General features: G+C 58.7%; 49 protein-coding genes, 2 tRNA genes and 1 pseudogene (2 of these 52 running past the window's edge). 31 read left to right on the plus strand and 21 right to left on the minus strand.

All coding sequences use genetic code 11. From position 1 onward, the window contains the following. From dnaK to KQP88_RS03780, 7 genes are all read left to right on the plus strand, one after another. Nucleotides 1-1,792 carry the 3' portion of a molecular chaperone DnaK gene (gene dnaK, locus KQP88_RS03750; RefSeq protein WP_260412787.1) on the plus strand. It extends 164 nt beyond the left edge of the window, so 1,792 of the gene's 1,956 nt are visible here — the last part of the coding sequence; its start codon lies beyond the left edge, outside the window; it ends in the stop codon at nt 1,790-1,792. A 324-nt stretch (nt 1,793-2,116) separates the two neighbouring features. After that, nucleotides 2,117-3,250, plus strand: a complete 1,134-nt coding sequence (gene dnaJ / locus KQP88_RS03755) for a molecular chaperone DnaJ (RefSeq protein WP_200994762.1) — start codon at nt 2,117-2,119, stop codon at nt 3,248-3,250. A 24-nt stretch (nt 3,251-3,274) separates the two neighbouring features. After that, nucleotides 3,275-4,078, plus strand: coding sequence for a 4-hydroxy-tetrahydrodipicolinate reductase (gene dapB, locus KQP88_RS03760; RefSeq protein ID WP_216704894.1), 804 nt, complete (start codon nt 3,275-3,277; stop codon nt 4,076-4,078). A gap of 213 nt (nt 4,079-4,291) precedes the next feature. Beyond that, the gene (gene carA / locus KQP88_RS03765) at nt 4,292-5,428 is read left to right on the plus strand and encodes a glutamine-hydrolyzing carbamoyl-phosphate synthase small subunit (protein WP_216704895.1); all 1,137 of its coding nucleotides are present in this window, start codon (nt 4,292-4,294) and stop codon (nt 5,426-5,428) included. A 135-nt stretch (nt 5,429-5,563) separates the two neighbouring features. Beyond that, nucleotides 5,564-8,785 carry a carbamoyl-phosphate synthase large subunit gene (gene carB, locus KQP88_RS03770; protein WP_200994759.1) on the plus strand — a complete coding sequence of 1,074 codons (3,222 nt, stop codon included), beginning with the start codon at nt 5,564-5,566 and terminating at the stop codon, nt 8,783-8,785. Continuing rightward, the gene (gene greA / locus KQP88_RS03775) at nt 8,782-9,258 is read left to right on the plus strand and encodes a transcription elongation factor GreA (RefSeq protein ID WP_200994758.1); all 477 of its coding nucleotides are present in this window, start codon (nt 8,782-8,784) and stop codon (nt 9,256-9,258) included. The genes carB and greA overlap by 4 nt, the downstream gene beginning before the upstream one ends. Nucleotides 9,259-9,355: 97 nt before the next feature. Next, nucleotides 9,356-9,679: an MFS transporter gene (locus tag KQP88_RS03780; protein ID WP_407681813.1), complete on the plus strand. Its 324-nt coding sequence runs from the start codon at nt 9,356-9,358 to the stop codon at nt 9,677-9,679. A gap of 20 nt (nt 9,680-9,699) precedes the next feature. Here the strand turns inward: KQP88_RS03780 and KQP88_RS03785 are convergent, their stop codons facing one another. Next, nucleotides 9,700-10,008, minus strand: coding sequence for a YhbY family RNA-binding protein (locus KQP88_RS03785; RefSeq protein WP_025258493.1), 309 nt, complete (start codon nt 10,006-10,008; stop codon nt 9,700-9,702). A gap of 106 nt (nt 10,009-10,114) precedes the next feature. Between KQP88_RS03785 and rlmE the strand changes: the two genes are divergently transcribed. The 16 genes from rlmE to KQP88_RS03865 all read left to right on the plus strand — a co-directional run bounded on the left by rlmE (nt 10,115) and on the right by KQP88_RS03865 (nt 26,132). Beyond that, nucleotides 10,115-10,765 (plus strand): 23S rRNA (uridine(2552)-2'-O)-methyltransferase RlmE, encoded by a 651-nt coding sequence (gene rlmE, locus KQP88_RS03790; RefSeq protein ID WP_025258494.1) that lies wholly within the window; start codon nt 10,115-10,117, stop codon nt 10,763-10,765. A 193-nt stretch (nt 10,766-10,958) separates the two neighbouring features. After that, nucleotides 10,959-12,860: an ATP-dependent zinc metalloprotease FtsH gene (gene ftsH / locus KQP88_RS03795; protein WP_200994757.1), complete on the plus strand. Its 1,902-nt coding sequence runs from the start codon at nt 10,959-10,961 to the stop codon at nt 12,858-12,860. Between the two features lie 8 nt (nt 12,861-12,868). Beyond that, nucleotides 12,869-13,720, plus strand: a complete 852-nt coding sequence (gene folP / locus KQP88_RS03800; RefSeq protein ID WP_216704896.1) for a dihydropteroate synthase — start codon at nt 12,869-12,871, stop codon at nt 13,718-13,720. A gap of 20 nt (nt 13,721-13,740) precedes the next feature. Continuing rightward, a complete protein-coding gene (gene glmM / locus KQP88_RS03805; protein ID WP_200994755.1) occupies nt 13,741-15,081 on the plus strand; it encodes a phosphoglucosamine mutase in 1,341 nt (446 codons plus the stop codon). 66 nt (nt 15,082-15,147) lie between these two features. Then, complete coding sequence (gene tpiA / locus KQP88_RS03810; protein ID WP_216704897.1) at nt 15,148-15,903, plus strand: triose-phosphate isomerase; 756 nt, start codon at nt 15,148-15,150, stop codon at nt 15,901-15,903. Between the two features lie 4 nt (nt 15,904-15,907). Then, nucleotides 15,908-16,288, plus strand: coding sequence for a preprotein translocase subunit SecG (secG, locus tag KQP88_RS03815; protein ID WP_198726546.1), 381 nt, complete (start codon nt 15,908-15,910; stop codon nt 16,286-16,288). A 47-nt stretch (nt 16,289-16,335) separates the two neighbouring features. After that, nucleotides 16,336-16,421: transfer RNA gene (locus tag KQP88_RS03820), tRNA-Leu, on the plus strand. Nucleotides 16,422-16,517: 96 nt separating this feature from the next. After that, nucleotides 16,518-16,594, plus strand: a tRNA-Met gene (locus KQP88_RS03825). 129 nt (nt 16,595-16,723) lie between these two features. Then, on the plus strand, nt 16,724-17,182 hold the full coding sequence (gene rimP, locus KQP88_RS03830) for a ribosome maturation factor RimP (protein ID WP_162880526.1): 459 nt from the start codon (nt 16,724-16,726) through the stop codon (nt 17,180-17,182). Nucleotides 17,183-17,241: 59 nt separating this feature from the next. Next, complete coding sequence (nusA, locus tag KQP88_RS03835) at nt 17,242-18,723, plus strand: transcription termination factor NusA (protein ID WP_025258501.1); 1,482 nt, start codon at nt 17,242-17,244, stop codon at nt 18,721-18,723. 26 nt (nt 18,724-18,749) lie between these two features. Beyond that, the gene (infB, locus tag KQP88_RS03840; protein ID WP_200994753.1) at nt 18,750-21,293 is read left to right on the plus strand and encodes a translation initiation factor IF-2; all 2,544 of its coding nucleotides are present in this window, start codon (nt 18,750-18,752) and stop codon (nt 21,291-21,293) included. Nucleotides 21,294-21,451: 158 nt separating this feature from the next. Further along, nucleotides 21,452-21,868, plus strand: a complete 417-nt coding sequence (gene rbfA, locus KQP88_RS03845) for a 30S ribosome-binding factor RbfA (RefSeq protein ID WP_025258503.1) — start codon at nt 21,452-21,454, stop codon at nt 21,866-21,868. 3 nt (nt 21,869-21,871) lie between these two features. Next, nucleotides 21,872-22,789, plus strand: coding sequence for a tRNA pseudouridine(55) synthase TruB (gene truB / locus KQP88_RS03850; protein ID WP_200994752.1), 918 nt, complete (start codon nt 21,872-21,874; stop codon nt 22,787-22,789). 150 nt (nt 22,790-22,939) lie between these two features. Beyond that, complete coding sequence (rpsO, locus tag KQP88_RS03855) at nt 22,940-23,209, plus strand: 30S ribosomal protein S15 (RefSeq protein ID WP_002555121.1); 270 nt, start codon at nt 22,940-22,942, stop codon at nt 23,207-23,209. Nucleotides 23,210-23,381: 172 nt separating this feature from the next. Continuing rightward, the gene (gene pnp, locus KQP88_RS03860) at nt 23,382-25,487 is read left to right on the plus strand and encodes a polyribonucleotide nucleotidyltransferase (protein ID WP_198726554.1); all 2,106 of its coding nucleotides are present in this window, start codon (nt 23,382-23,384) and stop codon (nt 25,485-25,487) included. Nucleotides 25,488-25,781: 294 nt separating this feature from the next. Beyond that, nucleotides 25,782-26,132, plus strand: coding sequence for a BON domain-containing protein (locus KQP88_RS03865; protein WP_025258506.1), 351 nt, complete (start codon nt 25,782-25,784; stop codon nt 26,130-26,132). A 139-nt stretch (nt 26,133-26,271) separates the two neighbouring features. Here the strand turns inward: KQP88_RS03865 and KQP88_RS03870 are convergent, their stop codons facing one another. From KQP88_RS03870 to dksA, 17 genes are all read right to left on the minus strand, one after another. Further along, the gene (locus KQP88_RS03870; protein WP_198726559.1) at nt 26,272-26,598 is read right to left on the minus strand and encodes a DUF2845 domain-containing protein; all 327 of its coding nucleotides are present in this window, start codon (nt 26,596-26,598) and stop codon (nt 26,272-26,274) included. Nucleotides 26,599-26,603: 5 nt separating this feature from the next. Further along, on the minus strand, nt 26,604-29,555 hold the full coding sequence (locus KQP88_RS03875; protein ID WP_216704898.1) for a DUF748 domain-containing protein: 2,952 nt from the start codon (nt 29,553-29,555) through the stop codon (nt 26,604-26,606). A gap of 110 nt (nt 29,556-29,665) precedes the next feature. After that, on the minus strand, nt 29,666-30,682 hold the full coding sequence (locus tag KQP88_RS03880) for a class I SAM-dependent rRNA methyltransferase (RefSeq protein WP_216704899.1): 1,017 nt from the start codon (nt 30,680-30,682) through the stop codon (nt 29,666-29,668). Between the two features lie 103 nt (nt 30,683-30,785). Then, on the minus strand, nt 30,786-31,964 hold the full coding sequence (locus KQP88_RS03885; protein WP_216704900.1) for an acetyl-CoA C-acetyltransferase: 1,179 nt from the start codon (nt 31,962-31,964) through the stop codon (nt 30,786-30,788). A 113-nt stretch (nt 31,965-32,077) separates the two neighbouring features. After that, nucleotides 32,078-32,947 carry an oxygenase MpaB family protein gene (locus tag KQP88_RS03890; RefSeq protein ID WP_216705883.1) on the minus strand — a complete coding sequence of 290 codons (870 nt, stop codon included), beginning with the start codon at nt 32,945-32,947 and terminating at the stop codon, nt 32,078-32,080. Nucleotides 32,948-32,998: 51 nt separating this feature from the next. Beyond that, a complete protein-coding gene (acs, locus tag KQP88_RS03895) occupies nt 32,999-34,936 on the minus strand; it encodes an acetate--CoA ligase (protein WP_216704901.1) in 1,938 nt (645 codons plus the stop codon). Nucleotides 34,937-35,100: 164 nt separating this feature from the next. Then, on the minus strand, nt 35,101-36,765 hold the full coding sequence (pgi, locus tag KQP88_RS03900) for a glucose-6-phosphate isomerase (protein ID WP_200994747.1): 1,665 nt from the start codon (nt 36,763-36,765) through the stop codon (nt 35,101-35,103). Nucleotides 36,766-36,941: 176 nt separating this feature from the next. Beyond that, a complete protein-coding gene (panD, locus tag KQP88_RS03905; protein WP_025258514.1) occupies nt 36,942-37,322 on the minus strand; it encodes an aspartate 1-decarboxylase in 381 nt (126 codons plus the stop codon). A 7-nt stretch (nt 37,323-37,329) separates the two neighbouring features. Then, nucleotides 37,330-38,178 (minus strand): pantoate--beta-alanine ligase, encoded by an 849-nt coding sequence (panC, locus tag KQP88_RS03910; protein ID WP_216704902.1) that lies wholly within the window; start codon nt 38,176-38,178, stop codon nt 37,330-37,332. Then, complete coding sequence (panB, locus tag KQP88_RS03915) at nt 38,175-38,975, minus strand: 3-methyl-2-oxobutanoate hydroxymethyltransferase (protein WP_216704903.1); 801 nt, start codon at nt 38,973-38,975, stop codon at nt 38,175-38,177. Before panB ends, panC begins: the two co-directional genes overlap by 4 nt. 223 nt (nt 38,976-39,198) lie before the next feature. Beyond that, nucleotides 39,199-39,702, minus strand: coding sequence for a 2-amino-4-hydroxy-6-hydroxymethyldihydropteridine diphosphokinase (gene folK, locus KQP88_RS03920; protein WP_200994746.1), 504 nt, complete (start codon nt 39,700-39,702; stop codon nt 39,199-39,201). Beyond that, nucleotides 39,695-41,092: a polynucleotide adenylyltransferase PcnB gene (locus KQP88_RS03925; protein ID WP_200994745.1), complete on the minus strand. Its 1,398-nt coding sequence runs from the start codon at nt 41,090-41,092 to the stop codon at nt 39,695-39,697. Before KQP88_RS03925 ends, folK begins: the two co-directional genes overlap by 8 nt. A 689-nt stretch (nt 41,093-41,781) precedes the next feature. Beyond that, nucleotides 41,782-43,209, minus strand: a complete 1,428-nt coding sequence (locus tag KQP88_RS03930; RefSeq protein ID WP_200994744.1) for a sigma-54-dependent transcriptional regulator — start codon at nt 43,207-43,209, stop codon at nt 41,782-41,784. 22 nt (nt 43,210-43,231) lie between these two features. Next, nucleotides 43,232-46,186: a sensor histidine kinase gene (locus KQP88_RS03935; protein ID WP_200994743.1), complete on the minus strand. Its 2,955-nt coding sequence runs from the start codon at nt 46,184-46,186 to the stop codon at nt 43,232-43,234. Beyond that, on the minus strand, nt 46,170-46,346 hold the full coding sequence (locus KQP88_RS03940; RefSeq protein ID WP_002552060.1) for a hypothetical protein: 177 nt from the start codon (nt 46,344-46,346) through the stop codon (nt 46,170-46,172). The genes KQP88_RS03935 and KQP88_RS03940 overlap by 17 nt, the downstream gene beginning before the upstream one ends. Nucleotides 46,347-46,448: 102 nt before the next feature. Beyond that, a complete protein-coding gene (gluQRS, locus tag KQP88_RS03945; RefSeq protein WP_216704904.1) occupies nt 46,449-47,336 on the minus strand; it encodes a tRNA glutamyl-Q(34) synthetase GluQRS in 888 nt (295 codons plus the stop codon). Between the two features lie 148 nt (nt 47,337-47,484). Then, nucleotides 47,485-47,925 (minus strand): RNA polymerase-binding protein DksA, encoded by a 441-nt coding sequence (dksA, locus tag KQP88_RS03950; protein ID WP_025258522.1) that lies wholly within the window; start codon nt 47,923-47,925, stop codon nt 47,485-47,487. 340 nt (nt 47,926-48,265) lie between these two features. Between dksA and KQP88_RS03955 the strand changes: the two genes are divergently transcribed. Then, nucleotides 48,266-49,438 (plus strand): pyridoxal phosphate-dependent aminotransferase, encoded by a 1,173-nt coding sequence (locus tag KQP88_RS03955; protein WP_200994742.1) that lies wholly within the window; start codon nt 48,266-48,268, stop codon nt 49,436-49,438. Next, a complete protein-coding gene (gene sfsA / locus KQP88_RS03960) occupies nt 49,438-50,151 on the plus strand; it encodes a DNA/RNA nuclease SfsA (RefSeq protein ID WP_216704905.1) in 714 nt (237 codons plus the stop codon). The genes KQP88_RS03955 and sfsA overlap by 1 nt, the downstream gene beginning before the upstream one ends. On the opposite strand, the gene KQP88_RS03965 is transcribed toward sfsA, so the two are convergent. Beyond that, nucleotides 50,144-50,485, minus strand: coding sequence for a Rieske (2Fe-2S) protein (locus KQP88_RS03965; protein ID WP_216704906.1), 342 nt, complete (start codon nt 50,483-50,485; stop codon nt 50,144-50,146). The genes sfsA and KQP88_RS03965 overlap by 8 nt on opposite strands. 312 nt (nt 50,486-50,797) lie before the next feature. Between KQP88_RS03965 and KQP88_RS03970 the strand changes: the two genes are divergently transcribed. The 5 genes and pseudogenes from KQP88_RS03970 to deoC all read left to right on the plus strand — a co-directional run bounded on the left by KQP88_RS03970 (nt 50,798) and on the right by deoC (nt 55,270). Beyond that, nucleotides 50,798-51,655, plus strand: a complete 858-nt coding sequence (locus tag KQP88_RS03970; protein WP_407681824.1) for a heme/hemin ABC transporter substrate-binding protein — start codon at nt 50,798-50,800, stop codon at nt 51,653-51,655. Nucleotides 51,656-51,705: 50 nt separating this feature from the next. Beyond that, nucleotides 51,706-52,689: a FecCD family ABC transporter permease gene (locus tag KQP88_RS03975; protein ID WP_216705884.1), complete on the plus strand. Its 984-nt coding sequence runs from the start codon at nt 51,706-51,708 to the stop codon at nt 52,687-52,689. 47 nt (nt 52,690-52,736) lie between these two features. Further along, nucleotides 52,737-53,456: pseudogene (locus KQP88_RS03980) on the plus strand (heme ABC transporter ATP-binding protein); the annotation flags it as partial. A 132-nt stretch (nt 53,457-53,588) separates the two neighbouring features. Next, nucleotides 53,589-54,371, plus strand: coding sequence for a ChaN family lipoprotein (locus tag KQP88_RS03985; protein WP_216704909.1), 783 nt, complete (start codon nt 53,589-53,591; stop codon nt 54,369-54,371). Nucleotides 54,372-54,490: 119 nt separating this feature from the next. Continuing rightward, nucleotides 54,491-55,270, plus strand: a complete 780-nt coding sequence (deoC, locus tag KQP88_RS03990; RefSeq protein WP_216704910.1) for a deoxyribose-phosphate aldolase — start codon at nt 54,491-54,493, stop codon at nt 55,268-55,270. 286 nt (nt 55,271-55,556) lie between these two features. Here deoC and KQP88_RS03995 read toward each other — a convergent pair whose 3' ends face one another. Further along, nucleotides 55,557-55,901, minus strand: a complete 345-nt coding sequence (locus tag KQP88_RS03995; RefSeq protein ID WP_216704911.1) for a pentapeptide repeat-containing protein — start codon at nt 55,899-55,901, stop codon at nt 55,557-55,559. Nucleotides 55,902-55,996: 95 nt separating this feature from the next. Beyond that, entirely contained in the window at nt 55,997-57,532 is a 1,536-nt protein-coding gene (locus tag KQP88_RS04000; RefSeq protein WP_095068109.1) for a bifunctional aminoglycoside phosphotransferase/ATP-binding protein, read from the minus strand. A gap of 130 nt (nt 57,533-57,662) precedes the next feature. On the opposite strand from KQP88_RS04000, the gene mrcB reads away from it, so the two are divergent. After that, nucleotides 57,663-57,671: the start of a penicillin-binding protein 1B gene (gene mrcB, locus KQP88_RS04005; protein WP_216704912.1), read on the plus strand. It continues 2,316 nt past the right edge of the window; only the first 9 of its 2,325 coding nucleotides appear in the window; it begins with the start codon at nt 57,663-57,665; the stop codon falls past the right edge of the window.

Genomic DNA, 57,671 nt, shown 5'->3' on the forward strand with positions numbered 1-57,671 from the left:
CGCCAACGACGGCGAAATCCTCGTCGGTCAGTCGGCCAAGCGTCAGGCGGTGACCAACCCGCACAACACTCTGTACGCAGTAAAGCGTCTGATCGGTCGTCGTTTTGAAGAAGACGTCGTACAGAAAGACATCCAGATGGTTCCGTACAAGATTGCCAAGGCTGACAACGGCGACGCCTGGGTTGAAGTAAATGGCCAGAAGATGGCTCCTCCTCAGATTTCTGCCGAAATCCTGAAGAAAATGAAGAAGACCGCCGAAGACTACCTCGGCGAGACAGTCACCGAAGCGGTCATCACCGTTCCGGCCTACTTCAACGACAGCCAGCGTCAGGCTACCAAGGATGCCGGTCGCATCGCGGGTCTGGACGTAAAACGCATCATCAACGAACCAACCGCAGCTGCTCTGGCTTACGGTATGGACAAAGCGAAGGGCGACCACACTGTCATCGTTTATGACCTGGGTGGCGGTACTTTTGACGTGTCGGTCATCGAAATCGCTGAAGTTGACGGCGAGCACCAGTTCGAAGTGCTGGCAACCAACGGCGACACCTTCCTGGGTGGTGAGGACTTCGACATTCGTCTGATCGACTACCTCGTCGACGAATTCAAGAAAGAAAGCGGCATGAACCTCAAGGGTGACCCGCTGGCAATGCAGCGTCTGAAAGAAGCTGCTGAAAAAGCCAAGATCGAGCTGTCTTCCAGCATGCAGACCGACGTCAACCTGCCGTACATCACTGCAGACGCTACCGGTCCTAAGCACTTGAACGTGAAAATCTCGCGCTCCAAGCTGGAATCGCTGGTTGAAGACCTGGTTCAGCGCACCATCGAGCCTTGCCGTATCGCTCTGAAAGATGCCGGTATCGACATCGGTTCGATCAACGACGTGATCCTGGTCGGTGGCCAGACTCGTATGCCGCTGGTTCAGAAGCTGGTAACCGAGTTCTTCGGTAAGGAAGCTCGCAAGGACGTCAACCCTGACGAAGCGGTTGCAATGGGTGCTGCCATCCAGGGCGCGGTACTGGCTGGTGACGTCAAGGACGTTCTGCTGCTGGACGTCAGCCCGCTGACTCTGGGTATCGAAACCATGGGCGGCGTGATGACTGCGCTGATCGAGAAAAACACCACGATTCCTACCAAGAAATCGCAAGTGTTCTCGACTGCCGATGACAACCAGAGCGCTGTAACCATTCACGTGCTGCAGGGTGAGCGTAAGCAAGCCGGTCAGAACAAGTCCCTGGGCAAGTTCGACCTGGCCGAGATTCCACCAGCTCCACGTGGCGTTCCACAGATCGAAGTGACCTTCGACATCGATGCCAACGGCATCCTGCACGTAGGCGCGAAAGACAAGGCGACTGGCAAGCAGCAGTCCATCGTGATCAAGGCCAACTCGGGTCTGTCGGATGAAGAAATCCAGCAGATGATCCGCGACGCTGAAGCCAACAGCGAAGAAGACCGCAAGTTCGAAGAGCTGGCATCTGCCCGTAACCAGGGTGATGCACTGGTTCACTCGACTCGCAAGATGATCAGCGATGCTGGCGACAAAGTGACCGCAGAAGAGAAGACCGCTGTCGAGGCTGCTCTGGTTGCTCTGGAAGCTGCCGTGAAAGGCGACGACAAGGCTGCAATCGAAGCCAGGATCGAAGAGCTGTCCAAGGTTTCCGCGCCAATCGCTCAGAAAATGTACGCCGAGCAGGCTGAAAACCCGGAAGCGGCTGCCAAGCCTGCTGAAGAAAAAGCCAAGGCTGACGACGTAGTCGATGCCGAGTTCGAAGAAGTGAAAGACAACAAGTAAGCGCAGGCTTGCTTGAAAGCCAGTTGACCCGTTCCGAGCGGTGGCTGGTAGGATGTCGCCGCGCGGGAGCTTGCTCCCGCGTTGGCGTGTCTGGAACAGGCAAAATTCCGGCGTTCGGGTCATGGCCCGTATGCCTTGTGGCAAGGTCGTCATGCTCCTGCGTGGCGATTCGTTCTGCCGCTTTCTCGGTCAGGCAACTGGCTGTCTAAACAAGACCAGGATCGTTGAATTGACGTGAGTTGGGTCCGGGCCTGTATGGGGCTCAACGAGTTTGGCAAGGCTCAGGAGGGTTTTGCCGAACGTCCTCAAGAGTGCGGAAGAATTATGGCAAAGCGTGATTATTACGAAGTGTTGGGGGTGGAGCGGGGTGCCAGCGAGGCTGAGCTGAAGAAGGCTTATCGCCGCCTTGCGATGAAGCATCACCCTGACCGCAACCCTGATGACAAGGCTGCGGAAGAGTCTTTCAAAGAGGCCAACGAGGCCTATGAAGTTCTGTCCGATGCCAGCAAGCGTGCTGCATACGATCAGTACGGTCACGCCGGCATAGATCCGAGCATGGGTGGCGGTGGTTTCGGCGGTGGCGCTGGCGGTGCGAACTTCTCCGATATTTTCGGTGACGTGTTCAGCGACTTCTTTGGGGGTGGCCGTGGTGGCGGCGGTCGTGGCGGCGCACAGCGCGGCAGCGATCTGCGTTACACCCTGGAACTGGACCTCGAAGAAGCGGTTCGCGGTACGACCGTGAATATCCGTGTTCCGACGCTGGTCAACTGCAAACCTTGCGATGGCAGCGGCGCGAAGAAGGGTTCTTCGCCGGTCACGTGCCCGACGTGTGGCGGTATTGGTCAGGTGCGCATGCAGCAGGGGTTCTTCTCCGTGCAGCAGACCTGTCCTCGTTGTCATGGTCACGGCAAGATCATTTCCGATCCGTGCGATTCGTGCCATGGCGAAGGTCGTGTCGAAGAGTCCAAGACCCTGTCGGTCAAGGTGCCGCCAGGCGTCGATACCGGTGACCGTATTCGTCTGTCCGGCGAAGGCGAAGTGGGTTCCCAGGGCGGGCCGACCGGTGATCTGTACGTTGTGATCAATGTGCGTGAACACGCCATTTTCCAGCGCGACGGCAAGCACCTGTATTGCGAGGTGCCGATCAGCTTCACTGATGCGGCGCTGGGTGGCGAGCTTGAAGTGCCGACGCTGGATGGTCGGGTCAAGTTGAAGATTCCTGAGGGCACTCAGACCGGCAAGCAGTTCCGCTTGCGTGGCAAGGGTGTTGCTCCGGTGCGTGGCGGCGGTGCTGGCGACCTGATGTGTCGTGTTGCGGTTGAAACGCCGGTCAATCTTGGCAAGCGTCAGCGTGAACTGCTCGAAGAGTTCCGTACTTCGCTTGAAGGCGACGACTCTCACTCTCCGAAAGCCAGTGGCTGGTTCGAGGGTGTGAAGCGTTTCTTCGGTGACTTGTAAGGGCTGACTGGGCAGGAGAAGGTTATGCGACGTATTGCTGTGGTAGGCGCCGCCGGGCGCATGGGTAAGACTTTGATCGAAGCGGTTCTGTCGGCGCCGGGTGCGGGGCTGACGGCTGCCATCGATCGTCCGGACAGCACGCTGGTAGGTGCTGATGCCGGAGAGCTGGCTGCACTGGGTCGTATCGGCGTGCCGTTGTCGGGTGATGTTGCCCGGGTTGCCGATGACTTCGACGTGTTGATCGACTTCACGCACCCTACGGTGACGCTCAAGAATCTGGCTTTCTGCCGCAAGGCGGGCAAGGCCATGATCATCGGCACCACGGGCTTCAGTGCTGAAGAGAAGCTGCAACTGGTTGAGGCGGCGAAAGAGATTCCTATCGTCTTTGCTGCCAACTTCAGCGTGGGTGTGAACCTCTGCCTGAAGCTGCTGGATACGGCTGCTCGTGTGCTGGGTGACGACGTCGATATCGAAATCACCGAGGCTCACCATCGTCACAAGGTCGATGCGCCTTCGGGCACGGCATTGCGCATGGGTGAGGTGGTTGCCGAGGCGTTGGGTCGTGATCTGGAAAAGGTCGCTGTCCATAGCCGTGAAGGCCAGACCGGTGCTCGTGATCGTCAGACCATTGGTTTTGCGACCATCAGGGCTGGCGATATCGTGGGCGATCATACGGTTCTGTTCGCTGCCGATGGCGAGCGCGTCGAAATCACTCACAAGGCTTCCAGTCGCATGACATTTGCCAAGGGTGCTGTCCGGGCCGCCATGTGGCTCGATGGCAAGGCTCCTGGTCTTTATGACATGCAGGACGTGCTGGAGCTGCGTTGATTGTGAGTGCCGGATTCAGCCTTGTCGCATTCCGTGGGTTTTCGGGCTCATTGGTGGTAGACCCAAAAAGGCTTTTTCTGTAAGCTACAGCTTTAGTGTGTCCACTAAAAGCGCGCAGATGAATCTATAAGAAAGCGGGGTGACGTATCTACGTCATTCCGCTTTTTTGCAACCTGCGAACGCCCTTTCAGGCTTTATTTACGGGAGGTCTTCTTGACTAAGCCAGCCATACTTGCCCTTGCTGATGGCAGCATTTTTCGCGGCGAAGCCATTGGAGCCGACGGCCAGACCGTTGGTGAGGTGGTGTTCAACACCGCAATGACCGGCTATCAGGAAATCCTTACCGATCCTTCCTATGCCCAGCAAATCGTTACTCTGACTTACCCGCACATCGGCAACACAGGCACCACGCCTGAAGACGCCGAGTCGAATCGCGTATGGTCCGCAGGCCTGGTTATTCGTGACCTGCCTCTGGTCTCCAGCAACTGGCGTAACAAGCAGCCTCTGGACGAATACCTCAAGGCCAACAACGTTGTTGCCATCGCAGGTATCGATACCCGTCGTCTGACCCGCATCCTGCGTGAGAAAGGCGCACAGAACGGCTGCATCATCGCCGGTGACAACATTTCCGAAGAGGCCGCAATCGCAGCCGCTCGCGGCTTCCCGGGCCTCAAGGGCATGGATCTGGCCAAAGTGGTCAGCACCAAGGACAGCTATGAGTGGCGTTCCAGTGTCTGGAGCCTGAAAACCGACAGCCACCCTGAAATCGCCGCTGCCGAGCTGCCGTACCACGTCGTGGCCTACGACTACGGCGTCAAGGTCAACATCCTGCGCATGCTGGTCGAGCGCGGTTGCCGCGTGACCGTGGTTCCGGCGCAAACGCCTGCCAGCGATGTACTGGCCTACAGCCCGGACGGTGTTTTCCTGTCCAACGGCCCTGGCGACCCAGAGCCATGCGACTACGCCATCAAGGCCATCAAGGAAGTCCTGGAAACCGAAATTCCGGTTTTCGGTATCTGCCTGGGTCACCAGTTGCTGGCTCTGGCTTCCGGCGCCAAGACGGTAAAAATGGGTCACGGCCACCACGGTGCCAACCACCCGGTCCAGGACCTGGACACCGGCGTCGTCATGATCACCAGCCAGAACCACGGTTTTGCGGTTGATGAGTCGACCCTGCCAGGCAACGTTCGCGCCATCCACAAGTCGCTGTTCGACGGGACCCTGCAAGGTATCGAGCGCACCGACAAGAGCGCGTTCAGCTTCCAGGGTCACCCTGAAGCAAGCCCGGGCCCGAATGACGTTGCCCCTCTGTTTGATCGCTTTATCGAAGCCATGGCCAAGCGTCGCTGACCGGTTGCCTTGAGAATGTAGTAAGCACGTGCCCAGGGTGGCCCCGGATGATGAATCCGGTCGTCGCCACCCAGGCACCGCAAAGAAATGTTCAAGACGGCTTGCCGACTGACCTACGGATTTGAGTGACAACCCATGCCAAAACGTACAGATATTAAAAGCATCCTGATTCTCGGCGCCGGCCCCATCGTGATCGGCCAGGCCTGTGAATTCGACTACTCCGGCGCCCAGGCCTGCAAGGCTCTGCGCGAAGAGGGCTACCGCGTCATCCTGGTGAACTCCAACCCGGCGACCATCATGACCGACCCGGCCATGGCCGACGCGACCTACATCGAGCCGATCAAGTGGCAGACCGTTGCCAAGATCATCGAAAAAGAGCGTCCGGATGCCGTGCTCCCAACCATGGGCGGCCAGACCGCACTCAACTGCGCACTGGATCTGGAGCGCGAAGGCGTTCTGGAGAAGTTCGGCGTTGAAATGATCGGCGCCAATGCCGACACCATCGACAAGGCTGAAGACCGTTCTCGCTTCGACAAGGCCATGAAATCCATCGGTCTGGAATGCCCGCGCTCCGGCATCGCCCATTCCATGGAAGAAGCCAACGCCGTTCTCGAAAAGCTGGGCTTCCCTTGCATCATCCGCCCATCGTTCACCATGGGCGGCACCGGTGGTGGTATCGCTTACAACCGTGAAGAATTCGAAGAAATCTGTGCGCGTGGTCTGGACCTTTCTCCGACCAAAGAGCTGCTGATCGACGAATCGCTGATCGGCTGGAAAGAGTACGAAATGGAAGTTGTCCGTGACAAGAAGGACAACTGCATCATTGTCTGCTCCATCGAAAACTTCGACCCGATGGGCGTGCACACCGGTGACTCGATCACTGTTGCGCCAGCACAGACCCTGACGGACAAGGAATACCAGATCCTGCGTAACGCCTCGCTGGCTGTTCTGCGCGAGATCGGCGTTGAAACCGGCGGTTCCAACGTGCAGTTCGGTATCTGCCCGGACACTGGCCGCATGGTCGTGATCGAGATGAACCCACGGGTTTCCCGCTCCTCCGCGCTGGCCTCCAAGGCTACCGGTTTCCCGATTGCCAAGGTCGCTGCCAAGCTGGCAGTCGGCTACACCCTCGACGAACTGCAGAACGACATCACCGGTGGCAAGACCCCGGCGTCCTTCGAGCCGTCCATCGACTACGTCGTGACCAAGCTGCCGCGCTTTGCTTTCGAGAAGTTCTCCAAGGCCGACGCTCGCCTGACCACTCAGATGAAGTCGGTCGGTGAAGTCATGGCTATCGGCCGTACCTTCCAGGAATCCCTGCAGAAAGCCCTGCGCGGTCTGGAAGTCGGCGTCTGCGGCCTTGATCCAAAGCTGGATCTGAGCCATCCGGAAAGCATGAGCACCCTCAAGCGCGAGCTGACCGTTCCGGGCGCCGAGCGCATCTGGTACGTCGCCGATGCTTTCCGTGCCGGCCTGACCGTCGAAGAAATCTTCGAAATGAACATGATCGACCCTTGGTTCCTGGTGCAGATCGAAGATCTGATCAAGGAAGAAGAGAAGGTCAAGACCCTGGGGCTTTCGGCCATCGATCGTGATCTGATGTTCCGCCTCAAGCGCAAGGGCTTCTCCGATGCGCGTCTGGCCAAGCTGCTGGGCGTTACCGAGAAGAACCTGCGTACTCACCGTCAGAAGCTGGAAGTGTTCCCGGTCTACAAGCGCGTCGACACCTGCGCTGCCGAGTTCGCGACCGACACCGCTTACCTGTACTCGACGTACGAGGAAGAGTGCGAAGCCAACCCGTCGACTCGCGACAAGATCATGATCCTGGGTGGCGGTCCTAACCGCATCGGCCAGGGCATCGAGTTCGACTACTGCTGCGTACACGCGGCTCTGGCGCTGCGCGACGACGGTTACGAGACCATCATGGTCAACTGCAACCCGGAAACCGTTTCTACCGACTACGACACGTCCGACCGTCTGTACTTCGAACCTGTCACTCTGGAAGACGTTCTGGAAATCGTGCGCGTCGAGAAGCCTAAAGGCGTGATCGTCCAGTACGGCGGTCAGACGCCTCTGAAACTGGCTCGCGCCCTGGAAGCTGCTGGCGTGCCGATCATCGGCACCAGCCCTGACGCCATCGACCGTGCAGAAGACCGTGAGCGCTTCCAGCAGATGGTTGAGCGCCTGAACCTGCGTCAGCCGCCAAACGCCACTGTGCGCAGCGAAGACGAAGCCATTCGCGCTGCTGCAAAAATCGGTTACCCGCTGGTTGTGCGTCCGTCCTACGTGCTGGGCGGCCGGGCGATGGAAATCGTCTACCAGGAAGAAGAGCTCAAGCGCTACCTGCGTGAAGCCGTTCAGGTTTCCAACGATAGCCCGGTCCTGCTGGACCACTTCCTGAACTGCGCCATCGAAATGGACGTCGATGCTGTCTGCGATGGCACCGATGTCGTGATCGGCGCAATCATGCAACACATCGAGCAGGCGGGCGTTCACTCCGGTGACTCCGCATGTTCGCTGCCGCCTTACTCGCTGCCGGCTCACATCCAGGACGAGATGCGCGAACAGGTCAAGAAAATGGCTCTGGAGCTGGGCGTTGTCGGTCTGATGAACGTTCAGCTGGCGCTGCAAGGCGAAGACATCTACGTCATCGAAGTGAACCCGCGTGCATCCCGTACCGTGCCTTTCGTGTCCAAGTGCATCGGTGTTTCCCTGGCGATGATCGCTGCTCGCGTCATGGCGGGTAAAACCCTGAAAGAGCTGGGTTTCACCAAGGAAATCATTCCTAACTTCTACAGCGTGAAAGAAGCGGTCTTCCCGTTCGCCAAGTTCCCGGGCGTTGACCCGATCCTCGGCCCGGAGATGAAATCGACCGGTGAAGTGATGGGCGTGGGCGACACCTTCGGTGAAGCCTTTGCCAAGGCCCAGGTTGGCGCCAGCGAGATTCTGCCGACAGGCGGTACTGCATTCATCAGCGTGCGCAATGACGACAAGCCTCTGGTGGCTGGCGTTGCTCGCGACCTGATCAACCTCGGTTTCGAGATCGTGGCGACCGCCGGTACGGCCAAGCTGATCGAAGCTGCTGGTCTGAAGGTCCGTCGCGTCAACAAGGTGACCGAAGGCCGTCCGCACGTGGTCGACATGATCAAGAATGACGAAGTCACTCTGATCATCAACACCACCGAAGGCCGTCAGTCCATCGCTGACTCCTACTCCATTCGTCGTAACGCCTTGCAGCACAAGATTTACTGCACCACTACTATTGCTGCAGGCGAAGCCATCTGCGAAGCGCTCAAGTTCGGTCCGGAAAAGACCGTGCGTCGCTTGCAGGATCTACATGCAGGACTGAAGGCATGATCAAATACCCAATGACTGTCCAGGGCGCACGCGCCCTGGAAGAAGAGTTGACGCATCTGACCAAGGTGGTTCGTCCAAAACTCAGCCAGGACATCGGTACTGCGCGTGAGCTGGGCGACCTCAAGGAAAACGCCGAATACCATGCTGCCCGCGAGCAGCAGGGTATGGTCGAGGCGCGGATCCGTGATATCGAAGGCCGCATGCAGAATGCGGTCATCATCGACGTCACCACCATTCCTCATACCGGGAAGGTGATTTTCGGGACGACTGTCCAGATCGCCAACGTTGAAACCGACGAGTCTGTGACCTATCAGATCGTGGGTGAAGATGAGGCCGACATCAAACTGGGCAAGATTTCCGTTGGTTCGCCTATCGCCCGCGCCTTGATTGCTAAGGAAGAGGGCGATGTAGTGACGGTGAAAACGCCTAGCGGTGTCATCGAGTACGAGATCGTTGAAGTCCGTCACGTTTGATGGGTTGCGCCCGTTTCCAGCGGGCGCAATAGTCTGGCAGCTTGTCCAGACCTTATGGGTAGGCGGGCTGGTCCTTTTGCACCTGGCGACATTGGCGGTGCTCGATCAGACAGGTCTTGCGCCGCTGTTCATCGATCAGTTCGCCAACCGTGCAAGTGCTCTGCTGGTAGCTTTTGCGGCAGTCTGTGTGGTGTTGCAACTGGCGTTGCTGGTTCGCTTCGAGCGTCTGGCAAGTGTCTGGCGGGATTTTCGCGGGCAATTGCTTTCAATTGCATTGTTGTCGTCAGCGGCCTATTACGTGCTGCGGCACTGGTTTGCCGGGGCATTGCACTGGCAACTGCTGAGTTATCTTGTGCTGGCGTTGAGCGGCTTGTTGCTGGTCTTGCAGCCGGTGCCGGGAAGGAGCAGCAGGGCGCGCTGAAGGCGCCCTGGCTTTTAAAATCAGCTTGCGCGGTGGACGTTGGACAGTTGCTTGTTTACCTTTGGGTTCTTGCGATAGATCAGCGCCATTTTGCCGATGACCTGTACGAGGTCCGCTGAACCGGCCTTGCAGAGTTCTGCAATGGTCTGGAGGCGGCTTTCGCGATCGAGGATATTGAGTTTGATCTTGATCAGCTCGTGATCGCTCAGTGCGCGCTCGAGTTCGGCGAGCACACCTTCAGTCAAACCATTGTCAGCCACTATCAATACTGGTTTCAGATGGTGGCCAATGGATTTGTATTGTTTCTTCTGCTCTTGAGTGAGCGGCATAATCTGACCCCTGCGTCTGATCTTGTAAAAAAGCGGCGGCCAGTTTACCCGAGCGAGTCCGGGACCGCCCAGTTAATCACGACTCGTTTTATTTTTGAGGTGCCCCGTGGCCCGTTCCAAGACAAGCCATAACTGGCTCAAAGAACACTTTGATGACAAATACGTCAAAATGGCGCAGAAGGACGGCTACCGTTCCCGTGCCAGCTACAAGCTTCTGGAGATCCAGGAGAAGGACAAAATCATCCGTCCGGGCATGACGGTCATCGACCTGGGCGCGGCTCCAGGCGGGTGGTCGCAGGTGACCAGTCGTCTGATTGGTGGTCAGGGTCGCCTGATTGCGTCCGATATCCTGGAGATGGACAGCATCCCCGATGTGACCTTCATCAAGGGTGACTTCACCGAGGACGCCGTTCTCGCTCAGATTCTGGAAGCTGTAGGTAATACACAGGTAGACCTTGTGATTTCCGATATGGCCCCCAATATGAGTGGATTGAGCGCAGTGGACATGCCACGGGCAATGTTTCTCTGCGAGCTGGCTCTGGATCTTGCCGGCCGGGTCTTGCGTCCGGGTGGCGATTTTCTGATCAAGGTCTTCCAGGGTGAAGGCTTCGATGTGTACCACAAGGATATTCGCAAGCTGTTCGACAAGGTGCAGATGCGCAAGCCATTGTCGTCGCGCGACAGGTCCCGTGAGCAATATCTGCTGGCTCGCGGTTTTCGCGCAGTCGAAGGCGCTGCCAGCGATGAGCGTCTTTGAGGGCAGTCGATAGGTTTTTTCAAATGGCTATGCTGATGGCGCATGTATGACCATCATGTAGTCAAAGTTTCACAAAGGGTTACAGACGGTGCCTGCCACATCTGTAGGTTCTGTAGTAAGTTAGGCCGGTGAATATCATGCGAGGCACGCTTCCTGCGTGGAGCTTGCTTCAGAGGGTAGCTAATTGAACGATATGGCAAAGAATTTGATCCTGTGGTTGATCATCGCGGCAGTCCTGGTGACGGTGATGAACAACTTCTCCAGCCCTAACGAGCCGCAGACCCTCAACTACTCCGAGTTCATCCAGCAGGTCAAGGATGGCAAGGTCGAGAAGGTTTCCGTGGACGGCGCTGTCATTACAGGCAAGCGCAGTGATGGCGACACCTTCAAGACCATTCGTCCAGCCATTGCAGACAACGGTCTGATCGGTGATCTGGTCGATAACAATGTAGTTGTCGAAGGCAAACAGCCTGAACAGCAGAGCATCTGGACCCAGTTGCTGGTAGCCAGCTTCCCGATCCTGGTCATCATTGCCGTGTTCATGTTCTTCATGCGCCAGATGCAAGGTGGCGCGGGCGGCAAGGGCGGCCCGATGAGTTTCGGCAAGAGCAAGGCGCGCCTGCTTTCCGAAGATCAGGTGAAGACGACCCTGGCCGATGTGGCGGGTTGTGATGAAGCCAAGGAAGAAGTGGGCGAGCTCGTCGAGTTCTTGCGTGATCCGGGCAAGTTCCAGCGCCTGGGCGGTCGTATTCCTCGCGGCGTGCTGATGGTCGGTCCTCCGGGTACCGGTAAGACCCTGCTTGCCAAGGCAATTGCCGGCGAAGCGAAAGTGCCGTTCTTCACCATTTCCGGTTCCGACTTTGTCGAAATGTTCGTGGGTGTCGGTGCAAGCCGTGTCCGTGACATGTTCGAACAAGCCAAGAAACACGCTCCGTGCATCATCTTCATCGACGAAATCGATGCCGTGGGTCGCCATCGTGGCGCCGGCATGGGTGGTGGTCATGATGAGCGCGAGCAGACTCTCAACCAGTTGCTGGTCGAGATGGACGGCTTTGAAATGAACGATGGCATCATTGTCATCGCGGCTACCAACCGTCCTGACGTACTGGATCCGGCCTTGCTGCGTCCAGGTCGTTTCGACCGCCAGGTGGTTGTAGGTCTGCCGGACATTCGTGGTCGCGAGCAGATTCTCAAGGTTCACATGCGTAAAGTGCCGATGGGCGAGGATGTGAATCCTGCGGTCATCGCTCGTGGTACACCGGGCTTCTCGGGTGCCGACCTTGCCAACCTGGTCAATGAGGCTTCCCTGTTCGCAGCCCGTGCCGGCAAGCGCATTGTCGAAATGAAGGAATTCGAGCTGGCCAAAGACAAGATCATGATGGGCGCCGAGCGCAAGAGCATGGTCATGTCCGAGAAGGAAAAACAGAACACTGCCTACCACGAAGCCGGTCACGCTATCGTGGGTCGTCTGGTGCCTGAGCATGATCCGGTCTACAAGGTGTCGATCATCCCGCGTGGTCGTGCGCTGGGTGTGACCATGTTCCTGCCGGAAGAAGATCGCTACAGCCTGTCCAAGCGTGCTCTGGTCAGTCAGATCTGTTCCCTGTACGGCGGTCGTATTGCCGAGGAAATGACCCTGGGCTTCGACGGTGTGACCACCGGCGCTTCCAACGACATCATGCGTGCAAGCCAGATTGCCCGGAACATGGTGACCAAGTGGGGGTTGTCGGAGAAACTCGGTCCGTTGATGTATTCCGAAGATGAGGATTCAGGTTACCTGGGTCGTGGCGGCAGCCAGAACTCGAACTTCTCTGGCGACACCGCCAAGCTGATCGATCTGGAAGTTCGCAGCATCATCGATCACAGCTACAACACCGCCAAACAGCTTCTCACTGACAACCGTGACAAGCTGGATGCGATGGCTGATGCGCTCATGAAATATGAGACCATCGATTCGGATCAGATCGATGACATCATGGCAGGCCGACCTCCGCGTGAGCCGCGGGACTGGGAAGGCGGTTCGGGTACCAAAGGCACGCCTGTACCGGATGCCCGCCCGGAAGCCCCGATCGGCGGTCCTGCTGCTGAACATTAAGGTCTGACATGACTTCTACGCTGTACCCGACCCGGTTGCCTTGCGGCAACCGGGTTCTTGATTTGGCCCGTACGCACGTGATGGGCATTCTCAACGCAACTCCAGACTCATTCTCGGATGGCGGTCGTTACAGTCAGCTCGATGCTGCCTTGCGTCATGCCGAGGCCATGGTGCTGGCGGGTGCAACCCTGATCGATGTCGGTGGCGAGTCAACTCGTCCTGGCGCGCCTCCTGTTTCTCCTGTCGAGGAGCTTGAACGGGTCGCGCCGGTAGTAGAAGCTATCGGCCGCGAACTCGACGTCATTGTCTCGGTGGATACCTCGACGCCTGAGGTGATGCTCGAAACGGCTCGTCTCGGGGCAGGGCTCATCAACGATGTGCGCTCGCTGGGGCGTCCCGGCGCCCTGGAGGCTGCCGCCCGGACAGGTTTGCCGGTGTGCCTGATGCACATGCTTGGCGAGCCGGGCAATATGCAGGATGACCCGCGTTATACCGATCTGGTGGGCGAGGTTAGTGCCTTTTTGCAGGAGCGAATGACTCAGTGTGCGGCGGCAGGTATCGAGCGTGAGCGGATCATCCTTGATCCCGGTTTCGGTTTTGCCAAGACGCTGGATCACAACCTGAGCCTGTTCAAGCACATGGAGGTCCTGCATTCCCTGGGGCGTCCGCTGCTGGTCGGGGTGTCGCGAAAAAGCATGATCGGTGCCGTGCTGGGGCGTCCCGTCGGGGAGCGCCTGTACGGCGGCCTGGCATTGGCTGCTCTGGCGATGGCCAAAGGGGCTCGAATTCTACGTGTGCACGATGTCGCCGAAACGGCTGATGTGGTGCGCATGATTGCAGCTGTCGAATCGGCTGAGTAAGAAACTGTGGAGCAGCATTTATGACTACAAGAAAGTATTTCGGAACTGACGGCATTCGTGGTCGGGTAGGGCAGTTTCCAATCACGCCTGAATTCATGCTCAAGCTCGGCTGGGCTGCGGGCATGGCCTTCCGTCGCATGGGGGCTTGCCGGATTCTTGTCGGCAAGGACACTCGTATTTCCGGTTATATGTTCGAGTCTGCGCTGGAAGCCGGTATTTCGGCTGCCGGTGCCGATGTCATGCTGCTTGGTCCGATGCCGACACCGGCTATCGCGTACCTGACCCGCACCTTTCATGCCGAAGCGGGCATCGTGATCAGTGCTTCTCACAATCCGCATTACGACAACGGCATCAAGTTCTTCTCGGGCAAGGGCACCAAACTGCCTGACGAGATCGAGCAGATGATCGAAGAGCTGCTGGATACGCCGATGACCGTCGCCGAATCCGAGAAGCTCGGCAAGGTTTCCCGTATCAACGATGCGGCCGGTCGTTACATTGAGTTCTGCAAGAGCAGTGTACCGACCAGCACCAGCTTCGCTGGTCTGAAAGTGGTGATCGACTGCGCCCATGGTGCTACCTATAAAGTGGCTCCAAGCGTTTTCCGGGAGTTGGGTGCTCAGGTCGTCGTACTGTCGGCGCAGCCGGACGGGCTCAATATCAACAAGGATTGCGGTTCCACTCACATGGAAGCGCTGCAAGCTGCCGTGGTGGCCGAAAAGGCTGATCTGGGCATTGCCTTTGACGGTGATGGTGACCGGGTCCTGATGGTCGACCATACGGGCGTGGTCGTCGATGGCGACGAGCTGCTGTACATCATTGCCAGTGACTTGCAGGAGCGTGGTCGTCTGCAGGGCGGCGTGGTCGGTACCCTGATGAGCAACCTGGGTCTTGAGCTGGCGCTGGCCGAGCTGAATATTCCGTTCGTGCGTGCCAATGTCGGTGACCGCTATGTGATCGCCGAACTACTGGAGCGTGACTGGCAGATCGGCGGTGAGAACTCCGGTCACATCGTCTGCTTCCAGCACACCACCACGGGTGACGCAATCATTGCTGCCCTGCAGGTACTGCTTGCCTTGCGTCGCCGTGGCGTCAGCCTGTGCGAAATCCGTCAGAAGCTGCGCAAGTGTCCTCAGGTTCTGGTCAATGTCCGTTTTGGCGGTGGCGTGGATCCGGTCACTCATCCGTCTGTAAAAGAGGCCTGTGCCCGTGTTACGGCGGAAATGGCGGGTCGCGGTCGAGTTCTGTTGCGCAAGTCTGGCACCGAGCCATTGGTGCGCGTCATGGTCGAGGGTGAGGACGAAACCCAGGTCAGAAACTATGCCGATGAGCTGGCAAAACTGGTTGCTGAAGTTTGCGCCTGATTTTGGCTTGCCAGTGTTGAAAGTGTTGGGTAACATCTGCGCCCACTTTGACCGACGAGGTGTAGCATGCGTCGCCCTATGGTAGCTGGTAACTGGAAGATGCACGGTACCCGCGCCAGCGTCGCTGAGCTGATCGACGGGCTTGCCGGGCAGGTTCTGCCAAGCGATGTTGATATCGCGGTTATGCCTCCAAGCCTCTACATCGCCCAGGTGATCGAAGGGCTGAAAGGTCAGTCAATCGCTGTTGGTGCCCAGGATGCTGCGATTCAGGCAGCGCAAGGTGCCCTGACAGGTGAGATAGCGTCGAGTCAGCTGGCTGATGCAGGTTGCAGGTTTGTTCTGGTTGGGCACTCCGAGCGCCGCCAATTGATTGGTGAGCAGGATGATGTCCTCAACCGCAAGTTTGCGGCGATTCAGGCGAGCGGTCTGATACCGGTGTTGTGCATAGGGGAAACCCTTGAGCAGCGCGAAGCGGGTCAGACGCTGGAAGTTGTCGGGCAACAGCTCGATAGCATCATCGCTGAATTCGGCATCGGTGCATTTGTTGATGCAGTAATCGCTTACGAGCCGGTCTGGGCCATTGGCACCGGGCTGACAGCCTCGCCTCAACAGGCGCAGGAAGTGCACGCAGCTATTCGCGCGCAACTGGCGAAAGAGAATTCCGAAGTCGCACAAGGCGTGCGTCTTCTTTATGGCGGCAGCGTGAAGGCGGCCAATGCGGTCGAGTTGTTCAGCATGCCGGATATCGATGGGGGGCTCATTGGTGGAGCTTCCCTGAATGCAGAAGAGTTCGGTGCGATCTGTCGCGCCGCGGGAAACTGAAAAAATGCTGGAAACAGTCGTAATCGTTTTTCATCTGCTGGGTGCTCTGGGCGTTGTGGTCCTGGTATTGCTGCAGCAGGGTAAAGGTGCGGACGCCGGTGCGTCTTTCGGAGCAGGTGCATCAAATACTGTGTTCGGAGGGCAAGGAACCTCTACCTTTCTCAGTAAGTTTACTGCTATACTCGCCGCAGCTTTTTTCATAACCAGCTTGGGGTTAGGTTACTTTGCTAAAGAGAAAGCTCAAGGGCTGAATCAAGCAGGTTTGCCAGATCCAACGGTTTTGGAAACGAAACAAAAACCGGCAGCAGATGATGTTCCGGTTCTCGAAGCGCAAAAGCCAGCTGTTGTTCCAGCTGACGTACCTCAAGCGCCAGAGCAGAAGTAAAAAAGAATTCGGCGATGTTCGTTGAGGTCGCCAAAAAGAGTTGTAATGCCGAGGTGGTGGAATTGGTAGACACGCAACCTTGAGGTGGTTGTGCCCATAGGGTGTAGGGGTTCGAGTCCCCTTCTCGGTACCAATTAAGCAAGATAGCCCGCACTAGCGGGCTTTCTTGTAGGTGGATGTTGGATTGATTCTTTAGGGGATCAGTCGTATACTTCCGCCCCAGCTTTGTCGCGGGGTGGAGCAGTCTGGTAGCTCGTCGGGCTCATAACCCGAAGGTCGTTGGTTCAAATCCAGCCCCCGCAACCAGTTTCGCGAAGCCCCTATTCTAGGGGCTTTTTGTTAGCTGGACAGTACATGACGCCGATGTTCAACGGCGTTTTCGTGATGGGCTTTTGCCCATTTTTTTATTTCTAAAGCATGCACGAGGGGGTTCAGGTGTCGAGCAAGCTAGAACAGTTGCAGGCCTTGTTGGCCCCGGTGGTCGAGGCTCTTGGCTATCAATGCTGGGGAATTGAGTTTCTTTCCCAGGGCCGACATTCACTGCTGCGCATTTATATCGACAAAGAAGGCGGCGTTCTGGTGGAGGACTGCGAAATAGTCAGTCGCCAGGTCAGCGGTGTTCTGGATGTTGAAGATCCCATCAGTGCTGAATACACGCTTGAAGTGTCTTCTCCTGGCATGGATCGCCCGCTGTTCACTCTTGAACAGTTTGCTTTGCACGCTGGGGAACAAGTGAAAATAAAGCTGCGCTCGCCCTTCGATGGTCGACGCAACTTTCAAGGCCTTCTCCGCGGGGTGGAGGAGCAGGATGTCGTGGTGCATGTAGAAGATCACGAATACCTGTTGCCGATCGACTTGATCGACAAAGCCAACATTATTCCCACGTTTGACTGAGACGTGCCAGATACAGCGGATCCCGCGGATCCAATGGCTTGCGAAAGGCGAGGCGTACGATGAGCAAAGAAGTACTGCTGGTTGTTGAGTCGGTGTCCAATGAAAAGGGCGTTCCGGCAGGAGTAATTTTTGAAGCGCTGGAGTTGGCTCTTGCCACTGCTACCAAGAAGCGTTTTGAAGATGAGGTTGAACTGCGTGTGGAAATCAACCGCCACACCGGTAACTACGAGACTTTCCGTCGCTGGAATGTGGTCGAAGACGAAGATCTGGACGATCCGGCTTACGAGCTGGCTGTAGACCAGGCCCAGGCCAGAAAGCCGGGTGCTGTCGCTGGCGATCTGATCGAAGAGAAGATCGAGTCCATCGAATTCGGTCGTATTGCTGCGCAGACCGCCAAGCAAGTCATTGTGCAGAAGGTTCGTGAAGCCGAGCGTGCTCAGGTGGTCGATGCCTATCGCGAGCGTCTGGGCGAAATCATTTCCGGTACTGTCAAAAAGGTTACGCGTGACAATGTCATCGTTGACCTGGGTAACAATGCCGAAGCATTGCTGGCTCGTGAAGACATCATCTCCCGTGAGACTTTCCGGGTCGGTGTGCGTCTGCGGGCTTTGCTGAAAGAAATCCGCACTGAAAACCGCGGCCCACAGCTGATTCTGTCGCGTACTGCGCCGGAAATGCTGATCGAGCTTTTCCGTATCGAAGTACCGGAAATTGCCGAAGGTCTGATCGAGGTGATGGCTGCCTCCCGTGACCCGGGTTCGCGTGCAAAAATCGCTGTTCGCTCCAAGGACAAACGAATCGACCCGCAAGGCGCCTGTATCGGCATGCGCGGTTCGCGTGTTCAGGCCGTATCCGGCGAGTTGGGTGGCGAGCGTGTGGATATCGTGCTCTGGGACGATAACCCGGCACAGTTCGTGATCAACGCAATGTCTCCTGCTGAAGTGGCTGCAATCATCGTCGATGAAGATGCCCATGCTATGGATATCGCTGTTGGTGCGGACAACCTGGCTCAGGCCATTGGTCGTGGCGGTCAGAACGTGCGTCTGGCAAGTCAGTTGACTGGCTGGACCCTGAACGTGATGACCGAATCGGACATCCAGGCCAAGCAGCAGGCAGAGACTGGCGACATTCTGCGCAACTTCATCGACGAGCTGGAAGTCGACGAAGATCTGGCGCAGGTGCTGGTTGATGAAGGCTTCACCAGCCTGGAAGAGATTGCCTACGTACCGCTGGAAGAAATGCTCAACATCGATGGCTTTGACGAAGAAACCGTCAACGAGCTTCGCGCTCGTGCCAAGGATCGCTTGTTGACTAAAGCCATCGCTACTGAGGAAAAGCTGGCAGACGCCCATCCGGCCGAAGACCTGCTCTCGCTTGAGGGTATGGACAAGGATTTGGCGATGGAACTGGCGGTGCGCGGCGTAATTACCCGCGAAGACCTGGCCGAGCAGTCTATAGATGACCTGCTCGACATCGACGGCATTGACGATGATCGTGCCGGCAAGTTGATCATGGCCGCCCGAGCCCATTGGTTCGAGTAACAGGCGCGGCCTGAGGAGAGAAGTGCATGACGCAAGTCACGGTGAAACAACTGGCCGATGAGGTCAAAACACCGGTAGAGCGCCTGCTGCAGCAGATGCGTGAGGCAGGTCTGCCGCACACCGCCGCCGAGGAACATGTGTCCGACAGTGAAAAGCAATCGTTGCTGACTCACTTGAAAAGCAGCCACAAGGCTAAAGTGGAAGAGCCGCGCAAGATTACCTTGCAGCGCAAGACCACCAGCACCCTGCGCGTTGCCGGCAGCAAAAGTATCAGCGTTGAAGTGCGCAAGAAGAAAGTTTTCGTGCAACGCAGCCCGGAAGAAATCGAAGCCGAGCGCAAGCGTGAGCTGGACGAACGCCGTGCGGTAGAAAATGCCGCCCGTCAAAAGGCTGAAGAAGAAGCCAAGCGCCGCGCCGAAGAAGAAGCGCGTCGCCAGCCTGCTGCCGAGCCGGTTGCAGCACCTGCTGCTCCTGCGCCAGCCCCGGTGGCTGCTGCAGAGCCTGTGCGTGAAGCGCCTGCTGCCCCGGCGGCACCTGCGCCAACATCCGCACCTGCTGCGCCTGTTGTCGAAGTTCGCAAGCGTGACGATCAGCGTCGTCCGGACAAGACCCGTGGCGATGACCGCAACGCCCGTGGCGGTGACGGCGAGCGCAAGAACGCTCCGCATCGCGCTTCGGTAAAAGAGAAGGCGCCGGCTGTTCGCGTTGCTCCTCGTACTACCGACGAAGAAAGCGATGGTTTCCGTCGTGGTGGTCGTGGCAAGTCCAAGCTGAAGAAACGCAATGCCCACGGTTTCCAGAACCCTACCGGTCCGGTTATTCGTGACGTTGCCATCGGCGAGACCATCACTGTCGGCGAACTGTCGGCGCAGATGTCCGTCAAGGCAGCTGAAGTCATCAAGTTCATGTTCAAGCTGGGCACTCCGGTGACCATCAACCAGGTACTGGATCAGGAAACTGCCCAGTTGATCGCCGAAGAGCTGGGCCACAAGGTCACGCTGGTCAGCGACAACGCCCTGGAAGATTCCCTGGCCGAATCCCTGAAGTTCGTGGGTGAAACCTTCGCCCGTGCTCCGGTCGTGACCGTAATGGGCCACGTTGACCACGGCAAGACTTCCCTGCTCGACTATATCCGTCGTGCCAAGGTTGCTGCTGGCGAAGCCGGTGGTATCACCCAGCACATCGGTGCCTACCACGTTGAAACCGAACGCGGCATGGTCACCTTCCTCGACACCCCGGGTCACGCCGCGTTTACCGCAATGCGTGCTCGTGGTGCCAAGGCGACCGATATCGTCATCCTGGTTGTTGCAGCAGACGACGGCGTGATGCCGCAAACCATCGAAGCCGTTCAGCATGCCGTGGCTGCTGGCGTGCCGCTGGTTGTTGCAGTGAACAAGATCGACAAGCCGGGCGCAGACCTCGATCGCATCCGTAGCGAACTGTCGGTCCATGGCGTGACTTCCGAAGAGTGGGGCGGTGATACGCCTTTCGTTCCGGTTTCCGCGAAAATGGGTACCGGCGTCGACGAACTGCTCGAAGCGGTCCTGTTGCAGGCAGAGGTTCTGGAACTCAAGGCCACTCCATCGGCTCCTGGACGTGGTGTTGTCGTTGAATCCCGTCTGGACAAGGGCCGCGGCCCGGTTGCCACTGTTCTGGTTCAGGACGGTACGCTGCGTCAGGGCGACATGGTTCTGGTCGGTTCGAACTTCGGTCGCATCCGCGCCATGCTCGACGAAAACGGCAAGCCTGTAAAAGAAGCTGGCCCGTCGATTCCGGTCGAGATCCTCGGTCTGGATGGCACGCCGGACGCTGGCGACGAGATGAGCGTACTGGCTGACGAGAAGAAAGCCCGTGAAGTTGCTCTGTTCCGTCAAGGCAAGTTCCGTGAAGTCAAACTGGCTCGTGCGCATGCCGGCAAGCTGGAAAACATCTTCGAGAGCATGGGCCAGGAAGAGAAGAAGACGCTTAACATCGTCCTCAAATCCGACGTCCGTGGTTCGTTGGAAGCTCTGCAGGGCGCCCTGGGCGGCCTGGGTAACGATGAAGTGCAAGTGCGTGTCGTCGGTGGCGGTGTCGGTGGTATCACCGAGAGCGACGCCAACCTGGCACTGGCCTCCAACGCTGTACTGTTCGGCTTCAACGTGCGTGCCGATGCCGGCGCTCGCAAGATCGTCGAGCAGGAAGGTCTGGATATGCGTTACTACAACGTGATCTACGACATCATCGAAGACGTCAAGAAAGCACTGACCGGTATGCTGGGCAGCGATGTTCGCGAGAACATCCTCGGTATTGCCGAAGTGCGTGACGTGTTCCGCTCGCCGAAATTCGGCGCGATCGCAGGCTGTATGGTCGTTGAAGGTGTTGTTCACCGTAACCGTCCAATCCGCGTTCTGCGTGACGACATCGTTATCTTTGAAGGCGAGCTGGAATCCCTGCGCCGCTTCAAGGACGATGCTTCTGAAGTTCGTGCCGGCATGGAATGCGGTATCGGCGTCAAGAGCTACAACGACGTCAAGGTCGGTGACAAGATCGAAGTCTTCGAGAAGGTCCAGGTTGCTCGCAGCCTCTAAATCGCGAGCTACAGGAGCCATGGCAGCACCACGCATGCAAATGCACGGGGCTGTCATGGGCTCTCAACGCAACGCCCGGTCTGGCAATTGTCAGGCCGGGCGTTTGCCGCTTTCAGACTGTCAGGGTTTGGTCCCGAGTCAGTAACAGGTAGCAAACCATGGCAAAAGAATATAGCCGTACCCAACGAATCGGCGATCAGATGCAGCGTGAACTCGCGCAGTTGATCCGTCGCGAAATCAAGGACCCACGTGTGGGTCTGGTCACTATCACGGCTGTCGATGTCAGTCGTGATGTGGGTCATGCCAAGATTTTCATGACCGTAATGGGCCAGGACAGCGCCGAGGAAATCGCGCAGAGCATCAAGGTGCTCAACTCCGCCGCCGGCTTCCTGCGCATGCAGCTGGCCCGTGAGATGAAGCTGCGCAGCGTGCCGCAGTTGCATTTCCATTACGACGAAAGCGTGGCGCGTGGCGCACATCTCTCGGCATTGATCGAGCGTGCAGTGGCTGAAGATGGACAACATCAGGAAGGTTCCGCGCCACAAGGCGTGAAGCCGGACGGTAGCGAGGAGTAAGGCGTGGCTCAGGTCAAGCGTATACGCCGCAACGTCAGCGGAATCATCCTGCTCGACAAGCCACTGGGTTTTACTTCCAATGCGGCCCTGCAAAAGGTGCGCTGGTTGCTCAATGCCGAAAAGGCCGGGCATACCGGCAGCCTCGACCCACTGGCGACAGGTGTGTTGCCGTTGTGTTTCGGTGAAGCCACCAAGTTCTCTCAGTACCTGCTCGATTCGGACAAGTCCTACGAGACGCTGATGCAACTGGGCAAGACCACCACCACGGCCGACTCCGAAGGCGAAGTGTTGCAGACTCGCCCGGTGACCGTTGGTCGTGAAGATATCGAAGCGGTATTGCCGGAATTTCGCGGGCAAATCAGCCAGATACCTCCGATGTACTCGGCTCTCAAGCGTGATGGCCAGCCTCTTTACAAGCTGGCTCGTGCAGGTGAAGTAGTGGAGCGCGAGCCTCGTTCTGTTACTATTGCGCGCCTGGAATTGCTGGCTTGCGAGTCCGAGACTGCGCGTCTTTCGGTCGATTGCAGCAAAGGCACCTATATTCGGACCCTGGTCGAGGATATCGGTGAGAAACTGGGCTGTGGAGCCTATGTTGCAGAGCTGCGCCGTACCCAGGCCGGGCCTTTCAACCTGAGCCAGACGGTCACGCTGGAAGAGCTTGAGCAGGTCCACGCCGACGGTGGCAACGAAGCGGTCGACCGTTTCCTGATGCCATCTGACAGCGGTCTGCTACATTGGCCATTGCTGCAGTTTTCGGAACACAGTTCTTTCTACTGGCTGCATGGTCAGCCGGTAAGAGCACCGGATGCGCCGAAGTTCGGCATGGTCCGGGTGCAGGATCACGAAGGTCGCTTCATCGGTATCGGTGAAGTAAGCGAAGACGGGCGTATAGCGCCGCGTCGTCTGATTCGGTCAGAATGACCGGAACCAGGCTGTCTGCATGCAGGCGGACTGGAACGAGGGTGGCTGTCAACAGGCACGGTCACATCTCATTTTTTAATACGGGGTTTGTCCCCGGCCTGTTGGAACCGTCTTCTCCGGAAGCGGCTCCTTTACTGAAGGATTGCCCACATGGCACTCAGCGTTGAAGAAAAAGCTCAGATCGTAACCGACTACCAGCAAGCTGTTGGTGACACTGGTTCGCCAGAAGTGCAAGTTGCACTGCTGACCGCCAACATCAACAAACTGCAAGGCCACTTCAAGGCCAACGGTAAGGACCACCACTCGCGTCGTGGTCTGATCCGTATGGTAAACCAGCGTCGCAAGCTGCTGGATTACCTGAAAGGTAAGGACGTTAGCCGTTACAGCGCCCTGATCGGTCGTCTGGGTCTGCGTCGCTAATAACGACGTTGCGAGAGGTTGGTTGTCTGTCACGAATCATCGGTATACCGATGGCTCTGGCAGGCTTCCAGCCTCTAGTTTTATCTGGACTGCCGAAGGGTCCGATTCCCCTCGCTGCCCAAGAATTCGCAAGAAACCAGTTCCCCAAGAGCCACAGAAAAGGTAGGAAACCGTGAACCCGGTAATCAAGAAATTTCAGTTCGGTCAATCGACCGTAACCCTGGAGACTGGCCGCATCGCCCGTCAGGCTTCCGGCGCAGTACTGGTCACCGTTGACGACGACGTCAGCGTATTGGTGACAGTGGTCGGTGCCAAACAGGCCGATGCCAGCAAAGGCTTCTTCCCGCTGTCCGTGCACTACCAGGAAAAAACCTACGCTGCCGGCAAGATCCCTGGTGGTTTCTTCAAGCGTGAAGGCCGTCCTTCCGAGAAAGAAACCCTGACTTCGCGTCTGATCGACCGTCCGATCCGTCCGTTGTTTCCAGAAGGCTTCATGAACGAAGTGCAGGTTGTCTGCACCGTGGTTTCCACCAGCAAGAAAACCGATCCGGACATCGCTGCGATGATCGGTACTTCGGCTGCCCTGGCCATCTCCGGCATTCCGTTCGACGGTCCTGTCGGCGCTGCCCGTGTTGCTTTCCACGAAAGCACCGGCTACCTGCTGAACCCGACTTACGAGCAGTTGCAGGCTTCGAGCCTGGACATGGTCGTAGCCGGTACTTCCGAAGCTGTTCTGATGGTTGAATCCGAAGCCAAGGAACTGACCGAAGACCAGATGCTGGGCGCCGTTCTGTTCGCCCACGACGAATTCCAGGTCGTGATCAACGCAGTCAAGGAACTGGCCGCCGAAGCCGCCAAGCCTCTCTGGAGCTGGCAGCCAAAGCCGGAAGCCACCGAGCTGCTGGGCGCGATCCGTTCCGAGTTCGGCGACGCGATCTCCCAGGCCTACACCATCACCGTCAAGGCCGACCGCTATGCGCGTCTGGGCGAGCTGCGTGATCAGGTCGTTGCCAAGCTGGCTGTCGAAGAAGGCAGCCCGTCTGCCGGCGAAGTCAAAGCAGCTTTCGGTGAAATCGAATACCGCACCGTGCGTGAGAACATCGTCAACGGCAAGCCACGTATCGATGGCCGTGACACCCGCACCGTTCGTCCTCTGAACATCGAAGTCGGCGTTCTGCCAAAGACTCACGGTTCGGCACTGTTCACCCGTGGCGAAACCCAGGCTCTGGTTGTCGCGACTCTGGGTACTGCCCGTGACGCACAGCTGCTGGACACCCTCGAAGGCGAGAAGAAAGACCCCTTCATGCTGCACTACAACTTCCCTCCGTTCTCGGTAGGCGAGTGTGGTCGCATGGGTGGTGCTGGTCGTCGTGAAATCGGCCACGGCCGTCTGGCTCGTCGCAGCGTTCAGGCCATGCTGCCTGAAACCGACGTGTTCCCGTACACCATCCGTGTCGTATCGGAAATCACCGAGTCCAACGGTTCCAGCTCCATGGCTTCGGTCTGCGGTGCTTCCCTGGCTCTGATGGACGCCGGTGTACCGATGAAGGCACCTGTTGCCGGTATCGCCATGGGTCTGGTCAAGGAAGGCGGCAAGTTCGCCGTTCTGACCGACATCCTGGGTGACGAAGACCACCTGGGCGACATGGACTTCAAAGTAGCCGGTACCTCCAAAGGTGTTACCGCGCTGCAGATGGACATCAAGATCAAAGGCATCACCGAAGAAATCATGGAGATCGCCCTGGGCCAGGCCCTGGAAGCTCGCCTGAACATCCTCGGCCAGATGAACCAGATCATTGGTCAGTCGCGTACCGAGCTGTCGGCCAACGCTCCGACCATGATCGCGATGAAGATCGACACCGACAAGATCCGTGACGTCATCGGTAAAGGCGGCGCGACCATCCGTGCAATCTGTGAAGAGACCAAGGCTTCGATCGACATCGAAGACGACGGCTCGATCAAGATCTTCGGCGAAACCAAGGAAGCGGCTGAAGCAGCACGTCAGCGCGTTCTGGGTATCACTGCTGAAGCGGAAATCGGCAAGATCTACGTCGGCAAGGTTGAGCGTATCGTCGATTTCGGCGCATTCGTGAACATCCTGCCAGGCAAGGACGGTCTGGTTCACATCTCCATGCTGAGCGATGCTCGTGTAGAGAAAGTGACCGACATCCTGAAAGAAGGTGAGGAAGTCGAAGTTCTGGTACTGGACGTGGATAACCGCGGCCGTATCAAGCTGTCGATCAAGGACGTAGCCGCTGCAAAAGCGTCGGGCGTCTGATAGCTCGCCAGGCTTCGCCAAAGAAAGGATCCTTCGGGATCCTTTTTTTATGAGCGTAAATAAAGGCTTGCGTAAAACCCACTCAAAACGCCCGATGGGAACATGCATCTTGCAAGTGGAGTTTTTGGTCGAACGGGCAATCTGCACGATCGTGCAAAATGGTGAAAATTATAACTTGTTGTATTTAAAGGGTTTTATTGTTTGTGGCAGATTGGCACACCCCTTGCGATATAACCAGTAACCCTGCAACCAACGATGGTTGGTGCAGTTTCTGAGAAAAACAGGAGTTATCGTATGAAGAAGTTCGCTATCGCTGCTGCCACCGCAACTGCCCTGACACTGACCATGGCTAACGCTGCATTCGCTCAGACCAACACCCAGGCTCCAATGATGCTGGCTGCCGGTGAAGTGACTCAGGCCAAGGAAGCGACCACTGATACCTGGATCACCACCAAGGTCAAAGCTGACCTGCTGACTGAAAAAGGCATCCCAGGCTCGGACATCAAGGTTGAAACCAACAAAGGCGTGGTTTCCCTGTCCTCTACTGTTGCCGTGACCGAAGCTCAGAAGAAAACGGCTGTAGCCATCACCAAGAAAATCAAAGGTGTTCAGGCTGTTTCGGCTGATGGCCTGAAAGCTGAGTAATCCTTTGTAATGAGCATCTGACGTCAAGCCGATACCTTTTCAGGTTGTCGGCAGACAGGAAGTTCATGCGAGAGGCCACAAGGATGTGGCCATTACAGGCCCCGGTATCCGTACCGGGGCCTGTTCTATTTCAGAGAGGTCAGTTACCGCGTCTGCTGTCGATTCGCACCAGACGGCCGCCCTCGAAGCGCAGGTACTGGTACATGCCGTTGATAGGGCCGTAGATCCACTCCTCGATTCTCACTTCCTCGGACCTGCGGTAGTTGCTGCTGTAGGTTTCCTTGCTTCCCAGGACTTCCTGGCTCACAGGCTCACCGCATTTCTGCTGAACCTCGAAAAGCCTGTCCCCGGTGCTGATCAACTGGCTGCCGCAACGCAAGGTCGAAGCCTGTACGCTTGTCGCCGCCAGCGCTCCAGAGAGCGCCAGCAGGATGAAACCGGCAAGGCTGATCGGGGTTCTATTCAACTCGTTTACTCGCTGTCCAGATGAAGTGGGCTGATCACCCGGCCATCCGCTTGTGCCTGGCCCAGGTGCGCATCGACGAAATAGATACGTTCGTCTTCCAGTTGCCCTTTCTGTACCAGATAGTCCTTGATACTGCCAGCCCGGTCCTGGCCCAGCTCACGCAACAGGACCTCGTTGCTGCTCCAGAACTTGAGCACGGCGGCACGCATTCTGTTCAGGCGCTCTTCCTTGCCAAGGTCGGTCCATTCAGCCGGTGGCTGTTGTTTGAGGCGGGCGCGGTAGATGCCTTCGAGCATCGGGCCTTTCTCGTCATCGGGGACCTGCAGCAGTGCCGCTCTGGCCGGTACCTTGTCGCCACGGCGCTGCATGATCTTGTAGTAGGTGGACTGGTATTCGCGTTCCAGTCGCTGCTGGGCGAGCAGAGGGCCATCGCTGCTGGCCGCACTGGTGCCTTCGATCTCCAGGCGCAGGGTGGGGCGCTCCTTGAGTGCGTTGGCCAAGGTGTCCAGTGCCTTGATGGCGTCATTGCTCAGTTCGCTGGAGCCGGGCGCGAAACTCACGCTGCCAAGGTCTTGCGAGCTGCCACCACTGACCAGGCCTCCCAGCAACTTGAAGGGTGCCTGTGCCGTACGCAGCACAAGGTTGCGAAGGGTTTGCCAGACGATGGGCATGACGCTGAATTGCGGGTTGTTGAGGTCGCCTTCAACCGGCAGTTCAAGGGAAATCCGGCCCTGAGTGTCCTTGAGCAGGGCGACCGCCAGACGAATCGGCAAATCCACCGCGTCAGGGCTGTCGACTTTCTCACCCAGTTGCAACTGTTCGACGAGCACTTTGTTCTGAGCTTTCAGCTTGCCCTGTGTGATCAGGTAATGCAGATCGAGGTTCAGGCGGCCTTTACGGATCCGGAACCCGGCGAACTTCCCGGAGTAGGGCGTCAGCGTGGTCAGCTCGACACGTTTGAAGCTGGTTGCGATATCGAGGCTGGCCATGGGGTTGAACGGGTTGAGACTGCCCTTGATGGTAACCGGCGCATAACGGTCCACCTTGCCTTCGACGTTCACCGGTGCCGGTGCGGGCTGGCGGTTGTCGATGGTGCCGATGCGGCCATTGAGCTGCTGCACGGCGGTGATGAAGTTGGGGGTCAGGGTCAGGTCGGCGAAGTTGGCCGAGCCATCCTTGATGTTGACCTCACCGATGTGAATGCCCAGGGGTTTTTCATTGCTGGCAGTTTTGGACGCGGCTGGCGCGGGCTGCTTGTCGGCAGGCTGGGGAATCAGCAGGTCATCGATATTGGTGGTGCGGTCGTCATTGATCATGAAGCGCGCATAAGGCTGCTCCAGATTGACCTGGGTGATCGACAGGTTGTCGCCATGCTGATAATTCAGGCCTTCAACTTCCAGACGCTGCCACTTCATGAAGTCGCGTTGTTTGAGGGTATCGAGGGTATGCAACTGGTTGACCTGAGCCTTGCCCGTAACGGCCAAAGCCAGAGGCTCGGTGCTTTTCAGGTCAACGGCCAGGTCGCTGTCGAGCATCCCGCTGCGCATTTCCAGACGAATGAACGGGCTGATGTAGGCCTGGGCAAGACGCAGGTCGATATCCCGTGTCGTGACATTCAGGCGCGCACTCACCGGGCTGAGATTGACGTCCCCTGCGGCTGTCAGCTTGCCCTGTTTGCCCAGCCCGGTATCGAGCTTGAGGGTGAAAGGCGATTTGTTCAGGCTGTCGAAGTTCTGCATGTCCAGATTCAGAGGCCCGACATCCAGAGTGACGGCTTCCTTGGGGACCCGATCCGCCAGGTGGACCTGATAGTTACGCAGTTGCACATCCCGTAGCAGAACTTGCCAGGGTTTGGCCGGGGATGCCGGGCGAGCGGCAGCCTGAGAGCTGGCATCGGAAGCAGGCTCGGCGGCCTTGGCATCGATTTCCGGTTTTTTCGGTGCCGGTTTTGCCGGCTGGCTGGCAAAGAGCTTCTGCCAGTCCAGCTGGCCATCAGCCTCTCGTGCAGCCCAGGTTTCCAGCTTGTTGCTGCGGATCTTGCCGACGGTGACAAGCTGTCTGGCCAGATCCACCGACGTCTCGCTGACTTCAAGGCTTTGCAGGCGTACCAGAGGCCGTCCATCAGGTGCATCGAGCGCGAAGGGTGAGACGCTGGCGGCGGCGTTGCTGAGCTTGAGTTCGGTTTCCTTGCTCAGGTCGAGGGTGTAGCTGGTGCTGAAGTTCAGAATGCCGTCTTTCAGTGCCAGTGGCAGGGCGTCGCGTACATAAGGCCACCAGAGCTTCATCTTGCTGTCGGTGACCTTGAGGGTGCCTTCGGAGGTGATCGGTACCAGACTGATGCGTCCCTTCCAGTCGATCTGGCCGCCGTCGGGGCCGATGGCGACCATAGTCATGTCGGCGTTGTCTTCCGGGAGCGTGCTGAGGTTCTTCAGCTCCAGGTTCAGCTTGTCGTAAAGGAATTCAATGGGCTCGCCGGGGCGCATGTCCTGGAAGTGGACATAGCCCTCGGCCAGTTTCAACTCATCGATACGCAGCGGAAAGGGTTTGCCTGCGGGCTCATTGCTGGCCGGTTCACTGGGAGGCAGCTTGAACACTTGCGCCAGATTCAGTTTGCCTGACTTGTCGAACAGCACTTCGGTTCTGGGCGCGTTCAACTCGACCTTTTGCAGGTGCAGGGCACCGCTCCATAGGCTGTCGATCTGCAGGTTGGCATACAGCTTCTCGAAGGCAATCTGCTCTTTGCCGGGAACGCCGATGTTCAGGCCCCAGAGCGTCAGCTCCAGACTGTAGGGATTGAGCTCAAGGCGTTCGAGCCTTGCCGGAACGGTGGAGTAGTTGCTCAACTGCTGGTTGGCGATACGCAGGGCAATACCGGGCAGAATGAAAAAGCCCAGCAGGCTGTAGAGCACGAATACAGCCAGCAAAGTGCCAAGAGTACGTTTCAATCCTTTGGACATCGGGGCTTTGTCTCTCTCTTTCGGAGCTCCTTGGAGTATGGCATGCCCATTGGGTTCAAAAGGCCAAGCCGCCTAGCGTTGTAGGAAATTTCCTTTAAAACTGGGCGATATCAGAACTGCAGAATCAGCGTCTTGAGTGGAGGCTGATTGTCCCGGGACGGAAAGTCTTCGGCAGGCTTCATGACCTGGCAATCACGCACTGGTCGGCCCGCTTTGCTGGCACAACGCAGAACCTGCTCGCGCCAATCGTCCATGCTGACTTTTGCCAGGTTGTTGCAGCAGATCAGCACGCCGTCTTCGGCCGTGCTCAAGAGTGCCGGTTTGAGCAGGCTCTGGTAGTCACGCAGCAGATCCACCGTGCCGAAAGCGCTCTTGGCCCAGGCTGGCGGGTCGAGCAGCACCAGATCGTATTGGCGTTGCTGCAGTTTGATGTAGGCCGGGAGTTTTTGCCCGCGGCGTGAGCTGACGGGCAGGCCTGCCAGTTGCCGGATGGCCGGGAAGTAGTCCGACTGGATGAACTGCATCGGCGGCAATTGCGGGTTGAGTGCGCCGTTCTCCCGGCCCACGGCCAGGTTGCTCTCGGCGAAGTCCAGATTGCAGACTTCACTCGCGCCACCGGCAGCAGCGCTCAGGCCGACGCCGCAGGTGTAGGAAAACAGGTTCAGTACGCTCTTGCCCTTGCTGTGAGCCTTGACCCAGCCGCGGGTATTGCGCAGATCGAGAAACAGCAAAGGGTCTTGTCCGGTATGACGGCCGCGCACCCGGTAGTTCAAGCCCCACTCGTGACCGATCAGGTCTTGCAGTGCAGCCTCTTGAGCCTTGTAGATCGGGTCCTGGCGGTCGATGCGGGAGTTGCCCTGGGAGCGGTCGTTGTAGACCAGCAGGGTTTCCAGGCCCAGCCGGGCATTGACCATCGCATGCAACCCCAGCAGCGAGTCCAGATCCAGCGTGTCATGAAAGCTCTGCACCAGCAGTTGCGGGCCATAACGGTCGATGGTCAGGCCGCTGGCGCCCTCCTGGCTGCCATGAAACAGCCGATAGCAGTCCGTCCCTTGCTGATGCAGTTCGGCAAGCAGGTTTTGACGGTTATCGAGGGCGACGCTGAGCGCCTGATTCAAGGAAGACATGCAGAGCGCCTTGGGCTGGAATTAGGCGCGGGAGTTTACCAGTTACAGGACTCGGGGAGATGGCTGATCGCTTGCGCAGGAGCGATCAGCCAGACTCAATGGATCAGCGTGCCAGCGCCAGCGCTACGCCCTGACCGCCGCCGATACAGAGGGTGGCGAGGCCTTTTCTGGCGTCGCGCTTGATCATTTCATGCAGCAGGGTCACCAGCACGCGGCAACCGGAGGCGCCGATGGGATGGCCCAAAGCGATGGCTCCACCGTTGACGTTGACCTTTTCCAGGTTCAGGCCCAATTCCTTGGCGACCGACAGCGACTGAGCGGCAAACGCTTCGTTGGCTTCTATCAGGTCCAGCTCTTCCAGTGACCAGCCAGCCTTGTCCAGGCAGCGACGTGTCGCGCTGACAGGGCCGATGCCCATGATGGCCGGGTCCACGCCCGCATTGGCATAACCGGCTATGCGCGCCAGGACCGGCAGGCCCAGTTGCTCGGCCTTGGCGGCGCTCATCAGCATGACGGCCGCTGCGCCATCGTTGATGGACGAGGCATTGCCTGCGGTGACCGTGCCGTCTTTCTTGAAGGCGGCCTTGAGCTTGCCCAGGGATTCGGCAGTCGTCCCCGCGCGTGGCTGTTCATCGGTATCGAAGCGCAGCGGATCGCCTTTGCGCTGAGGAATCATGATCGGGGTGATTTCATCCACGAAACGCCCGGCTTCGATGGCGGCAACGGCGTGCTGCTGGGACGTGGCAGCGAATTCGTCCTGTGCCTGACGGCTGATGTCGTACTTGTCGGCGAGGTTTTCTGCGGTGATGCCCATGTGATAGTCATTGAAGGCGTCCCACAGGCCGTCGCTGATCATGGTGTCCACCAGAGAGGCGTGGCCCATGCGCAGACCGGTGCGTGCGCCGGGCATCACATAGTTGGACAGGCTCATGTTTTCCTGGCCACCGGCAATGATGATCTCGGCATCGCCGCAACGAATCGCCTGGGTGGCTAGGTGCAGCGCCTTGAGGCCCGAGCCACAGACCTTGTTCAGGGTCATGGCGGGCACTGCAAACGGCAGCCCTGCCTTGATCGCGGCCTGACGCGCCGGGTTTTGCCCGGCACCAGCGGTCAGTACCTGGCCCATGATGACTTCATCGATCTGCCCGCCATCCACGCCGGTCTGGGTCAGGAGCTGGCGAATGACGGCTGCGCCCAGCTCCACGGCGGGAATGCTGGCCAGTGAGCCCTGGAAGCTGCCGACGGCAGTCCGGGTGGCGGCAACGATAACGACGTCTTGCATGGTGCTGATCCTCATTGTTATTGGGCCGGGCCGGGTGACGGCGCGGCGTGATCAATGGGCTCATGTTGGCACATATGCAAAGCCCGATTCCAACCGGGAACCCGGTGGTCATCTTATACAGGGGCCATTCTTCGCTGCGCCCGATGAATGGAGCCGTTGCGCACCGCCCAGCGCAGTATCGGCGCGCAGCCATTGACGCTGGCGCGAATCATCCTGCGCCGCAAGGGGCCTTGTTCGACATCGAGCATTTCGCAGGCCCAGAGCGGCAGCAGGTCGATCCCGGCCTGCATCATCAGGGCGCCAAAGGGTTTGACCAGCCTGTTGGGTGCGGGCTCGTTGAGCAGCAGGCGCATCACTTCGCGGCTGCGGTCGTCGCACAGCAGTTGCCCGCGAATGTTGTCCAGATAATCGGCAATCTGTTGGCGTGAGCGCGGTACATCACGGGCGCCCAGGCGTTCGGCGATGAGGGCGGTTTCCGCGTAGTAGGTGTCCTGTTCGGCCTGTGACAGCTCAGGGTCGAGATAGCGCAGGTGCGCCGCAAGAAAACTGCTGACTTCCGCCACATGCACCCAGGTCAGCAAGTCAGGGTCGCTGGCGGCATAAGGCCGGCCATCTGGTGCAATGCCCGTGACTTGCAGGTGGATGGTGCGGACCTTTTCGATCAGCCAGTTCGCGTCATGGGTGGCGCCGAACGTGGTCCCTGCAAGGAACTGTCCGGTGCGTCGCAAGCGGCCGAGCATGTCCTCGCGGAAACTGGAGTGATCCCAGACCCCGGCCAGCGCCAGTGGGTGCAGCGCCTGAAGCATCAAGGCGCTGATGCCACCGATCAACATGCTGGTGAAGTCCCCATGCACACGCCAGCAAATGGCCTGGGGGCCGAACAGGCCGGGATCGCCCTTGGGATTCTCCAGATCCAGTTGGCCCAATGACAATCCGGTCAGGCTCATGACCTGGGTTTCTATACGACGACGAATGAATTCCATGTGCTCTCGGGTTACAACGGCGGGCATGGTGCAGACCATGCCTCGCTTGCCTCATCGATTCAAGCGTTTGTCGATCAGGTTATCCACAACCCCGGGATCGGCCAGGGTCGAGGTATCGCCCAGGTTATCGAGTTCGTTGCTGGCGATCTTGCGCAGGATACGCCGCATGATCTTGCCCGAGCGGGTCTTGGGCAGGGCTGGCGCCCACTGGATCAGGTCGGGCCGGGCGAATTTGCCGATCTCCTTGCTGACATGGGCCAGCAGCTCGTTTTGCAGGTCATCGCCGGGTTCGATGCCGTTGATGAGGGTGACAAAGGCATAGATGCCCATGCCTTTCACGTCGTGGGGATAACCCACCACTGCGGCTTCGGCGATCTTGTCGTGGAGCACCAGGGCGCTTTCGACTTCGGCCGTACCGATCCGGTGGCCTGACACATTGAGCACATCGTCCACACGGCCAGTGATCCAGTAATCGCCATCTTCGTCACGACGTGCCCCGTCGCCGGTGAAGTAATACCCGGCATAAGGTTTGAAGTAGGTGTCGATCATGCGTTGCGGGTCGCCGTAGACACTGCGGATCTGTCCCGGCCAACTGGCCTTGATTGCCAGCAGGCCGCTGCCGGGGCCCTTGATTTCCTGGCCTTGTTCATCCAGCAGTACCGGCTGCACGCCAAACATGGGTTGTGTCGCGCAGCCGGGTTTGAAATGGCTGGCACCGATCAGGGGCGTGAGCATGATGCCGCCGGTTTCGGTCTGCCACCAGGTATCGATGATAGGGCAACGCTCCTTGCCCACCTGATGGAAATACCATTCCCAGGCTTGGGGATTGATCGGTTCGCCGACACTGCCCAGCAGCCGCAGGCTTTCCCGGGACGTGCCTTGCAGAGGCGCCGGGCCTTCGCGCATCAAGGCCCGCAGGGCGGTGGGTGCGGTGTAGAAGATATTGACCTGATGCTTGTCGATGACCTTCCAGAAGCGTGAGGCATCCGGGTAGTTGGGCACGCCCTCGAACATCAGCGTCGTCGCGCCATTGGCAAGGGGGCCATAGACGATGTAGCTGTGGCCGGTGACCCAGCCGACGTCCGCCGTACACCAGAAAACCTCGCCATCGCGGTAATCGAACACATGCTTGTAAGTCATGGCCGCCTGCAGCAGATAGCCGCCGGTGGTATGCAGCACGCCCTTGGGTTTGCCGGTGCTGCCGGAGGTATAGAGAATGAACAGCGGGTCTTCGGCGTCCATGGGCTCTGGCGGGCAGTCATCGCTGATGCCGTGAAGCGCTTCGTGATACCAGAGGTCGCGGCCCTTGACCCAGTCGATTTCTCCCTGGGTTCGCTCCACCACCAGCACGGTGCTTACGTTCGGGCAGCTTTGCAGCGCCTTGTCGACGTTGTGTTTCATGGGGATATATTTACCGCCCCGTATGCCTTCATCGGCGGTAATGACCGTGTGGCAGTCCGAGTCCAGGATCCGGTCGCGCAGGGCATCCGGAGAAAAGCCGCCAAACACCACCGAATGCACGGCGCCGATGCGAGCGCAGGCGAGCATGGCGTAGGCGGCTTCGGGAATCATCGGCATGTAGATACACACCCGGTCGCCTTTGCGGACGCCACGAATCTTCAGGACATTGGCCAGCCGGGAAACGTTGTGGTGCAGCTTCTTGTAGGTGACTTCGGCGGATTCGGTCGGGTTGTCGCCTTCCCAGATCAGCGCGATCTGATCGCCTCGGCCTTGCAGATGGCGGTCGATGCAGTTGTGGCTGACATTGAGTTTGCCTCCCTTGAACCAGCTTGCCTGTCCGGTACTGAAGTCAGAACGGTGGACCTCGTCCCAAGGGGCTGACCAGTCGAGAAAGGCGGCGGCCTGTTCGGCCCAGAATTGCTCGGGGTTATCCACAGACTGGCGATACAGGCGTTTATAGTCGGCCGGGCTCAGCTGTGCGGCCAGGCTTGTGGCGTAGGCTTTGGGGAATGCGCGGATATCGAACATGATCGGCCTCCTTGATCTTGTGTGGGTACAAGAATAGAAGCCGGTGAGGGATCGCGAATGAGTGGGGGGCTGTTGTCAGGTTTTGCCAGGTGAGTTCGGTAGCTGTGGGAGGCAGCTTGCTGGCGACAGGGCTGCCTCCCACATCATTACCCATGCAAGGGTGATCAGCCGCGGTGACGTCCGCGGAAGTAGTTGATCAGGCCCTGGGTCGAAGCGTCTTCGGCAGGCTCTTCGATACCGCCGGTCAGGCGCTGGTAAACACCTTTACCCAGCTCTTTACCCAGCTCGACGCCCCATTGGTCGAAGGCGTTGATGCCCCAGATCACGCTCTGTACGAAAACCTTGTGTTCGTACATCGCCACCAGTGCGCCCAGACGGCGCGGGCTGATGCGTTCCACCACCAGGGTGTTGCTCGGACGGTTGCCCGGAATGACCTTGTGCGGCGCAATCTGCTGCACCTGTTCTTCCGGTACGCCTTTTTCACGCAGCTCGGCTTCGGCTTCGGCGCGGGTCTTGCCCAGCATCAGCGCCTGGCTCTGGGACAGGCAGTTGGCGTAGAGCCACTGGTGATGGTCGGCAACCGGGTTGAAGCTGACGATCGGCACGATGAAGTCAGCCGGAATCAGTTGGGTGCCCTGATGCAGCAACTGGTGATAAGCGTGCTGACCGTTGCAGCCTACGCCGCCCCAGATGACCGGGCCGGTATCGGTGGAAACCGGCGTGCCGTCCTGGCGTACGCTCTTGCCGTTGGATTCCATGTCCAGCTGCTGCAAGTGCTTGGTGATGTTACGCAGGTAGTGGTCGTAAGGCAGGATCGCGTGGCTCTGTGAGCCCCAGAAATTGCCATACCACACGCCCAGCAAGGCCAGCAGCACCGGCATGTTCTTCTCGAACGGCGCGCTCTGGAAGTGCTGGTCCATGGTGTAGGCACCGGACAGCAGCTCCTTGAAGTTGGACATGCCGATGGCCAGCGCGATAGGCAGGCCGATGGCCGACCACAGCGAGTAACGACCGCCGACCCAGTCCCACATCGGGAAGATGTTCTCTTCACGGATACCGAACGCAACCGCTGCCGCGTTGTTGCTCGATACTGCGATGAAGTGACGGTACAGCTCGGCCTCGGAGCCCCCTTGAGCCAGATACCAGGCGCGTGCGGCCTGGGCGTTCTTCAGGGTTTCCAGGGTGTTGAAGGATTTCGACGAAACGATGAACAGCGTGGTTTCGGCGCGGATCTTCATCGACAGTTCGTGGAATTCACTGCCGTCGATATTGGCCAGGTAATGGCAGCGCACGCCTTTGTGGGCGTACGACAACAGGGCTTCGGACACCAGCTCCGGGCCGAGGAACGAGCCACCGATGCCGATGTTCACCACGTCGGTGATGGGCTTCTCGGTGTAACCGCGCCACAGACCGTCATGAATGCGACCGACCAGCTCGGTGATCTGGTTAAGGACCTTGTGGACTTCCGGCATCACGTTGACGCCATTGACCAGCAGCTTGTCGCCAACCGGGCGGCGCAGCGCGGTGTGCAGCGCCGGACGACCTTCGGAGGAGTTGACCAGCTCGCCGTCGTATTGTGCCTGGATCGCTTCCTTCAGGCCGACTTCATTGGCCAGGTTGACCAGCAGGTCCTGTGTTTCGCTCGTAATCAGGTTTTTGGAGTAGTCGAGAAACAGGCCGCAACTGCTGAGGGTGAATTGGCTGAAGCGTTGCGGGTCTGCATTGAACGCATCGCGCATGCTGAAATCCTGCATGGCTTGGCGGTGTTGACTCAGCGCCTGCCAGGCGGGCAGAGCGGTCACATCAGAAGGATTGCGGTAGTACGCCATCGCTGCGGGTTTCCTTTAACTTGAACTGCCTTGGAGGTTGAAAAGCCAGATCGCAAACTTGAATGCTCGGCAACTCAACGGAGACTACCCCCCGCATGCCTGTTTGTCTGCGCTCTGTCTTACATGAGGCCGGTACTATTTCACACAAGCTGAGTGTTGTGTGTGTATGGGATTACCTAGGCAACCTGTACCGGTATGGCATTGCTGGTATGGCTAAGTTCATTGCCCGGCGCCATATAAAGCATGCGTGGCTTGAAATCGACCAGTTCGGCGTCGGAATACTGAGCATAGGCGCAGATGATCACACGGTCGCCGACTTTCGCCTTGTGAGCCGCGGCACCGTTGACCGAAATCATGCGTGAACCTTCTTCACCACGGATGGCATAGGTGGTGAAACGCTCGCCGTTATCGATGTTGTAGATCTGGATCTGCTCGTACTCGCGAATGCCGGACAGGTCCAGCCACTCGCCATCGATGGCGCATGAGCCTTCGTAGTCGAGCACGGCGTGAGTGACTTCTGCACGGTGCAGTTTGGCTTTGAGCATCACGGTGTGCATCTTGTTGTTATTCCTTGGTCAGGTGCAGATTGTCGATCAGGCGGGTCTTGCCCAGAAAGGCGGCAACCAGAATGACCAGATCACGGTCTTGTCCGGTCGCAGGTCGCAGGCTGGTGGCTTCACGCACTTCCAGGTAGTCGATACGGAAACCTTCGGCTTCCAGGGTTCTCTTGCCGATATCGATCAGGCTGTTGATCGCTTCGTTGCTGCGAATGCCGTCGGCCACGGTGCTGAGCACGCGATACAGCGCAGGTGCCTTGGCGCGCTGCTCTTCGCTCAGGTAACCGTTGCGCGACGACAAGGCCAGGCCATCGGCGGCGCGAACGGTCGGTTCGCCAATGATCTGGATCGGCATGTTCAGATCCCGGACCAGTGCCCGGATCACCGCCAGTTGCTGAAAGTCTTTCTCGCCAAACACGGCCAGGTCAGGCTGAACCATGTTGAACAGCTTGCTGACCACAGTGGCAACGCCGTCGAAATGGCCGGGCCGGCTGGCACCGCAAAGCCCTTCGGACAGGTGCGGAACGCTGACCAGCGTCTGATCGGCCATGCCGTGCGGGTACATTTCTTCAACGCTGGGCGTGAACAGCAGGTTGCAACCGGCTTCCAGCAGTTTTTCCTTGTCGGCATCCAGGGTGCGGGGATAGCTCGCCAGGTCTTCGTTGGGGCCGAACTGCAGCGGGTTGACGAAAATGGTGGCGACCACGAAGTCCGCCCGCTGGCTTGCCCGTGTAACCAGTGCGGCATGTCCGCTGTGCAGGTTGCCCATCGTGGGCGTCAAGGCAATCCGTTTACCTTCGCTGCGGGCGCGAGCGACGGCGGCGCGCAGGTCCAGTACGGTTTTTACTGTGTTCATGCCGAGAATCCGTGTTCAGTTGCCGGGAAGCTGACGTTTTTGACTGCGCTGACATAGGCCTGGATGGCCGAATGAATGTCAGGCTGGCCGACCATGAAGTTCTTGACGAACTTGGGGACGCGACCGCTGATGGACAGGCCGAGCATGTCATGCAGCACCAGCACCTGACCGTCGGTGGCGCTGCCGGCGCCGATACCGATGACCGGTACTTTCACCGCCTGGGTGATTTCCTCGGCCAGTTCGCTCGGTACGCACTCCAGCAGGATCATGGCGGCGCCAGCCTGTTCCAGGGTAATGGCATCGGCACGCATCTGGCGTGCCTGGGCTTCCAGACGGCCCTGAACCTTGTAGCCACCCAGCACGTTCACCGATTGTGGCGTCAGGCCCATGTGGGCGCAGACCGGAATGCCACGGTCGGCGAGCAGGCGTATCGACTCGGCCAGCCACGCAGCACCTTCGACCTTGACCATGTGCGCGCCGGCCTGCATGAGCGTGGTGCTGTTGGTGAAGGTCTGTTCGAGGGTGGCGTTGGCCATGAACGGCAGGTCGGCAAGAATCAGCGCGCCCTGATTGCCGCGTTTGACGCAGGCAACGTGATAGGCCATTTCGGCGGTCGTCACTGGCAAGGTGCTGTCATGGCCCTGCAGGACCATGCCCAGCGAGTCGCCCACCAGCAACACTTCGACACCCGCCTGGCTGGCGGTATGGGCGAAGGTCGCGTCGTAGCAGGTCAGCATGGTGATTTTCTCACCTTTCTGCTTGAGGGCCAGCAGCGACGTAACAGTTATATCAGGCATCTAAAAGTCTCCATCAGGCGCTGTGCACACTGCGGCGATTCATCTTGGAAAAGCAGGCACACCGTCGTGTCGCGGTGTTTCGCAAAGGCCTGTTTCGCGCCCATTCACCAACGGGTTGGCGGCGGGAGGCCTATCTTCGTGAGGAGGGGGCATGAAGTCAATTGCAGGTGTTACCCGTTTCATCATCGGTTACAGATGTGTAGTAACGGGTGACACGTCAGGTTTACGCCGGAGCGGACAAACGCTCCAGGCCCTCGAATGGGCAAGCGGCCAGTAACTGCTCCAGCGTGCGCCCGTCAGCCAGATCCAGGCGGGGAGCCAGTTCTGCCAGAGGGTAGAGAACGAAGGGGCGGGCCTGCATGTGATAGTGCGGCACTTTCAGGCGTGGTTCGTCGATCAGTCGCTCGCCGAACAGCAGAATATCAAGGTCCAGCGTGCGCGGGCCCCAGCGTTCATGACGCTCGCGGCCCTGGTCCAGTTCGATGCCTTGCAAGGCATCGAGCAGTTCCAGCGGTGCCAGTGCGGTGTCCAGTGCGGCAACGGCATTGGTATAGCGGGGCTGGCCGGGCAACAGGGAGTCGCTGACGTAAAAAGACGAAACGCCTGCCAGCTGGCTCTGTGGCAGTAGCGCCAGTGCATCGAGTGCATGGCGCAACTGCTCGGCCGGGTCAGCGAGGTTGCTGCCCAGGCCTATATAGACACGCTCGCGGCTCGAAACCTTACTCACCGGACGCCTCGGCGTCCCGTTTGCGTTTGGCACCGCTGCTGCGACGACGCTTGCGAGGGCCTGTGCCGGTGGCTTCGGGCTTGTTGCCAAGGTCACGAATCATGTCGCGGCGCTGGCTGTCGTTGCAGTCCTGATAATCGGTCCACCACTCGCCCAGACCGTCGGTCTGCTCGCCAGCGGTTTCGCGCAGCAGCAGGAAGTCGTAACCGGCACGGAAGCGTGGATTGTCGAGCAGCAGGTCGGCGCGTTTGCCGGAGCGGCGTGGCAGACGTTCCTGCATGTCCCAGATCTCGCGGATCGGCATGGTGAAACGTTTTGGAATGGCGATGCGCTGGCATTGCTCGATGATCAGCTCGTGCGCGGCTTCCTGCATGGCCGCAATCGGTGGCATGCCGCGTTCTTGCAGGCGCAGCACCTTGGCAGGCAAGGCTGGCCAGAGCAGAGCAGCGAACAGGAACGCCGGTGTTACCGGCTTGTTCTGCCTGATGCGCAGGTCGGTGTTGATCAAGGCATTGCTGATCAGGGTATGGGTGTAGGTCGGGTTGTATTCCAGGGCCTTGGAGCTGGCCGGGAACAGGGGCTCGAACAGCTCCAGATCCACCAGCATTTCAAAGGTGGGCTCGGCGTGGCCGGACAGGAACAGCTTGAGCACTTCCTCGAACAGACGGGCCGACGGGATATCACGCAGCATCGGCGCCAGCGGGCGAATCGGCAGGGTGCTGTGCTTTTCGATACCGAAGTCCAGCTTGGCTGCGAAACGCACGGCGCGCAGCATGCGCACCGGGTCTTCCTTGTAACGCTGCTCGGGGTCGCCGATCAGGCGGATCAGGCGGTTGCGAATGTCGTGTACGCCGTTGGCGTAATCGAGCACCCGCTCGCTGACCGGATCGTAATACAGCGCGTTGATCGTGAAGTCCCGGCGCTGGGCGTCTTCTTCCAGCGTGCCATAGACGTTGTCACGCAGGATGCGGCCGCTTTCATTGCGCGAGGACTGGTTGCTGTCCTCTTCTTCCTCGTCCTGAGGATGATTGGCGCGGAAGGTCGCAACTTCGATGATTTCCCTGCCAAAGTGGATATGGACCAGCTTGAAGCGGCGGCCAATGATCCGGGCGTTACGGAACTCTGCACGCACCTGTTCAGGTGTGGCGCTGGTTGCTACGTCGAAATCCTTGGGCTCGATGTTGAGCATCAGGTCGCGCACGCAACCACCGACCAGATAGGCCTGGTAGCCAGCGTTTTGCAGGCGCTCGACGATATTGACCGCATGACGGCTGAACTGGCTGCGCTGCAGCGAGTGCTGACTGCTATTGAGCACTTCAGGCGTGGTGCGCGTGTGTTGCTGCGGTTTACGCACTGGGGAACGGAATGACTGGAACAGCTTCTTCAGCATGGGATGCACTGTTTGAAGGAATATTCGGCCAAAATGAAGAATGGCCGCACGATGGGCGGGGATTCTAGCATTTAGTCGGGGGATGGTGTAGGAGGCTGCGCATCGGGCATCAAAGGAAGGGATTCAAAAGCTCTGGAAGCTACTGGGGGAGCCGAAGCTCCCCCAAAGTGCGTGCTCTTTATTTTTATTGTCTTGTCGGGCTTCTTGTTTTTGTTGAGTGCCCATTCACAGGGTTTCGCCTGTGAAATCTCCCAATCGGGAGTCAAGAGCAAACGGATTGCTTTGGTCGCTGCGTTGCAATGATCATTCGATCCAACCAGTTCAGGCGCTACCTAAGGGTAGTTTTTATTATTCTCGGCCTGGTTGCGGGGCAAGCCCCAAATACAACTCCTCTCCAAAAGAATCAGTTAGCTGCGCCTCCGCCGTCTTGTTCTTGTTATGCGTGAGTCGATTCGTCTTATTTTTATTATGGGTGTCGTACTGCTTGTTGTTCTTCTTGTACTAAGGATATAGCAGAAGGTGTGCCAACTTTTTGAAACCCAGTGAAACCGGGGCTTTGCGGGGTTTCGGCTTTTTGGGCAGGTACAAAAAAGCCGGGCTTCGTTACCGTAAGACCCGGCTTTTGTTACGTAGGAGGTACGAAGGTAACAGTTTTGTTAACTGGCCTGCGCACCCCGACGCAGAGCCTTTCAGGTTTCGTTGGCGACCCCTTTGCGGCGCGGAATGCCCAGTCGCTGGCGGCGTTCCCACAGGCACTTGCGGCTGACGCCCAGTTTGCGTGCCAGTTCGGTCTCTGTCATGTGATCCTGGTGTTCCAGGACGAAGTGCTGGAAGTAGTCTTCCAGCGACAGGTCTTCGGTAGGCTCGCTGTTGGTGGAGTTCGCCGAAGCGGGGAGTGGCGCCAGGCCCATGTACTCGTCGTCATCCAGCCCGTCGAGCTCGATGTCGATACCCAGCAGGTCGGCAGAGATTTCCGGGTTCTCGCACAGAATCACCGAGCGTTCCACGGCGTTTTCCAGCTCCCGTACGTTACCCGGCCAGCTGTAATGACGGATGGCCTGTTCGGCGTCGGGGGCAAACTTCAGATCGTTGCGGCCAGCCCTGGCGCTTTGGCGAACCAGAAAGGCGCGGGCGATTTCGAGCACGTCGTTACCGCGTTCGCGCAATGCAGGCAGTTTCAGCGCGATCACGTGCAGACGGTAATAAAGGTCTTCGCGAAATTCGCCATTCTTGGCCAGGGTCTTGAGGTCCCGGTGGGTCGCGGCGATCAGGCGCACATCGACCTTCTGTGACTGCACGGAGCCGACGCGACGAATCTCGCCTTCCTGCAGAACGCGCAAGAGTCTGGCCTGTGCTTCCAGAGGCAACTCACCGATTTCGTCGAGAAACAGGGTGCCGCCATCGGCCGCTTCAACCAGGCCTGCGCGACCTGCGCTGGCACCGGTAAAGGCGCCTTTTTCATGGCCGAACAGCTCGGACTCGATCAGGGATTCGGGAATCGCTGCGCAGTTCACGGAAATCATCGGAGCCTTGGCGCGACGAGAAAGGTTGTGCAGGGCGCGGGCGACCAGTTCCTTGCCGGTCCCGGACTCGCCCTGGACCAGAACGTTGGAGTCTGTGGGCGCGACTTTACGAATCTTGCTGTAAAGATCGAGCATGGGCGGGCAGGAGCCGATGATGCCGATCTCGCCGTTCTGCGCAGTGCCCTTGTCGGCACCGTTGGCTTTGGCGGGCGCGCTGCGTTCAGCCTGCTGGCTGGAGCTGGTCTGACGATCACGCAGGATCCGCGCAACGGCCTGCAGCATTTCATCGTGGTCAAAGGGTTTGGCGATGTAATCCACCGCGCCCATTTTCATGGAGTCCACGGCCGAGCGCAGGCTGGCATAGCTGGTCATGATCAGTACGGGCTTGCCTTCACCGAGCTTGATCAGTTCGGTGCCTGGAGCGCCAGGCAGTCGCAGGTCGCTGACGATCAGGTCGAACGAGGGGATATTGAAACGCTCCTGAGCCTCGGGTACCGAACCTGCCTCGCTGACTTCGTACTGGTTACGCTCAAGCAGACGGCGCAGGGCCGAGCGGATAATGGTTTCGTCTTCGACGATCAAAATATGCGGCATCGATTCAGTTCTCTCGACGGTCTCAGTTCACGGCGGACGTCGCTTCGACATGGCGCGGCAAGGTTATCCGGATACGGGTTCCTCGCTGCTGCTCGGGGTCAGCCGGGCTGTCGATGGTGATTTGTCCATAATGCTCTTCAACGATGGAATAGACCAGTGCGAGACCTAGCCCGGTTCCTTCTCCCGGTTCCTTGGTGGTGAAGAATGGTTCAAACAATCGGTCCATGATTGCCTTGGGAATTCCACTGCCTTCGTCTTCGACGATCAGATCCACAGTATGTTCGGATGCTTCGCTCTTGACCCTGACAGCGCTGCCGGAGGGCGAGGCGTCACGGGCGTTGGAGAGCAGATTGATCAGGACCTGTGCCAGCCGTTGCGGATCGCCATCGACCTTGTGCTGCGGGTTGCACAGGTTATAGAAATGGACTTCGAAGTTGCGACGGTTGAGCGCCAGCAGACCAATGGCGTCCTGCGCGACCTCGGCCAGACAGACGGCCTCGTCGTTATGCTGGTGAGCGCCGGCGTGGGCGAAGCTCATCAAGGATTGCACGATGCGCGAGACACGTTTGGTCTGTTCGAGGATCTGACTGCTGATCTCTTTGATCTCGCCATCTTCCTCGCGTTCCTCGCGCAGGTTCTGTGCGAGGCAGGCAATGCCGGTGATAGGGTTGCCGATTTCGTGGGCTACACCGGCCGCCAGACGACCGATGCTGGCCAGACGTTCCGAGTGGACCAGCTTGTCTTCCAGCATCTGGGTTTCGGTCAGGTCTTCGACCAGTACCACCAGACCGCTGCTACCCGGGGCCAGCGGCTCATCGATGGCGGCCTTGTGCAGGTTGAGCCAGCGGGTCTGGCCGTCCAGGGCGAGCTTCTGTTTGTGCAAGTGCTCATCCGGCACATTGATGAAACCTGTCAGCAGGCCTTTCCAGGGTTCGCCGATGGTTTCCAGCCGCGAGCCCACGACACGCTGGGCGACAATACCGGTCAGTTCTTCCATGGCCCGGTTCCACATCAGGATTTCCTGATCCTTGGCCAGCGAGCACACCCCCATGGGCAGTTCCTGAAGCGTCTGGCGGTGATAGCGGCGCAAGGCATCCAGCTCGGCGGCAAGACCGGTCAGGCGCGAGTGGTAGTCCTCAAGACGACTCTCGATGAAGTGAATGTCTTCGGTGACGTATTTCTCGTTGCCGGACTTATAAGGCAGAAAGGTTTCCACCATGTCCTGGGCCACGCTGGGGCCCATCAGGCCCGACAGGTTGGCTTCGATCCGGTCACGCAGGCGGCGCAGGGCATAAGGACGGCGCTCGTCGAACGGCAGATACAGGTCGCGCAGCGCCTGCTCGACTTCCTTCTGCGCGGCCTTGGCGCCCAGCGGCTTGGCCAGTTGCGTGGCAAATTCCTGGGGCGACACGGCATAGAGTTCGCGGCGCTGCGGGCGACGTACATTGTCGACGGCACAGGCCTCGGCGGCGCTGACTTCTTCCGGGCTTGCATTGGTGAACAGCGAGATCAGGGTGAACAACAGGACGTTGGCTGCCAGCGAGGCGATGGCCGCCATGTGCCAACTGGTGTCGTCCAGCACGTAGATCATGTTCAGCAAGGGAATATAGAAACCCTGCAGGTTGCCGATCAGCGGTAACAGCATGCCGACGATCCAGACCACGGTTCCGGCCAGCAGGCCTGCAATGAAACCGCGCCGGTTGGCGGTCGGCCAGTACAGCACCGACAGCACGCCGGGCAGGAATTGCAGGGTGGCGACGAAGGCGACGATGCCCAGGTTGGCCAGATCCTGCTGCGCGCCGAGCATCAGGTAGAAGCAGTAGCCCGCCGTGATGATCGCCACGATCAGGCCGCGACGTGTCCACTTCAGCCAGCGATAGATATTGCCCTCGGCCGGGGGCTGATAAAGCGGCAGCACCAGATGGTTGAGGGCCATGCCCGACAGCGCCAGTGTGGTGACGATAATCAGCCCGCTGGACGCCGCGAGCCCGCCTACATAAGCCATCAGCGCCAGTGGTTTGCTGTTGGCAGCAATGCCGATCCCCAGGGTGAAATACTCGGGGCTGGTGGTGGCGCCCAGCTTGAGGCCCGCCCACAGAATCAGAGGCACGGCGAGGCTGATCAGCAGCAGGAACAGCGGCAGGCCCCAACTGGCGCTGACCAGTGCGCGCGGATTGAGGTTTTCGGTGAAGGTCATGTGATACATGTGCGGCATCACGATGGCCGAGGCGAAAAACACCAGCAGCAATGTGCGCCATGGACCTTCCTGCAAAGGCGTGTGCAGCGAGGCCAGGGCGGTCTGGTTTTGCAGCAGCCAGAGTTCCAGATGCTGCGGGCCGTCGAACACGCCATACAAGGCATAAAGGCCGATACCGCCCAGGGCGATCAGTTTGATCAGCGACTCGAAAGCAACGGCGAACACCAGGCCTTCATGCTTTTCCCGGGTCGCGATGTGCCGCGAGCCGAAGAAAATGGTGAACAGTGTGATCAACGCACAGAACGCTACGGCGACCCGGTCCTGCACCGGTTCCCGGGTCAGGATGCTGATGGAATCGGCCACTGCCTGAATCTGCAGCGCCAATAGCGGCAGCACGCCAATCAGCATGAAAACCGTGGTCAGCGCGCCCGCCCAGGTACTTCTGAAGCGAAAGGCAAACAGATCGGCCAGGGATGAAAGCTGGTAGGTGCGGGTGATCTTGAGAATGGGATAAAGCAGCACCGGCGCCAGCAGAAACGCTCCGGAAACCCCGAGGTAACTGGACAGGAAGCCATAGCCATACTGATAGGCCAGACCGACCGAACCATAGAACGCCCAGGCACTGGCATATACGCCCAGCGAGAGGGTATAGGTCAGCGGGTGACGAATGATCCAGCGTGGGATGACGCCACGCTCACTGATCCATGCAACGCCGAACAGGAGCAGCAGATACCCGGCGCTGACCAGCAGCATCTGCGTGAGGCTAAAGCTCATCGGCATCTCGCTGGCTCTGAAGAATGAAGGTCACCACGATCAGGATCAGCCACAGCATATAAGGCCGATACCAGGCACCTGTCGCATCGATCCACCAGTCCATGATGGCCGGGGAGAAGAGGTAGATGCCTACCACCAGGAGCAAGACCAAACGGTAAATATACATACGGTCTCCTTCGTTCCTGAGGGTGATGAGGTGCGGCATGGTAACGGATGCCGTACAACCTGCAAGTGTACTTGTGTAGGAGTTTTACGCGACCGCTCTAGCTCAGTCTATTCGGGCTTCTTCAATTGTGCTCGTGCGCGGTATTGCCATGGCATCCCAGTGCGCGATGCCCCAGTCGAGTACTTCCCTTGCGCTGGCGTACGAGAGTTCGGGTGTCGTGGGCTGACCGAGGGCTCGCAGTGCCCTGAGCAATAAAGGCGTCGCCTGATCGGCTGGCAGTGGGGGAGAGCGGTAGGATTTGCCGAGCTTGTGGCCGTCCGGCTGGGTAATCAGCGGCACATGCAGGTAACGCGGCTGTGGCAGCCCCAGCAGTTCCTGGAGATAGAGCTGGCGAGGTGTCGAGTCCAGCAGGTCTGCGCCGCGCACGATATCGGTAACGCCCTGCCAGGCATCATCGATCACTACCGCCAGTTGATAGGCATACAGGCCGTCGCGCCGCTGAATGACAAAATCTCCGGAGTCGCGCCCCAGGTGCTGTTGAAAGGCGCCCTGTACCCGGTCGATGAAGCGGTATTCCAGTTCCGGCACGCGGATGCGTATCGCGGCGTCTTCGGTGGCATGTCCTGCATTGCGGCAAAAGCCGGGGTAGATGCCTTGAAAACCTTCCAGTTGTTTACGCGAACAGGTGCAGGCGTAGGCCAGGCCATGACTGAACCAGCGATTCAGGACTTCGGCATAGGCATCGTGACGCTGGCTCTGGCGCACGACTTCGCCGTCCCATTCAAAGCCATAACGCTCAAGGGTTTCCAGAATCGCAGCCTGCGCCCCGGCAACCTCCCGAGGCGGGTCAAGGTCCTCCATGCGCATCAGCCATTTGCCACCCGCGGCGCGGGCGTCGAGATAGGACGCGAGCGCTGCAACCAGCGAGCCGAAGTGCAGGTAACCGCTGGGGGTTGGCGCAAAGCGTCCGATATAGGCCGGGGTTTTCATGGGGGATCCAAACCAGAAGATTTGTTGGTTTTCGCGAATGAATTCGCTCCAACATACTCCGTGGGAGCGAATTCATTCGCGAAAAACCTCTATTCCTTAAAACCAAAAAAGACGCCGAAGCGTCTTTTTGTTCAAGGCAGTCAGCAGATCATTTGCCGACCTGTTTTTCCTTGATTTCTGCCAGTGTCTTGCAGTCGATGCAAAGATCGGCAGTCGGGCGTGCTTCAAGACGGCGAAGGCCGATTTCCACACCGCAGGACTCACACCAGCCGTACTCTTCGTCAAGGATCAGTTGCAGCGTCTTGTCGATCTTCTTGATCAGCTTGCGCTCACGATCGCGGGCACGAAGTTCCAGGCTGAATTCTTCTTCCTGGCTGGCTCGGTCTGCCGGGTCAGGAAAGTTTGCAGCTTCGTCCTTCATGTGGTCTACCGTGCGGTCGACCTCTTGCATCAGATCCTGTTTCCACTTGTTCAGGATCTTGGTGAAATGCGCGCGCATCGGCTCGCCCATGTACTCTTCACCCTTTTTTTCCACGTAGGGTTCAAAGCCACTGATTAGATGATTCTGTTGCTTTTCTGGGGTGGGCATGTAGGGACCGCCTCTCACTCTTCTAATCTATTGCGCAGGATTGTTCCATCACCGACCCCTGTCGGCCCTGCAACTGCAAGCGGGCGAACTTACCAGATCAAATCGTGGTGCGCTACTCCCGGTTGTCGAGCATCGTCTCGCTTGTTCACCGAACGGGACGCCTGTAACGGAAACTCGCTGTCATCAAGGCGTGTAGCGGCTGTCCCCGTCTTTTTGTTTTCTTTCAACAAGTACTGACGTTTCATGATTTAAAGTAGTGCACTGCAAACGGTTGGTTAGAATCCAGCCGACTGTTCATGACCGTTATGTTTCTGATTCGTGTTTCATTTAAGGAAGAAAAATGGCCCAGCCTTACAGCGAGCGTAGTCGCGCCATCGAACCTTTTCACGTCATGGCGCTGTTGGCGCGGGCCAATGAATTGCAGGCGGCGGGTCACGATGTCATTCACCTGGAAATCGGCGAGCCCGATTTCACCACGGCAGAGCCCATCGTTGCTGCCGGACAGGCGGCACTGGCTGCCGGCAAGACCCGCTACACCGCCGCCCGTGGCCTGCCGGAATTGCGTCAGGCCATTGCCGGTTTCTATGCCCGGCGTTACGGGCTGGATATCGATCCTGAGCGAATTCTCGTCACGCCGGGTGGTTCAGGTGCGCTGCTGCTGGCCAGCAGTCTTCTGGTGGACCCCGGCAAACACTGGTTGCTGGCCGATCCGGGTTATCCGTGCAACCGGCACTTTCTGCGTCTGGTCGAAGGTGCTGCGCAACTGGTGCCGGTCGGGCCGAAAGAGCGTTATCAACTGACACCCGAGTCGGTGGCGCAACACTGGAATCAGGACAGCGTCGGTGCTCTGGTCGCCTCCCCAGCCAACCCTACAGGCACGCTTCTGCATGTGGATGAGCTGGCCGCGTTGTCCCGCGAGCTCAAGGCGCGCAACGGTCATCTGGTGGTGGATGAGATTTATCACGGCCTGACTTACGGCGTTGACGCGAGCAGCGTGCTGGAGGTCGATAACGATGCGTTCGTCCTTAATAGTTTTTCAAAATATTTCGGAATGACTGGCTGGCGTCTGGGCTGGCTGGTGGCGCCTCCCGAGGCGGTTGCCGATCTGGAGAAGCTGGCGCAGAACCTCTATATCAGCGCCCCGAGCATGGCTCAATATGCCGCGCTGGCCTGTTTCGAGCCGCAGACCATCGAAATCTTCGAGCAGCGCCGCGCCGAGTTCGGCCGCCGCCGCGATTTCCTTTTGCCTGCCTTGCGCGAGCTGGGTTTTGGTATCGCCGTGGAGCCTGAAGGGGCTTTCTATCTGTATGCCGATATCAGCGCCTTTGGTGGCGATGCCTTTGATTTTTGCCGGCACTTCCTTGAGACCGAGCACATTGCGTTCACGCCGGGGCTGGATTTCGGGCGTTATCAGGCGGGGCATCATGTGCGCTTTGCGTACACCCAAAGCCTGCCAAGGCTTGAAGAGGCGGTCGAGCGGATTGCCCGTGGCTTGCGGAGCTGGAAAGGCTGATGCGTTTTTCTCCTGAACTTGAGCAGGGTCGTCTGCTGATTCGCTACAAACGCTTCCTGGCCGACATCGAAACCGACAGCGGCGAGCTGCTGACCATTCACTGCCCCAATACCGGATCGATGTTCAATTGCATGCTGCCGGGCGGGCGCGTCTGGTTCAGCCGCTCCAATGATCCCAAGCGCAAGCTGCCGGGGACCTGGGAAATCAGCGAAACGCCTCAGGGACGTTTTGCCTGCATCAATACCGGACGCGCCAATACTCTGGTCGAGGAAGCATTGCGCGCCGGGATCATCAGCGAGCTCAACGGCTTCACGGCGCTCAAGCGCGAAGTGGCTTACGGGCAGGAAAAAAGCCGGGTGGATTTTCGTCTTGAATACCCCGAAGGCTATGCCTATCTAGAGGTCAAGAGCGTCACGCTGGGCTTCGATGAGTCGGCTGTCGCGGCCTTTCCCGATGCGGTCACTCAGCGCGGTGCCCGTCATTTGCGTGAGCTGGCGGCGCTGGCTCGCGATGGCGTGCGTGCGGTCTTGCTGTATTGCGTGAACCTCACCGGCATTGAGGCGGTGCGTCCGGCAGAAGAGATCGACCCGGCCTATGCCGCTGCCTTGCGCGAAGCGGTAGCGGCGGGTGTCGAGGTGCTGGCCTATGGCGTGCAACTGACGCCTGAAGACATCCGCATCGACAGGCGTCTGCAGGTTCAGGGCCTTATCTGAACGATTCGTTATCGTCAGGCAGCATGACCCAGATGCCTTCGGCGTCTTCCCGGCAGGGGATTGCAGTCAGTGACTGTCCTTCGCAAGGCCCTGCAACACATTCGCCATTCTCGACCAGAAACAGTGCGCCATGGCTGGCGCACTGGATCAGGCTCGCGCTGTCATCCAGAAACCGGTCCGGCTCCCATTCCAGCGCAATGCCGCGATGGGGGCAGCGATTGCGGTAGACGAACACCTGCCCATGGCGACGCACTGCCAGCAGTTTCAGCCCTTCGGTTTCAAACCCGCGACTTTCTGCCTCGGGAAGGTCGGCAGCGGCACATAGACGTTTCATGAAGCGCGCTCACCGGCTTGACGTTTAAATGAAAACAATTATCAAATGACTCCGATTCTCGAATTGGCGACGGCAAGAGAGCAATGAGGCCTGCCTCTTAATGCAATCTTAATCCGTCGATCCTGCATGTTCGCGGACAATTTCGCCCCCTGTTGCGAGCGCCTCCCAATGCGTGCTCGCCACATTGAAACGTTTTGCCCATCACCGGTGCTCATTAAAACTGCCAGGGTCCGGGCTTCTTGAAAGGAAATCTTCATGCGATTTTTCAATAGCAGCGTATGTGCGGCTCTGGTCGGAATTGCCTTCACTCACATGGCGCAAGCTGCACAGCCTGTTGATGCCGATGCCTCGCAACGCTGGGTGAGTGCGGGTGGTGCCTTGAGTGAATGGGTCGTTGCGCTGGGCGGGCAGTCCAGGCTGGTGGGCGTCGACACCACCAGCCAGTATCCGGAGTCGCTCAGGTCGCTGCCGAGCATCGGTTATCAGCGCCAGCTGTCGTCCGAAGGCATCCTCAGCCTGCGTCCGGACGTGCTGGTCGGGACCGAGGAGATGGGACCGCCGCCTGTGTTGGAACAATTGCGTGCGGCCAGGGTGCAGGTTGAAACGCTTCCGGCGGGTGCGGACATGGCCACCCTGAAAAGCAACCTGCAGCGCCTGGGTGTGCTGTTGGGCGCACCGGAGCAAGCCGCTCGCCTGATCGAACGTTATCAACAGCAACTGGATAACCAGCAGCAGTGGATCGCCCAGGCGCAAAAAGTTAGTGAGGCTCCAGGTGTCCTGCTGTTGGTGGGACATGGCGGCGGCAAGCCCATGGTTGCCGGCAAGGGGACGGCCGGAGACTGGCTGATTCAACAGGCAGGCGGCCGCAATCTGGCGACCCATGACGGGTACAAGGTGTTTTCGGTCGAAGCCATGGCCGGGCTGGCTCCACAGGTACTGATCGTTGCCGATCGCGCCCTGCGTGGTGATGCTGCTCGCAAGGCGCTCTTCAAGGAAAACCCTGCACTGTCCGCTACGCCTGCGGCACGTGATGACCGGGTGTTCGATCTGGACCCGACGCTGCTGGTGGGTGGTCTGGGGCCGCGTCTGCCCGACAATCTGCAAAAGTTGTCTCACGCGCTTTATCCCGCGGCCAAGCCTTTGAGCGCTGCCGTTCGCTCTGAGCCATGAAAGCCCTGATATCACCGCGTGCTCTGTTTATCGGGCTGACAGTCCTGTGCATCGCTGCATTCTGGTTGTCGCTTGCCCTCGGGCCGGTGAGTCTGCCGCTGGCCGATACCTTGCGTGCGGCCTTGCGGCTGCTGGGGATCCCGGTGGCGGGGGAGAATCTTGAGCAGGCTGAACTGATCCTCGGCCAGATTCGTGTGCCTCGCACGTTGCTGGGCCTGGCGGCTGGCGCGGTGCTGGCGTTGTCCGGCGTGGCGATGCAGGGCCTGTTCCGCAATCCGCTGGCTGATCCGGGGTTGGTGGGGGTTTCCAGTGGCGCTGCGCTGGGAGCGGCACTGGCGATTGTGGGTGGTGCCTTGTGGGGAAATGTCCCGCAGTTTATCGCGCCTTATCTGTTGTCGGTCTGTGCGGTGGTCGGTGGGCTGGTGGTGACCAGCATGGTGTACCGGCTGGGCCGGCGTGATGGCCAGACCAGCGTTGCTACCATGCTGCTGGCCGGGATTGCGCTGACGGCGTTGTCGGCATCGATCATCGGTCTGCTGACCTATCTGGCGGATGACGCCACATTGCGCACGCTTACCTTCTGGAACATGGGCAGCCTCAATGGCGCTACTTATGCCCGGTTATGGCCGTTGCTGCTGGTATGCGTGGCGATCATCTTCTGGCTGCCTCGTCGGGCCAAGGCGCTGAATGCCTTGTTGTTGGGAGAGTCCGAAGCGCGTCATCTGGGCGTCAATGTTGAAGCCCTCAAGCGTGAGCTGGTTTTCTGTACGGCGCTGGGTGTCGGAGCGGCGGTGGCGGCTGCCGGGCTGATCGGTTTCATCGGTCTTGTGGTGCCGCATCTGGTGCGTTTGCTGGTAGGGCCGGATCACAAGGTTCTATTACCTGCCTCGGCGTTGGCGGGTGCCAGCCTGTTGCTGTTTGCCGACATCTTTGCCCGTCTGGTGCTGGCGCCTGCGGAGTTGCCTATCGGCATCGTCACGGCATTGTTGGGCGCGCCATTCTTCCTGTATCTGCTGGTGAGAGGGCGTCACTGATGTTGCGAGCCGAAAATCTGCACATTCATCGGGGCGCGCAAAGTGTTCTGGCGGACATCGATCTGCAATTATTGCCCGGAGAAGTGCTGGGAGTGCTCGGCCCCAATGGGGCCGGCAAAAGTACGCTGCTGGCGGCCCTGTGCGGAGAACTCGAACCTTCTCAAGGACACGTCTGGTTACAGCAGCGGCTGCTCTCGCAGTGGCCGGGTGCCGAGCGGGCACGCAACCTGGCGGTGCTGCCGCAAAGCTCTACCCTGAGTTTCGCGTTTCGTGTCGATGAAGTCGTCGCCATGGGGCGTTTGCCTCATGAAACCGGCCGTGAAGTCGATGAGCAGGTAGTGCGTGAAGCGCTTCAGGCTGCCGATGCCCTGCACCTTGCCGAACGCAGTTACATGACTCTGTCGGGCGGTGAGCGTCAGCGAGTGCATCTGGCACGGGTGCTGGCGCAACTCTGGCCCGGAACAGGCAATTGCACGCTTCTGCTTGATGAGCCGACGTCCATGCTCGATCCCTTGCATCAGCACACCACGTTGCAGGCGGTGCGAGATTTTGCCAATCGCGGCGCGGCCGTGATGGTCATCCTGCATGACCTGAACCTGGCGGCTCGTTACTGTGATCGACTATTGTTGCTCGACAAGGGAAGAGTCTATTCGCTGGATCGTCCCGAGGTTGTCTTGCAGCCGGATGCGCTCAAGGCCGTGTTTGGCCTGGAAGTATTGGTGCAGAGCCATCCCGAGAGGGGACATCCGCTGATCATTGCGCGTTGAAAGGGCAAGTCCACCAAGCGTCTTTTTCTGGCTGTGGTCTTGATATGCCTCAATACTTGCCAAATATCACTTCATTTGCCAAATTTACTCTCCCGGCAAGGCCCGGGTGAGCATGGGCATTTGGACTTACGCATGATTCGTGACAACAAGAGTGGCCAGGCGCTGAGCGCGCAACAACTGGCCGAGCGTCTGGCAGTTGCTTCGCGTGTTCTGGTTGGCGAGCAGCACGACAACCCCGATCACCATGCATTGGAGTTATGGCTTATGCAGGTGCTGGCTGCCCGGCGTCCGCAAGGCAGTCTGTTACTGGAGATGCTGAACCCCGATCAGCAGGCCAGGGTCACTGCGGTTCAGTCTGATCTGGCCCAAGAGAAATACCCGTCCGATTTGCCAGTAGCGCTGAATTGGCAAAAGACCTGGGACTGGTCGCTGTATGGCCCGCTGATGCGCTATCTGCTGGCTCAGCCTTATCCTGTTATGTCCGCCAATCTCGATACCCATGAAATCATAACGACTTACCGGCAGGCCCCCGAATCAAGTGGTTCTCTTTCTGCGGCTCCGGCCGTGCGTGAGCGGCTGCTGGCGCTGATTCGTGATAGCCATGACGTGTTGCCTGAGGATCGGTTGCCTGCGCTGCTGGCGGTTCAGCAACAGCGCGACCGGCGAATGGCGCAAAGCCTGTTGGCCGCTCCCTTGCCAAGTGTGCTGTTTGCCGATGCCTGGCACGTGCGCAAGGATGTGGGAGTGCCTTTGCATCTGGCTGACCTTGGCGTCACCGAGCCTGCGGTAGTGCTGCTCATGGCCCGGATGGGTGAAGAGGTCGAGCCGCAGAGTGCCGATTACGTCTGGTATACGGCAGCCACTCCCGAAAAGGATTCTGGCGCTCAACTTCGTCAGTCTTTACCCGAGGCCTGATACCACGGGCTCGGTTTTTTCTCTTCTTTGTGTAGTCCTTTTCTCTGGCTAAGGTGTGCTCATGTCAGGCAAGGACCGCTCCTATATTGTCCTGCTCATGTTTTTCGGAGCGGGATGCCATGCAGGAAATGACAGCAGACGATGAGCGACTGGCTCTTCAGGCGTTGAGCCTGCTTGATCTGTTCGCCTTTAGCAGTGATGACACCGAGCAGCGGATTGTCGCCCTGTGTCAACGTGCAGTGACGCCTTTGGGGTCGATAGCAGCGGTGTCTGTGTCGCCGCGTTTCGTGTGTCTGGCCCGCACGACGCTTGATCGTCTGCAGGCCCCGGGTATCCGGGTGGTGGCGCTGGCCAACTTCCCCTATGGCGGCCCATGCATTGAGTCTGTGGTGGCCGAGGTGCGTGCAGCGGTGATGTCTGGTGCTGACGAGATAGATGTGGTCTATCCGTTTCGTGCCCTTTTGTCCGGCGATCAGCAGACCGGCATGGATATGATCACGGCCTGCAAGGCTGCGTGCGGCAGTCGCGTCGCGTTGACGGTCACCTTGGAAACCGGTGATTTGCGTGATCCTCAGATCATCCTGCACGCCTGCCGCAGTGGCATTCTGTGTGGTGCCGACTTTCTCAAGACCAGCACCGGCCGAGGGCTGTCCAGCACCACGCCGCAAGCGGTGCGCATCGTGCTGGAATCCATTGCCGAGGTGGGCGGACAGGTGGGTTTCAAGGTCGCGGGAGGGATTCGTACCTTTGCCGATGCAAAGGGCTTCATGGAAATGGCGCGTTCCCGTTTCGGACCGCACTGGATCAATGTCGACAGGGTACGCCTTGGGTCTTCGACACTGCTGGACGATTTGCTGGTGTGCCTGGGTGTACTGGAGCCGAACCTCAGGAAATCCTGAACGGCAGGCAAAAAAAAGACCCGGCAAAAAGCCGGGTCAAAAACCGTGATTAGCCTGATGAGGAGATAATCCTGAAAGTCCGAACCAAGGTCTTTCAGGTTATCGGCCAGTCTCGCGACCGGTTGTGATAATCATAACGATTCTCATTTCTAAGTCAACAGTTCTTTTTTTGCGCATGAGTTCGCTCTCACGGCATGCGCAAATAAGGGGAGATGGGGGGCTTTGCAAAATCAACGCAACACAAAGCCCGCATGCATTGCGCACGCAGGCTTGATACCGGTGTTGCCTATCGGGTGTGGTAGCGCATGCGGGTCCCGAAGGTCACCGACATGCGGATCTCGTCCGCCGATAGCTCTGGCGGGAAGAATGCTCCAGAGATTTGTGCGTGCGCGATGCTTGCGCCTTCCATCGGGGTATGGCGCAAGTCCAGGCCGCGAAGGTCGGCAGAGCGAAAGTAGGCGTCGGTAAAATCGATGCCGTTCGGATCAAGAGCACGCAAGTCCAGGCCACGGAAATCCCCACCGACCATATCGATCGTGCCCGTTTTGGGCTTCTCCTGATTGAAGCCTTCGACATCATCTCTACGCAACAGCATGTAAAGCGGCGAATCGAGCTGCTTGGGCTGGCTCATGGGTGCCTCTGTGGTTCGTTGGAATTATGACGCCATTATATCGCCATCATTGTCGAGCCGTGAAGCACTAGCTGCCCAACGGCTCGACGCTCATTTCACAGTCCTGGCAAGCGCTGGCGAAGGTTCTCGACCAGTTCTTCCAGATCACTGCTGTTGCTGGTTTCAACGTGCTTGCTGCGCAGGATTTCGTCCGCCTCAAGTGGCTCGCGACTGGCCTGCTGAGCCTCGATCACCTCCAGAGTGGCGTCCGAAGGGTCGCTGCCCTGTTCCTGGCGTTGTTTGAGCCAGCCGGCAATGACGGCCTGAGGCGCTTCGCAATCCAGAATCAGAAAAGGCACACCCGTTGTTTCGGCAGCTTTGGCCGCAGCATTACGTTGTTCGCGCTTGAGATAAGTGGCATCAATGACCACCGAGAAGCCAGCACGCAGAATGGTTTCTGCCAGAGCATGCAGACGGTCATAGGTTGCCTTGCTGGTTTCGGCACCATAAAGCTCGGCGCTCTCTGCGAACAGGCGCTTGCGCTCGACATCCGAACGCAGGCGTATGGCGCCCAGCGATTCCACCAGACGCATCGCCACATGGCTCTTGCCCACGGCAGAGACGCCATGGGTAATGGCCAGGAAACTGGATGGAATGGCGCTGTAGTTTTCGGCCAGGTTGGCGTAGCTGCGGTATTTGCTCAGCGTGGCGGCACGCTGGGCCTCATCGGCGTCGGCAGGCTGGCTGAACAGCGCGACCTTGGCTCGCACCAGAGCGCGATAGGCTTTGTAGAAGTTGAGCAGTTCCAGGCCCGCATAGTCGCCGGTCTGTTCCAGGTACTGGCTGATGAGGCGACGCGACAGGGATTTCAGACCGCGGTCTTCAAGGTCCATGGCCAGGAAACCGATGTCAGCGTAGACGTCGGTCATGCGGAATGGCTCGTTGAATTCGATGCAGTCGAAGATCACGACTTTACCGTCGATGACCGTGGCATTGCCCAGGTGAATGTCGCCATGGCATTCGCGGATGAAACCGTCTGCCTTGCGCTGGGCAAGCAGCGGCTTGAGGCGCTCGAAGCTGGACTCGGCCCAGGCTTGCAGGGAGTCAACTTGCAACAGATCGGCTTTTTCGCTGAGGAACGGGCGAATCTGCTCGAAGTTCTGCAGGACCGGCGCCATGACGCTGTCAGGAGAACCCAGCTCATTTTCGGTGGTGACTGTCGGCACGCTGAGGTGGGCGTCGGCAATCTGTTTGGCCAATTCGTCGATATGTCCGACTGTCAGTTCGCCTTTGGCTTGCAGGGAACTGAGCAAACCTTCCTGCGAGAACTGGCGCATCTTGAGGGCGTACTCGATGACTTCGCCACTGCCGCCCAGTTGCGGCGCTTCTACTGAACCGGTGACCGGGATGACTTCCAGGTAGAGGCCTTCGGTCAGGCGCTGGTTCAGACGCAGCTCTTCATTGCAGAAGTGTTCACGAGCGGCCAGTGTGGTGAAATCCAGAAAGCCGAAATTGACCGGTTTCTTGAATTTGTAGGCATAGCTGCCGGTGAGCAGGACCCATGAAATGTGCGTCTCGATAACCCGGAAGTTCTCCACCGGATGTGGAAAGAGTGCGGGGTTCTGCAGGGCTGCAATCAATGATTGGCTCACGGACGATCCTTCAAGAGTTGATTCGGAATGTAAGTGCTCATGGCGGCCATTATGGCCGCTCGGCGCGAGGCTGCAAACCGCTGGTGCAGGTGTCTGTCGGTCGTTGGCAAAGTGCGTATAATCCGCGGCCATGACTCGA

This window comes from Pseudomonas lijiangensis (assembly GCF_018968705.1).
GTDB classification, from domain to species: domain Bacteria; phylum Pseudomonadota; class Gammaproteobacteria; order Pseudomonadales; family Pseudomonadaceae; genus Aquipseudomonas; species Aquipseudomonas lijiangensis.

What these genes read in the sequence shown, in the direction of transcription:
- dnaJ (WP_200994762.1), top strand. Translation starts at nt 2,117, where the DNA reads ATGGCAAAGCGTGATTATTACGAAGTGTTGGGGGTGGAGCGGGGTGCC.
- dapB (WP_216704894.1), top strand. Translation starts at nt 3,275, where the DNA reads ATGCGACGTATTGCTGTGGTAGGCGCCGCCGGGCGCATGGGTAAGACT.
- carB (WP_200994759.1), top strand. Translation starts at nt 5,564, where the DNA reads ATGCCAAAACGTACAGATATTAAAAGCATCCTGATTCTCGGCGCCGGC.
- greA (WP_200994758.1), top strand. Translation starts at nt 8,782, where the DNA reads ATGATCAAATACCCAATGACTGTCCAGGGCGCACGCGCCCTGGAAGAA.
- KQP88_RS03785 (WP_025258493.1), bottom strand. Translation starts at nt 10,008, where the DNA reads ATGCCGCTCACTCAAGAGCAGAAGAAACAATACAAATCCATTGGCCAC.
- ftsH (WP_200994757.1), top strand. Translation starts at nt 10,959, where the DNA reads ATGGCAAAGAATTTGATCCTGTGGTTGATCATCGCGGCAGTCCTGGTG.
- folP (WP_216704896.1), top strand. Translation starts at nt 12,869, where the DNA reads ATGACTTCTACGCTGTACCCGACCCGGTTGCCTTGCGGCAACCGGGTT.
- glmM (WP_200994755.1), top strand. Translation starts at nt 13,741, where the DNA reads ATGACTACAAGAAAGTATTTCGGAACTGACGGCATTCGTGGTCGGGTA.
- tpiA (WP_216704897.1), top strand. Translation starts at nt 15,148, where the DNA reads ATGCGTCGCCCTATGGTAGCTGGTAACTGGAAGATGCACGGTACCCGC.
- secG (WP_198726546.1), top strand. Translation starts at nt 15,908, where the DNA reads ATGCTGGAAACAGTCGTAATCGTTTTTCATCTGCTGGGTGCTCTGGGC.
- nusA (WP_025258501.1), top strand. Translation starts at nt 17,242, where the DNA reads ATGAGCAAAGAAGTACTGCTGGTTGTTGAGTCGGTGTCCAATGAAAAG.
- infB (WP_200994753.1), top strand. Translation starts at nt 18,750, where the DNA reads ATGACGCAAGTCACGGTGAAACAACTGGCCGATGAGGTCAAAACACCG.
- rbfA (WP_025258503.1), top strand. Translation starts at nt 21,452, where the DNA reads ATGGCAAAAGAATATAGCCGTACCCAACGAATCGGCGATCAGATGCAG.
- rpsO (WP_002555121.1), top strand. Translation starts at nt 22,940, where the DNA reads ATGGCACTCAGCGTTGAAGAAAAAGCTCAGATCGTAACCGACTACCAG.
- KQP88_RS03865 (WP_025258506.1), top strand. Translation starts at nt 25,782, where the DNA reads ATGAAGAAGTTCGCTATCGCTGCTGCCACCGCAACTGCCCTGACACTG.
- KQP88_RS03875 (WP_216704898.1), bottom strand. Translation starts at nt 29,555, where the DNA reads ATGTCCAAAGGATTGAAACGTACTCTTGGCACTTTGCTGGCTGTATTC.
- KQP88_RS03880 (WP_216704899.1), bottom strand. Translation starts at nt 30,682, where the DNA reads ATGTCTTCCTTGAATCAGGCGCTCAGCGTCGCCCTCGATAACCGTCAA.
- KQP88_RS03885 (WP_216704900.1), bottom strand. Translation starts at nt 31,964, where the DNA reads ATGCAAGACGTCGTTATCGTTGCCGCCACCCGGACTGCCGTCGGCAGC.
- KQP88_RS03890 (WP_216705883.1), bottom strand. Translation starts at nt 32,947, where the DNA reads ATGGAATTCATTCGTCGTCGTATAGAAACCCAGGTCATGAGCCTGACC.
- acs (WP_216704901.1), bottom strand. Translation starts at nt 34,936, where the DNA reads ATGTTCGATATCCGCGCATTCCCCAAAGCCTACGCCACAAGCCTGGCC.
- pgi (WP_200994747.1), bottom strand. Translation starts at nt 36,765, where the DNA reads ATGGCGTACTACCGCAATCCTTCTGATGTGACCGCTCTGCCCGCCTGG.
- panD (WP_025258514.1), bottom strand. Translation starts at nt 37,322, where the DNA reads ATGCACACCGTGATGCTCAAAGCCAAACTGCACCGTGCAGAAGTCACT.
- panC (WP_216704902.1), bottom strand. Translation starts at nt 38,178, where the DNA reads ATGAACACAGTAAAAACCGTACTGGACCTGCGCGCCGCCGTCGCTCGC.
- panB (WP_216704903.1), bottom strand. Translation starts at nt 38,975, where the DNA reads ATGCCTGATATAACTGTTACGTCGCTGCTGGCCCTCAAGCAGAAAGGT.
- KQP88_RS03925 (WP_200994745.1), bottom strand. Translation starts at nt 41,092, where the DNA reads ATGCTGAAGAAGCTGTTCCAGTCATTCCGTTCCCCAGTGCGTAAACCG.
- KQP88_RS03930 (WP_200994744.1), bottom strand. Translation starts at nt 43,209, where the DNA reads ATGCCGCATATTTTGATCGTCGAAGACGAAACCATTATCCGCTCGGCC.
- KQP88_RS03935 (WP_200994743.1), bottom strand. Translation starts at nt 46,186, where the DNA reads ATGCCGATGAGCTTTAGCCTCACGCAGATGCTGCTGGTCAGCGCCGGG.
- KQP88_RS03940 (WP_002552060.1), bottom strand. Translation starts at nt 46,346, where the DNA reads ATGTATATTTACCGTTTGGTCTTGCTCCTGGTGGTAGGCATCTACCTC.
- gluQRS (WP_216704904.1), bottom strand. Translation starts at nt 47,336, where the DNA reads ATGAAAACCCCGGCCTATATCGGACGCTTTGCGCCAACCCCCAGCGGT.
- dksA (WP_025258522.1), bottom strand. Translation starts at nt 47,925, where the DNA reads ATGCCCACCCCAGAAAAGCAACAGAATCATCTAATCAGTGGCTTTGAA.
- KQP88_RS03955 (WP_200994742.1), top strand. Translation starts at nt 48,266, where the DNA reads ATGGCCCAGCCTTACAGCGAGCGTAGTCGCGCCATCGAACCTTTTCAC.
- sfsA (WP_216704905.1), top strand. Translation starts at nt 49,438, where the DNA reads ATGCGTTTTTCTCCTGAACTTGAGCAGGGTCGTCTGCTGATTCGCTAC.
- KQP88_RS03965 (WP_216704906.1), bottom strand. Translation starts at nt 50,485, where the DNA reads ATGAAACGTCTATGTGCCGCTGCCGACCTTCCCGAGGCAGAAAGTCGC.
- KQP88_RS03970 (WP_407681824.1), top strand. Translation starts at nt 50,798, where the DNA reads ATGGCGCAAGCTGCACAGCCTGTTGATGCCGATGCCTCGCAACGCTGG.
- KQP88_RS03985 (WP_216704909.1), top strand. Translation starts at nt 53,589, where the DNA reads ATGATTCGTGACAACAAGAGTGGCCAGGCGCTGAGCGCGCAACAACTG.
- deoC (WP_216704910.1), top strand. Translation starts at nt 54,491, where the DNA reads ATGCAGGAAATGACAGCAGACGATGAGCGACTGGCTCTTCAGGCGTTG.
- KQP88_RS03995 (WP_216704911.1), bottom strand. Translation starts at nt 55,901, where the DNA reads ATGAGCCAGCCCAAGCAGCTCGATTCGCCGCTTTACATGCTGTTGCGT.